Genomic DNA, 57,671 nt, shown 5'->3' with positions numbered 1-57,671 from the left:
GGAGCAAAGAAGCTTCCCTCGCTCTGGATGCGGGATCCGCCAACCAGAAGTTCGGCACCCTTGCTGACGGCATCCGAGACAAATCCATCCATGATGTCGATACGGCGTTCTGCCACCAGCGGGCCCATATTCATATTCTCATCAAGGCCGTCACCAACCTTTACCGCCTCAACCTGTTCCTTGAACAGGGCCAGGAACCTGTCATGGATACTCTCCTGAACAAAAAACCGTGTCGGTGAAATACAGACCTGCCCGGCATTGCGAAACTTGCCGGCTGCGCAGAGTTTTGCGGCCGCCTCAATGTCGCAATCCTCAAAGACCATCACCGGTGAATGACCGCCAAGTTCCATGGTGCAGCGGATCATGTTCCGCGCCGCCAGTTGCTGCAGATGGATGCCAACGGGAACGCTTCCTGTGAAGCTGAGCTTGCGCGGGATCGGGGAGGCGAGAAGATGCTCCGAGACTTCCGGCGGCACGCCAAAAACGATATTCAGAACACCGGCAGGCAGGCCTGCATCCGTCAGCGCACGGCCAATGGCGATGGCCGTTGCCGGGGTTTCCTCGCTTGGCTTGATGGTGATGGAACAGCCGGCGGCCAGAGCGCCCGCCACCTTGCGCATGGTATTGGTCGCTGGAAAATTCCAGGCAACAAAGGCCACCACGGGCCCGACTGGTTCCTTTCGGGCCTCATGCTGCATGTTCGGAAAGCGTGATGGGATAATCCGGCCATAGACCCGCTTTCCTTCCTCGGCATACCAGCGCAACAGATCGATCGCGACGCGAAGCTCGATCCGGGATTCACCGATCGGCTTGCCCATTTCACGCGTCAGATTGGCGCTGATATCCTCGAACCTTTCATCGAGTAGACGTGCTGCCTTTTCCATGATGTCCTGGCGGCTGTGCGGCGTCATCTTTCGCCAGACATTGAACCCGTCAAGGCTGCTCTGCAAAGCTGCATCAAGATCGGCCGGGCTGGCATGAGGCAGGGTCCCTATGGTGCTGCCATCTGCCGGACAAATAACCGGTTCATTCTTGCCTGAACTGCCGTCGGTCCATTCGCCGGCGATAAGCATCTTCAAATCTGGATAGGACATTCGGCTCTCCTGTTATGGTCTGGTGGACAGAGGCAGTAATTTGACAGTTTTTGTAATCTAGGATGCGGACAGTATCATGTCTGCAGCCTTTTCGGCGATCATATAGGTGGGGGCGTTGGTGTTTGCCGATGTGATGACCGGCATGACAGATGCATCGACAACCCGCAAGCCCTCAATGCCGCGTACCTTAAGGTCAGGCGTGACAACCGCATCCTCGTCAACGCCCATGCGACAGGTGCCGGTGCAGTGATATACCGTGCCGCCACCCTGCCGTGCCGCATCAAGAATTTCGTCGTCGGTCTTGACGTCCGGTCCCGGTACCATCTCGACATCCCACAGATGGCGGAAACCCGGCTGCTGATAGATATCGCGAAGCATCTTTATACCGGCGACAATGGTTTTCTGATCAAGCTCGGTGCCCAGGTAATTCGGATCTATTCTTGGATCTGCAGCGGGGTCTTTCGAGACAATGTCCACCCGGCCACGCGACTCTGGGTGACACTGCCAGACCGCGGCGGTGAATCCTGAATAGCGGTGCAGGGGGTCTCCGGGTTTGTCAACCGAGAGCGGCATCACATTGAACTGGATGTCAGGCGCAGCGGTCGGCGCATGTTCGGTGCGGGCGCCGCCGCCAACCTGGCCGGCGCCAACTGTCAGCGCCCCCCGTCCCCGAATGACCCAGTCCAGCCCCATCTTTGCGAGGGAAATCGGGTTGCGGACCTGATTGTTCAGCGATTTAGTGGTTTTCATCCTGACGATGGTTCGCATCTGATAGTGATCCTGCAGATTGCCGCCAACAGCGGGCCGGTCGACAATAACTGGAATCCCCAGTTTCTTCAGTAATTTACCTGGGCCAATACCTGATATTTGCAGAAGTTGCGGCGACTGGATGGCGCCAGCACTGAGAATGACCTCCTGGTGTGCCATTATCTCCATTGTTTCACCATTGTGGCGGAGCTTTATGCCTTTTGCCTGCCGATTAGAGATAACGATTCTTTCTACCAGCACATTGGTCATGACCGTGAGGTTTTGCCGATTCATTGCCGGCTTGAGGAATGCCTTGGCCGCACTGCTGCGCCACCGGCGTCCGATCGAGAGGTGATAGGCACCCACGCCATGTGTGGTGACACCATTGAAATCACCATTGCGGGGCAGGCCAAACTGGCTGGCTGACCGCAACCAGGCCTCGCAATAGGGATGATCGTTGCGAAGCTGTGAGACCTGAAGCTCGCCATGGCTTCCATGATATTGTGACGGCGGTCCGGCAAATGATTCGAGGCGCCGAAAATAGGGAAGCACCTCATTGAAGGACCAGCCGTTATTTCCAAGTGCCGCCCACTCATCAAAGGTGTCTTTCTGGCCACGAATGAAAATCAGTCCATTGATGCTGCTTGAGCCTCCAACCACTTTGCCGCGGGGCCAGTCGATCGAGCGGCCGGCGGTGCCTTCGCAAGGCGTGGTGGCAAAATGACGTGAGACCGATGGGTTGTTGATCGATCTGAAATATCCCACCGGCAGTTTCAGCCAGAAATCTTGATCCCAGCCGCCCGCCTCCACCAGCAGGACGTTATTGTCTGGTCTGGCTGACAGCCTGTTTGCCAGAAGACAGCCCGCCGAGCCGGCGCCAACAATGATGTGGGTGAATGGGCCATCAATGGGCTTCATGGAGAAAAACCTAAACATTCTATATTTATTATGTTATAAGCTTTATATTATGTCGGCGGGTCTGGCAAGCCCTTTGGTCTCGCGAGGGGAGGTCCGGCGGGGCGGGCAGCCGTCATTCGGGATGGGTTATTCTGCTCCGGGAGGTTTTCAAATGAAGGACGTTGGCTTGGCCCTTGATCGAACCCAGCCATTGCCGCTGTATTACCAGACATATGAGGTGTTGCGCTCGCAGCTTGCCAACGGCATCTGGAAGGTCGGAGACTTTTTGCCACCAATTCCCGACCTGGCCTCCCGTTTCAGTGTGTCTGTGGTGACCATTCGTCAGGCTCTTGATCTGCTGCGGCAGGATGGCTTGGTCCGTTCTGAACGTGGCCGTGGCACCTCGGTATTGGCGGGCAAGGTGGGTGTCCGGCCATTGGATCTCAAATCTAAAGTGAGTGACCTGATCCGGCTTTATGAAGATGACAGTCCAGAGCAGGAGCCTCTTGACGAAGGCGTTGCCATGCCGGCCCTGTCGGAATCGGATTTCAATCTTTGCAAATCCTATTTCTTTATCAAGCGGGCGCATGTTCGTGACGGTATGCGATATTGTCTGATCACGCTTCATATCGAGGAAGAGTTGTTCCGAAGGAACGAGGCGGACTTCCGCCAGAGGCTGGCATTGCCGGTATTGTTTGAAAGCGTGGATCTGAAAATCGGGCGGGTCTGGCAGACGCTGACGATCGAAAAAGCCGACCATATGGTTGCTGCCTCGTTGAAAATTCTGCCGGGTGATCCGGTTGCCAGGGTCAAACGCTATATTACCGATAGTTCGAACAGTCTGATTTACTTCGCAGAAGCGTATAATCGGCATGACTGCGTCCAGTACAGGATGGAGTTGAAGGCATGATCAGGATCGAGCGGCTGGAGGCTGTCGTCTGTCGTTATCCTCTGGAAACGCCGGTACAGACCTCCTTCGGGTTGATGGCCGATGCCAACCCACTAAGAAGCGAGCTTGTAGGTGACCTCTTGTCCAAGGAACGGGGAAGGGCATGTCTTGGGCATGCGCCCGGCCTTGGTTATGAGCCAGATCTGGATTTTGTTCGGCAATACAGGGTCTGTTAGCCACATCTTGTGGCATGGGAATATCCGAACCGTTTTATAGGGAGGGAATTGTGGGGCTGCATATTGAAAACACCGACGCTTCGTTTGGTGCCTTTGTGACCGGCGTTGATCTGACCAAGGACCTGTCGTCTGATCTTGTTGCAGAATTGCGCGGTCTATGGCTTGAACACAAAGTGATTGCCTTTCCCGATCAGCAGATGAGCGACGGGGATCTGGAGCGGTTTTCTCTGTATTTTGGTGAATTTGGAGAGGATCCCTTTCTTGGACCTATTGAAGGCCACGAAAACATCGCTGCCATACAGCGTAACGCGGATGAGACAACGCCTATCTTTGCAGAGAATCTGCATTCCGACTGGAGTTTTCTGGATGTACCGCCTGCCGGGACGTGCCTTTTTGGCATAACAATACCCCCTGCGGGCGGCAATACCCTGTTTGCTGACCAGGTGGCTGCTTATGAAAATCTGCCAGATAACCTGCGCGAACAGGCGGATTCGCTTGTTGCAATCCATTCAGCCGAAAAAGGCTACGCGCCCGATGGAAAATTCGGCGCGGCTGATAAGGCTAAAGGACGGTCGATGAATATCATCACCAGTGAATCAGCAAGCAGGCAAACACAGCATCCCTTTGTGCGAACACATCATGAGACGGGACAAAAGGCGCTGTTTTCATCGGCCGCCTATATCCAGGGCTTTGTGGGGTTTGACCAACAGGAAAGTGAGCAGTTGCTCGCGATGTTCTATGAATATCAAAGTGCCGAGGAGGTACTCTATTCCCACAGATGGTCCGCCAACATGCTGGTCATGTGGGATAACCGGTCGCTTCTTCATGCGGCAACCGGCGGCTATGACGGTTATGACAGGCTGCTTCATCGCACTACCGTCGCTGATACGCGGTTCTAGCTGGTTTGATTCAAAGGAACGCGAGATAGGTGTGCCTGTTGAAGATGCCACGCGGGATTGGGCCAGTATAGGCGCGTTCATTGCCGCTTTGCAGAAAGGCGTAATGCCCGCCTTATGCAATTGGTGCATTCAGCCGTCCTCACACCGATTTATCGGAATCTTGCCTGAACACCGGAAGGTGGGCCGAAGAATGATGGCGTGATCAATAGATAGATCCGACCGGAGCTGTCTTCGCGATGCTAGATTCCGGCGTCGAAGATGATGTCTGCCGGGCGGCTCTGATCTATCACCAGCCGGCAGTTCGGCAGATCGTTGGTGTCGCATTTCGACTGTGCCACATCTTCTGACAGGCCAAGATCCAGCCAGCGTGTGCGCAGCCTTTGTGCCAGCGTTTCAAATCTGCAGCGTATGGTGATGGACAGATCGAACAGCCCCTCAAGCTCGCGCCATGAAGGATCATCCAGAAGCAGATAATTTCCCTCTACCAGAATGATCTGTGATGCGGCGGGCACCATGCGTGCAGAGGCATAGGCGCGATCAGCGGGGCGGTCGAAGACAGGCACGGCCACATCACCGGCGGGCAAAGCCCGCAGGCGGCTCAGCGTTGCGGCAAGTCCCCCCACGTCAAAGGTGTGCGGGGCGCCCTTGCGGGCCCGCACGCCCCATTCATCCAGAATGGCATTGTCATAATGAAACCCGTCCATTGGCACGATCTCGCAGCCGTTTGGATGGATGACGTCGATCTCGGTCTTCACAATGTCGGCAAGGGTTGATTTGCCACTGCCGGGAGGGCCGGCAATCGCCACAATCAACCGGTGGCCGGATGCCTGGTCGACAATCCTTTGCGCCAGTATTTTGCTGCTGGTGACCGTTTCAGGCATCGGCTATCCCTTCACGAAATCCGGCCGCCTCGAAATACCGCCTCACACAGCGTTGCACATGCTGTGTGATCAGCAAGGCAGGGTCATCCGGCATCGCCCCGAACTCCATACCCATAAAGGCCTGGGATATAAGGGTTTCCGGCATGCCTGCGGATCTGAGGGAGGCCAACAGAAGGTCCAGCGCAATGGACACATCCTCAATCGCCCAGTAATAGCGAATACGGTCACTGTAGCTGTAGGTCTTCAACAGATCGATTTCCTGATCGGTGCCGCGGTAATAATCCTGCCAATATTCAGGGTTTGTATCCATCTGTTCGTTTATGACCCGGCGAATGCCCGAGGCGCTGTCGGGGCAAAGCTGATCCTCCAGGGTGGCCAGCGCAAAGATGGCCTCACGAAATCTGAATGTCAGCTCCGGCCCTACCTTCAAAAAGAAAAAATGACAGCCAACCAGATCGGCCAACGCTTCGGTTGACTGATAGTCCGTCGAATGGGCTTCGAAGACCAGATTGTCGACAGCGCGAATGGCATCGCGAAGGTGATGGGCCTTTTCCGGCGCAAAGGGATAGATGGAGGTATGTCCAAAATCCACACCAGGCTGCGTTACAACCGAAATGATGCGCTGCCAGGCAGCATCCAGCCCGCGCGCCGACCAGGCATCCTTGTGGGTCTGCAAGGTTCGCAAGAAATTCGATACAGGGGTTACATCAAGCGTCGCGGGTTCCTCGGTTTCGCCGCCTGGGATGGGAACCTCGGTTCCGATGATATAGACCAGCCTGTCCGGAAAGGGTGAATGCGCCTCGGCAACGGCGCACAGGTCTGCAGAGCGGTCGGCGATCTGTTCAAAGCTTGGATTGGCCTCTCCGCCACAGGCCATGCTGGCATCGAGATGGATCTTCGTGAAACCTGCCTCCACATAGAGCCTGACAAGCTCGCACGCCTTTTCCATGGCGCTCTCAACAGGTTCAGATTTCCAGGGATTTGGCCCAAGATGATCACCGCCGAGAATGAGCTGGCTTGTTGGAACACCACACTCCGCAGCCATTTGATGCACCCAAGTGACGAATTCATCCGGTGTCATGCCGGTATATCCGCCATCCTGATTGACCTGATTGCATGTGGCTTCGATCACGGTCGGAAAGCCGGTTTTGGCGGCGTAGGCCAGAACCGCCCGCAACACATATTCATTGGCGGTGCAGAAACAGGGAAGCCCAACGACCTGTCCAGCGCGGTGCCGGGCAATAAGCTGCGTAACAGAAGTCATTTCGACGCCATTCCAGTCTGATTTTCATTCACGAATTCATCAAGCCGCCGTTGATCAAACACACCTTCCATTGGGCCTCTCCTTGTTACGGCGAGGGCACCGGCTGCTGCCGCATATTGCAGCGCCTGCCGGGGGGGCGTGCCGCGAAGCCAATGCGCCGTGAAGGCCCCACAAAAACTGTCGCCGGCACCGGTAGGATCAATTTCATCAACCGCAAAGGACGGTATCTCGATGGCATCATTCGCGTCATGGTAACAGGCGCCGGCCGCACCATTCTTGTGGACAATGGCGGTCACGCCGCCGGCAATCAGCTCATTGATGGCCGCGTCCTCGTCCATTGACCCGGTCAGTAACATAAGCTCTTCTCCGCTTGGCAGGAAGAGATCCGTGAGATCGAGCGCTTGTTTCAAAGCCACCTCCAGCCCGGGGGTAGCCAGCATTTCCTTGCGCAGATTGGGATCAAAGGAAACCGTGCCGCCCCTGGCTTTGATGGCCGCGGCCGCCGCAAGATTGAGATCGGCAAATGCTGGGCTGGACAGCGAGGATCCCATGATGTGGATATGATCGGCCGCGCCCATCAATTCCGGGGCCTGTGCCGATGCATCCAATGTCCCACAGGCGCTGTGTTGGATATTGAATACGAAATCCCGTGATCCATCGGTACGATACCGCACAAAAGCGCTTCCGGTCGGGCGTTCGCTGTCGATCCTGACCCCTGAGATGTCGACGCCATCCCCCTTCAGCCGGTCTAGATTGAGGTGGCCGAAATCGTCATCGCCAACGGCCGAGATGATGGCAACCGGCTGTCCCAGTCTGGCGGCCTGGCTGGCATAAATGGCCGGCGCGCCGGAAGGGAAGGGGCCCGTCAGGGGCTGTGGCTGCCGAAACCCCTCACCTTCACTGTCCGCCATGATCTCGACAAGGATCTCTCCGATTACCAAAATCTTCTTCATGAGCTGCCCTGTTTTCGCCGCCGCCGTGAAATTTCCGCCGACCTCCCTCCCGGAACCCGGTTGCAGGCGTCCGATGGAAGGCTTGACGACCCCTCTTTAGGTTGCATACTGTCAACATAGAACTATGCGCCCGTAAAGAATTTTCTTCTGGAAAATTGTGCATCGGCTCGGAATTGTCGCCAACATTCAATCATGAAGGACAGTGATATGGATGGAAAAAAGATCAGAAACATGACTGAATTCTCCGAGGCAATCGGGGTCTCCAGACCGACTGTTTCAAAATATTTTCATGATCCGGACAGTGTGCGCGAGACGACGAGACGGAAGATCGAGGCCGCCATCGCGGAATATGACTACCACCCCAATCTCTTTGCCATAAATCAGAACCGCAAATCCACGAAGACTATCGGCATCATGGTGCCCTATCTGGCAGACCCGTTCTTCGGCGAGATGGTTCGTATCCTTGAGCGGTTGTGCATCGACAGGGGGTTCTGGCCGATTGTCTTCAGCGCGCACGGGCAACAGGCGCTGGAGAATGATGCATTGTCGACGCTGCAATCGCTGCGCCCTGCCGGCGCGTTGATTGCCCCGCTTGGACGAAGTTCCGATCTGGGGACAATCGAGCGTTTCACCAGAGAGGTGCCGACAGTCATCTTTGACAGCAATGTTGAAGTGGGCGCGGCCTTTGTGGGTTCAAACAATTTCCAAAGCATTGGAATTATTGTCGAATATCTCTGTCGGACTGGGGAGCCCCCAAGCTTTTTTGAAATGCCGCCGGTCAATCCGAATGCCAGTACGCGCCGGGAGGCCTTCATTCAGGCGATGGAACGTTTGGGCCATCAGCCGCGCGTCATCCAGGTTGACGGAACGGGGTGGGATTTCGAGAAAATAGGTTTTGAAGAAGGGCGGCGTCTGATTCGGGAGGCGGCTTTGCCATCGGCAACCATTCTGTGCAGCAATGACCGGCTTGCCATTGGCCTGACCGCAGCGGCCTATCAACAGGGGCTGCGTGTCGGGCATGGATCCGGGTGTGCGTTGCGGATTGCGGGGCATGATGACCACCCCTGGTCGCAATTCACCTGTCCGCCGCTGACGACGGTTTCCCAAGATTACAATGCCATCGCCGAGCGCAGCGTTGACAGTCTCTTTGAAATCATTGACGGCAGCAGCCGGCAGATTGGTCGCCCAGAGATATTGTTCGAAGGCACGCTTGTCATGCGCTCGTCTGCCTGAACTGTCGATCCGGGGCATCGCGGCGGCGGCAAAATTTTACAGGGGTCAATTATTGATTGACAGCCGCCCGCATCCTCTATTCTATCTTGAACGTTCAACTACGGGAGGGAGTTCAATGAAACTTCGTAACACACTTCTCTCGGCAGCCGCGCTGGTATCTGTTGCATCCACCGCTGCAATCGCCGACGAGATCACAGTCGCGACAGTCAATAACGCTGACATGATTGTGATGCAAAAGCTGGCACCTCAGTGGGAAAAGGCTACCGGCCACACCATCAACTGGGTTGTTCTGGAGGAAAACGTTCTCCGCCAGCGCACCACGCAGGACATCGCGACCGGTGGTGGTTCCTTCGACATCATGTTCATCGGTGCCTATGAGACACCGATCTGGGGCGCCAATGGCTGGCTGACATCGCTTGACGATTTCTATGATGATGCCAGCTATGACGCCAACGACATCTTCCAGCTGGTGCGTAACGGCCTGTCTGCAAATGGCAGCCTCTATGCCGTTCCGCTTTATTCTGAGACTTCGTTCACCTTCTACAGAACCGACGTCTTCAAGGCGGCCGGTGTTGAAGTGCCGAGCGAGCAGATGACCTACACCGAGTTTGCCAACATGGTGGCAAAGGTCCATGATCCGGATAACGGCATCTATGGTACCTGCCAGCGTGGCAAGGCCGGCTGGGGCGAGAACATGGCGTTCATTGGTCCGCTCGCCAATGCCTATGGCGCACGTTGGTTCGATGAAGACTGGAACCCACAGCTCGATTCGCCAGAATGGAATGCTGCTGTAACTTACTATGTCGACCTGATGACCAAATATGGCCCTCCAGGTGCAACAGCAAACGGTCACAACGAAAACCGTGCGCTGTTCAAGGACGGCAAGTGCGCGACTTGGGTTGATGCGACATCGGCTGCGAACGATATCCGCAACCCGAAGACCTCCGGCGTTGCTGACAAGACCGACTTCTTCAAGGCTCCCAAGCAGGCAACTGCAAAGGGTACCGGTTGGTTCTGGTCATGGGCACTGGCCATCCCGGCCAGCTCGAAAAAAGCCGACATCGCGAAAGACTTCCTGAAGTGGGGTACTTCGAAGGAGTACTTCCAGATGGTTGGCGAGACCGAGGGCTGGGTTGCTGTTCCAAGCGGAACACGCAAGTCGATCCATGAAGATCCACGCCTTCTCAAGGCCGCTCCTTTTGCTGAGACGATCAAGAATGCGATTTTCTCGGTGGATCCTGCAGACCCATCGCTGCTTCCTGTTCCCTACACCGGTGTTCAGTTCGTAGCGATCCCTGAGTTCCAGGGCATCGGCACCTATGTCGGTCAGCAGATCTCTGCTGCTCTGGCAGGTACGCAGTCTGTTGAGACGGCTCTGGAAAACAGCCAGAAATTCGCAAAGCGCGAAATGACCAAGGCTGGTTACTACAAATAGATCCTCCAAAGGGGGCCGGGACGCATTGTCTCGGCCCTTTTTCATATTGTATTTATATATAGTGGCAATTCGGTAAAGACTCCGGCGATGGGCGCTGTCCGAATGTCGATAATAAAATGGCGATCAGGGGAAGCGCATGGCTACGAAAGCGTCCAGGACTGCTGCACGACTTATGGTCTCGCCTGCGGTGCTTCTGCTTCTTGGCTGGATGATTGTGCCCCTGAGCATGACCGTCTATTTCTCGTTCCTCTACTACAATCTCCTGCAGCCCGGCGCGACCCCCTTTGCCGGCTGGGAGAATTACTACTGGTTTGTGACCGACCCCAGCTTCAAGGCCGCCATCATCAACACGCTGGTGCTTGTTGGAGGTGTACTTTGCATCACGACCATCGGGGGTCTGGGGCTGGCGATCCTGCTGGACAGGCCAATGTTCGGGCAGGGCATCATCAGGATCATGGTCATCGCACCATTTTTTGTGATGCCGACCGTGGCCGCGCTGGTCTGGAAAAACATGTTCATGAACCCGGTGAATGGGGTGTTTGGACGCGTCGCCAACAGTCTTGGCTTTCCGCCGATCGACTTTTTCGGTCAAATCCCGTTGGTCTCGATCACTGTCATCGTGTCCTGGATGTGGCTTCCCTTTGCAACCTTGATCCTGCTCACGGCCCTGCAATCGCTGGACCATGAACAGCTGGAAGCGGCAGAAATGGACGGGGCCGGCTGGTGGAACAGGTTCTGGTTCATCGTTCTGCCGCATCTGGCCCGCGCCATTACCGTTGTCATCCTTATCCAGACGATTTTCCTTTTGTCGATCTTTGCGGAAATTCTGGTGACAACCAATGGCGGGCCCGGTACGGCAACCACCAACCTGACCTATCTGATCTATGTGTCATCGCTGCTGCAGTTCGATGTCGGCATGGGTAGCGCGGGCGGTGTGATCGCGATCATCCTGGCAAATATTGTCGCGATCTTCCTGATGCGGATGATCGGCAAGAACCTGGACGCATAAGGGAGGAAGGGCAATGGCACGCGCTGTTTCAAGGAAGTCCAGGATCATCAACACAGCCATCGCCGGCACTCTGGGGTTCCTGATGTTCTTCCCCATCCTGTGGATTGTCATTCTGTCCCTGAAGACCGAAGAGAACGCCATCAGGGCACCGCTGGAGGTGCTGTTCAGTTCCGGCTGGACGCTGGAGAGTTTCAGCACCGTTCAGGAAAGATCCGATTATTTCAAACATTTCTCCAACTCGGTGATCATTTCCATCGGGTCCACATTGCTTGGTCTTTTGATCGCGATCCCCGCCGCCTGGGCGATGGCTTTCGTTCCCGCCAAGGGCACAAAGCATGTATTGATGTGGATGTTGTCGACAAAGATGCTGCCGCCGGTGGGCGTGCTGGTGCCAATTTATCTGATTTTCCGGGATTTCGGACTATTGGACACCCGGATCGGACTGACCATCATTCTGATGCTGATCAATCTGCCGATCATCATCTGGATGCTGTTCACCTATTTCCGTGAAATTCCCGGCGAAATTCTGGAAGCAGGCCGCATGGATGGCGCGACGCTTCGCGAGGAAATCATCTATGTCCTGATGCCGATGGCGCTTCCCGGGATGGCCTCAACGGCGCTGCTCAACATCATTCTGGCATGGAATGAGGCCTTCTGGACCATCAATTTGACAGCGGCGAACGCGGCGCCCCTGACAGCATTCATCGTCAGTTACTCCAGCCCGGAAGGATTGTTTTACGCTAAATTGAGTGCGGCATCAGTCATGGCGATTGCGCCGATTCTGATCATTGGCTGGTTCAGCCAGAAACAGCTTGTTCGCGGCCTGACCTTCGGCGCCGTGAAGTAGGGAACAGCAAAATGGGACATATCAAGCTCAACAAGGTTCAGAAGAAATTTGATGATGTCGAAGTCATCCGTCCTCTGGATCTGGAAATTGAAGATGGCGAATTTGTTGTGTTCGTCGGCCCGTCCGGTTGTGGCAAATCGACCCTGCTGCGCCTGATCGCCGGGCTTGAGGACACCACCTCCGGATCCATCGAGATCGATGGCGTCGATGCCACCGGAACCCCGCCCGCCAAACGCGGACTTGCGATGGTGTTCCAGTCCTACGCGCTGTATCCGCATATGTCGGTGCGCAAGAACATCGCCTTTCCTATGCGCATGGCCAAGATCAGCAAGGAAGAACAGGACCGGCGCATTGAATCGGTGGCAAAGTCACTGAACATCCTTGACTATCTCGACCGCAAGCCTGGCCAGCTCTCCGGCGGCCAGCGCCAGCGTGTTGCGATCGGGCGCGCCATTGTACGTGAGCCGGAAGCCTTTTTGTTCGACGAGCCACTCTCCAATCTCGATGCGGCATTGAGAGTCGGTATGCGAATGGAGATCTCGGAGCTTCACAAGAAGCTGCAGACAACGATGATCTATGTCACCCATGATCAGGTTGAAGCCATGACGATGGCCGACAAGATCGTTGTCCTGCAGGACGGCGTGATCGAACAGGTTGGCACCCCGCTGGAACTGTACAAAGCCCCCTGCAACAGGTTTGTTGCCGGCTTTATCGGATCCCCGAAAATGAATTTCCTGGAAGGCGCAGAAGCCGAATCGCACGGTGCCCATAGCATTGGCATCCGGCCCGAGCATATCGCTGTTTCCAAAACCAGGGGAGAGTGGAAGGGCACCGTCGGAGTCGCCGAACATCTGGGATCGGACACGTTCCTGCATATCCACGGCGTGCCAGGTTGCGATCCGATGACGGTGCGCGCCGATGGTGATGTGACCGTTCAGCATGGGGACGCGGTGTGGCTGACGCCGAGCAAATCGCACCTCCATAAATTTGATGCAAAGGGACACCGCATATCATGACGAATCTTTCTGGAAAGGTTGCCCTTGTTACAGGCGGCGCGCGTGGTATTGGGCGCGCCATATGCGAGGCCTACGCGGCAGCCGGCGCCACGGTCGTGGTTGCGGATCTGCGCGAGGATGATGCCCGCGAGACCGCCGAGGCTGTCGGCGGTATGGCGGTGGCGATGAATGTTGCCGATATGGGGTCCATCTCGGCCGGTATCGCCGCCATTGAAGCGGCATATGGCGGGATCGATATCCTTGTCAACAATGCCGGCATCTTCAACATGGCGTCGATCGACAAGATCACGCATGAGGATTACCGCCAGCAATATGATGTGAATGTTGGTGGCACGATCTTTACCTGTCAGGCCGTGGTGCCATTGATGAAGCGGCGCGGTGGCGGGACGATCATCAATTTCGCCAGCCAGGCTGGCCGGAGAGGCGAAGCCAACGTCACCATCTATTGTTCGACCAAGGCGGCGGTGATTTCAATCACCCAGTCGCTGGCACTCGAACTTGCGAGCGACAATATCCGGGTGAATGCCATTGCGCCGGGGGTGATCGACACACCGATGTGGAAGCATGTCGACAGCCAGTTCGCGGTTTATGAAAACAAGCCGTTGGGACAGAAAAAGCGCGAGGTTGGCGAAGCGGTTCCCCTGGGCCGCATGGGCGACCCGGAGGATGTGGCCGCCCCATGCGTGTTTCTTGCGTCAGATGACGCCCGTTATATCACCGCCCAGACATTGAATGTCGATGGCGGGAACTGGATGAGCTGACTTGAAACCGCTGAATGCCATTCCCTCTGACATGCCAGGTTCGGTTCAGCGGCCCGTGTATGATCGTAGTCGTCTGAAGCCCGGAATTCTTCACATCGGTCTCGGTAACTTCCACCGTGCGCATCAGGCCTGGTACATCCACAGCCTGATGCAGCAGGGCGAGGCCATGGACTGGGGGATCATCGGTGCCGGCGTGCGTCCAGCCGATGAGATCCGGCGGCAGCAGCTTTCGGCGCAGGATTATCTGACCACGTTGATCAAGCTTGATCCGGCGGGTTGCACTGCCGAGATCATTGGCTCGATGATCGGTTTCGTGCCCGTCCAGCAGGACAATGCCGCCCTGGTCGCCCAGATGTCCGACCCGGCGATCCGCATCGTGTCGCTGACGGTAACCGAGGGTGGCTATTATGTGGACCCTGTGACCAAGGGCTTTGATGCCGGTCATCCCGACATACAGCATGATGCGGCGCATCCGGACCGTCCCCGGACGGCCTTTGGTGCGATGGTGGCGGCGTTGAAACAGCGCCGTGCGGCCGGAGTGCCGCCATTCACCGGTCTCAGTTGCGACAATCTTCAGGGAAACGGGGACATCCTGCGCCAGACCCTGGTGTCGCTTGCCAGACTGTCCGACCCCGATCATGCCGCATGGATAGATGCGCATGTCACATTCCCAAATTCGATGGTCGACTGTATTGTGCCCGCCACCGGCCCCAGAGAGATGGAGCTGGTCCGCTCCTTTGGTGTCGAAGACGCGGCGCCGGTTACCCATGAAAATTTCCGCCAATGGGTGATCGAGGATAAATTCTGTAACGGCCGTCCCGATCTCGACAAGGTTGGCGCGACCTTTACCGATAATGTGCATGATTTCGAGGTGATGAAGATTCGTATCCTGAATGGGGGGCATCAACTCATCGCCGATGCCGGCGAAATCCTGTCGGTCGAATTTATCTCCGGTTGCATGGAGCATCCGTTGATCGGGCCGTTTTTCGGCAAGGTCGCGAGGACCGAGATCGTCCCCCACATCAATCCGGTGCCGGGCATGACGCCGCTTGACTATGTCGAGCTGATCGATCGCCGGTTTTCCAATCCGCGCATCATCGACACTGTCCGCCGCGTTGCGTTCGATGGCTCGTCCCGTCAGACCGGGTTCATCCTGCCAACGCTGCGTCAGGCATTGGCGCTGCAAAAACCCATGGATGGTCTTGCCCTGTCACAGGCCATCTGGGCGCGCATGTGCGAAGGCACGCGCGAGGACGGTTCGGTCATCGAGCCGAATGATCCTTTCTGGCCAAAGCTGATGGACAGGGCGAGGGCGGCAAAGGCCGACCCTCAGGCTTGGCTGAATCAAGGTGACCTTTATGGCGATCTTGGTGACAATGCTGTGTTCAGGGACCAGTTTCACCACTGGTTCGAAATGATCTGGTCAGACGGCCTGGAAGCCGCACTTCAGGCTTATCTGGAGAGATAGCGTTGTCATGAGAGCTGTTACATTCATCGCCCGTAACGAAGTAAGCTTTCAGGAAATTCCCGATCCCGGACCCGCAGCCGATGAAGTTGTTGTGCAGGTCAAGGCCAGCGGCATCTGCCACACCGATTATGAGGTTCTGAAGGGGAATTATGGCACCGGGAGACTCCCCCTCGTGCCCGGCCATGAATATGTCGGCGTCGTCTGTGATATCGGGTCCGGCGTGCGCGATCTGTCGCTTGGCGAGCGGGTTGTCGTCGACCCCAATTTCGAATGCGGCACCTGCAAGGCCTGCCAGCGAGGATGGGCACATCTTTGCGAAAGTCTTGGCGCATACGGTGTGACAAAACATGGCGGCTTTGCCGAGTTCAGCCTGGTCAATCGGGCCAATGTCCACCCGCTTGGTGATATGAGCTTTACGCGCGGTGCGCTGGCTGAACCCATGGGCTGTGTCCTGAATGGCATCGACGCGGTTCATGCCCCCTGGATGGAGCGGGCGTTGATTTTCGGTGCCGGCCCGATGGGGCTGTTGATGGGATTGGCGCTGAAGACGATGGGGCTGGGCGAAGTGACCTTTTGCGATGTCCTTGAACACCGGCTCGATCTGGCGGAGCAGTTTGGATTTAATGCTGTCGCCAGTGGTTCCCGCGCACTTGATGAATGGAGCCGTCATGCCGATCTGGTGGTCGAGGCTACGGGTGTGGCAGCAGTGGCGAGCAAGGTGACCGGCTACATGGCGAATGGAGGCAGTGGCCTGTTTTTTGGCGTCTGCCCTTCAGATGCCAGGATCGATCTCTCCCCCTTTGATATGTTCCGCCGACAATTGACGCTGGCTGGCACGCATTCTCTGAACCACAATATACCAAGATCCTTGGACGTGATTGCGGCCATTGGCCCGCAAATCGACGAGCTGGTGTCACACCGTCTGACCCTGGAGGAGATTGCCGGGCATCTGGCGACAACACCTCCTGAAAACAGCCTGAAAGTACATTGGGTGGCAGACTGACAGGAACAAGCCGCGGGTCGTTCCTGGAAATAAGCTGGGGCGGACAAGACCCGCTGATGATTGACGGGGTCGGCCGCGCGTTTCTGCAGGATGGTGATATCGTGACGCTGACCGGTGTCGCGAATGCCGCCACGTTCCGGATCGGTTTTGGCGATTGTTCAGGGCGCATCCTGCCCTCCAGGCAATGACGGATGGAGTCTTCACCGGCGAAATTGCCGGCGGAACGGTAAAGGTGGGCAAGAGGAGATAGTGAATGGCCGGACATCGTATCGCCATCTGTTTTGCCTCCAATATCCGGTTGATGTTGCCGAAGCCTGTTTCACGGGTAAAACTAGCTGACACGTCTAAAGAGATATTCGTCTGGAAAAGGGATATGCCATGACAAAACCCTGCATCATCTGCGTTGCGATCACCGGCTCGGTGCCGCGCAAGGAGGACAATCCCGCCGTCCCCATCACGGTCGAGGAACAGGTGGAAAGCACCCATGAGGCGTTTGAGGCCGGGGCCTCAATCTGTCATGCCCATGTCCGCAATGACGATCAGTCAACGACCAGCGATCCCGAAAAATTCGCCCGCCTGAAAGAAGGGCTGGAGAAACACTGCCCCGGCATGATCATCCAGTTCTCGACCGGTGGGCGTTCCGGCGCGGGCCAGGAGCGTGGCGGCATGCTGCCGCTCCGCCCCGACATGGCGTCACTGACGGTGGGATCAAACAATTTCCCGACCCGCGTCTATGAAAACCCGCCTGACCTCGTCGACTGGCTTGCCGCCGAGATGATTGCCTATGACATCAAGCCGGAGATCGAGGCATTCGACCTGTCGCACATTTTCCAGGCTGCCAAGATGCAGGAGGATGGACGTCTGAAGGGGCCGGCCTATGTCCAGTTCGTCATGGGTGTGAAGAACGCCATGCCGGTCGACCGCGAGGTATTCGATTTCTATATCAGGACGATGGAGCGTCTGCTTCCCGGCAGTGAATGGTGCGCGGCGGGAATCGCCCGACACCAGATAGAGGTCAATGAATGGTGCATCGCCGCTGGCGGCCATGCCCGCACCGGCCTCGAGGACAACATCCGGATGGATCGCGAGACACTCGCCCCGTCGAACGCGGCGCTGGTGAAACGCGTGGTTGAGCTGTGTGATCATTATGAGCGCCCCGTCGCGACAACGTCTCAGGCGCGGCAGATTCTGGGGCTCGCGGCGTAACAGGGACCAGCCGCCGCAGATGAACGCCGTTGCCGGCTTCAGCGTCATGAAACATTGAGGATGTCCTGTCATGAGTCTCATCGTTGCTGATGTTGGCGGCACAAATGCCAGATTTGCCATAGCGTCACAGGATGATCCGGAGCTGCGCCATGTCACCTATCTGCGGTGCGCGGATTTTGAAAATCTCGACGATGCCTGCATGGCCTTTCTTGGCAATCTTCCCGGGGCCGAGGTCCCCAGCCCACATGCGTTGAGTCTGGCTGTGGCGGGGCCGGTCAATGACCGGTTTGTCGAGCTGTCCAACAATCACTGGCGGTTCGAAAAGGCCCGGCTTCTGGACAGTCTGCAACTGGACAGATTGCTGGTGATCAATGATTTCACCGCCCAGGCGCTGGCCCAGCATGGCGCTGATGATACGGGGACCATAGAGATTCTGGGCGGTGTGCGTGATGCCGGCGCGCCAATTCTGGTGATCGGGCCGGGAACGGGTCTTGGGGTGTCGGCCCTGATCCCGCTTTCACAAGGTCCGCTGCCGATTGAGGGCGAGGGCGGCAATATCCGCTTTGCTCCGCGATCGCAGACCGAGCGTGAGCTTGATGATTATGTGCGGCGGCAGGCCGGCCCGGCTGCCGTTGAACATGTTGCCGTTGAGCATGTTGCCGTTGAGCATGTTGTCAGCGGCCCCGGGCTGGAGACGGTCCATGCGTTCCTTGCCGATCGGCAGGGCGGTGCGGCGCGTCTGACAGCCGAGCGTATTGGCAAGGCGGCCCTCGATGGTGAAGGTCTGTGCAGGCAGGCAGTCCATCTCATGCTGGGAGTTCTTGGCGGTGTGATGGCGGATCACGTTCTGACAATGGGCTGCTGGGGAGGGGCGGTGATTGCCGGCGGCATCACGCCGAAACTGGCACCTTTGATTCCCTCCAGCCCCTTTGAAAAGCGGTTCCGGGATGCTGGCGCAATGTCGCCTCTTCTGGCGAAGGTGCCGGTGTGGCTGTCACAGGATCCGGATGCCGGCCTGAGGGGCGCACGGGCCGCCTTCGGCAACCCCTATCTGGCGCATCGGATGGTCACCAGCCAGGATCTGCATCCACGCTGATTTTTTTCATGCCGATGCCAATGCCGATGCCAATGCCAATGATAGTGATAGTGATAATGTCGCGCCTACGGCACCGGCTCACCAGCTTCCTGTATTGCCCATCGACAGCCACGGCTCGGCCGGGGCCAGCGGGTCTCCCTCCTGCAACAGCTCGATCGAGATACCGTCAGGCGACCGGACAAAGGCCATGTTGCCGTCGCGCGGCGGCCTGTTGATGGTCACGCCGGCTGCCATCAATTTTTCACACAAGCTGTAGATATCCTCGACGCGATAGGCCAGGTGACCAAAATTGCGCCCGCCGGTATAGGTTTCCGGATCCCAGTTGTAGGTCAGTTCAAGCGCCGGTGAGCGTGTGGTCTCATAGGCCTGCTTGTCGCTTGGCGTACACAGGAAGTAATTCGTGAAACGCCCTTTTTCGCTCTCGATCGTTTTCATCAGTTCGAGGCCGAGCAGATCGCAATAGAAATGCAATGACGCCTCGACGTCGGAAATTCGGACCATTGTGTGAAGATAGCGCATGAAGAAAACTCCTGTCGTTGGAATGAGAGGCCGCAGGCGTCTGCCTGTTAAGCCGAATTATCGGGGTGTGTGCGCCGGCGTTCAAGAAGCGTCATGCCGATGAGACTGGCAAGAATGATCAGCGCGCCCGAAACAGTGTTGATCGATGGTATTTCGGCAAAGACGAAAAACCCGATAAGGGTGGTTGGCACGATGTGGAAATAGAACATCGGCGCCAGAAAGCTGGCATCGGCCCTGCGAAAGGCGCGGATAAAAAAGAACTGTGCGGTTGTTGCCAGCAGACCGGTCATCACCATCATGAATAGCTCGATGGGCGAGGGTGCAACCCAGACCCAGATCGCAAAGGGTGCTGTCACCAGCGCCACACCGACTGAATACCAGACCATCAGCGGCAGGTCGGTCATCTCACGTGACAGATGCTTTTGCAGGATCGTGGCCGAACTGCCGCAGAACATGCCGCCAAGCGCCAGAAGGGCGACCAGTTGCAGCTCGCTGCTTTCAGGCGAGAAAATGAACAGCACTGTGGCAAAGCCGATCACAATCACAGTCCAGCGATGCCAGGACTGGCTTTCCTTTAGAAAGACATAGGCGATCAACGAGGTCACGGCCGGACGCAGATAGCCGATGGTACTCATCTGGGCCAGCTGGATCTGTGAAATGGTGAAGAAATTGATGGTAATCGCGACCGAAGACAGAAGCACCCGAAGACTGTTCAGTCCCAACTGGGTTCTGATATCTCCCAGTGACCCTCGCCAGGCCAGCAGCGGCAGCAATATCACGGCGCTGCTCAGACAGCGGATAAAGACAATCTGCACCGACGCAAACTCGATACCCAATAGCTTGACGATGACAAGGTGGCTGAGTGTAAAGACCTCGTTCAGCAGCAGAAAGCGAAGCCCACCCAGATTATCGGCGGGGCTCGCGCTCATTTCCCGCCGAACGGTGTCAGAAGGTTGGCAAACAGACGAAACGCGCCGACCACCATATGGTCCATCTGATAAAACAGGTTGAGCGCGCAATGCACATGGCTGCCGGTCCCGATCCGCGCTGCCAGCAGCCCGCCTTCCAGCGGCGCCTCTTCACCATCCGACATCGCCAGCAGCGGGATATAGGACGGATCCCACTCCGAGGCGAAATACAGCCCTCGTTCCTTGACCCAGCCATCGAAATCCTCGCCGGTGATCTGGTTCGGTGCCGCGAATAGCGGATGATCTGGTGCCAGCATGCGCACCGGTGCCGCGGCATCGGTGACGCGCCAACGGATCGAGGGGCTGCCCGGCTGCAAAGGCAGCGGGGCGCTCTTCGTCTTGTCCCAATTGTCGATTGGACGATGATACTGGCTGACAAAATGGCCGCCGGCTTCGACCCATGGCCGAATGTGACGCATCGAGTCATTCAGGGGCCGGGTGCCACCGGCAAAGACCCCGGCGACGATGACATCAAGCCCGTCAAAACCGCCCGACAGCAGACGGGCATTGTCCAGCTGTACGACCTTCGCGCCAAGCTCTGCCGTCCAGTGATGGGCTTCGTCGACACCACCATCAATCCAGCCAACCGTCAGCCCCTCAAGACTGGCCGTATCGACAAGCGCGACATTCGCCACCGCTGGCGAAAACCGGGTCTGCCGTCTGATATGCGGATAGGCAAGGGTCTGGCCTGTATAGACGGCCTCGCTGCCGTTCCGGGCCGCGATACGATAGTGGCCCTGTGGTGCTGACGGTGCCACCGTAACCGTTCCCGACAGCGCGTCACCGGACGCTGCCTGTGTCGGTTGAAATCCCCAGCCATCCGGCAGGGCCAGTTGCGCTGCGCCGGGTGACGGCATGGCCTGATCCATCTGCAAGTGCATCTCCACCGTGGTGTCCTGACCACGACGAAGCAGAATTCTGGAAGGCGTGATCCGGCCGGTATGGGCAGGCGTCGTTGAAAAGACGCTGTCCGGGCTCAGAGGCACAACAAATTCGGTGTCGGCGATCAGCAGCCGCAGCTCGGCATGAAGGCCCGCGGGGCTGAGCATCACACCATGCCAGCCCGCCATCGGGTCGACAGCAGGACCGGAAATATCCATCGAGGCTGTCATGGCGCGTCTGCGCTCACCGTCGCCGGCTATGGTGAAGTCGCCGCAGCGAATCTGTTCCGGTGCGACCAGCCTGGCCGATATGTCCGGTGCATTGGCGGGGTCAGCAACATGCCAGCTGAGCCGGGCTTCGGCTGTCTGCCCCACAACCGGCACTGGCGGGGTCATCTCAAAATGAAGTTGCAGGGCCGCAGCCTCGCATGCTGCCATGGCCGCCTGCCGCATCTTCAGCTTCACGCGATGCTGATGCTGCGGCACAACGCTGTCCTTCAATGCCGCAAGGGCAGTTTGAAGGCGGCACAGGGCCGGCAATACAGCCCTGCCATCTGGAAAGGCGGCGAGAGCGTCATCCGCTGCCTGCTGCGCCATCAAGGCCGCCTCGCGTCCTTTGTCATCCTTGCAATGACCGGCCAGCGCTGACAGCCTGTCAGGAACACCGTCGGTCAGGCCATCCAGTATGGCTTCACCGCCAGATGTTCGAAGTTGGTGCAGGGGAACCGGACGCTCCTCCTCATCCACAGGCCGTCCCATGCCCTGTGTGGCGTGACAGGCGCGGGACCATTCGCCAACCTGCGCGTAGGTGCCGCCAAGCACGGGGTCATAGGCGCCGGTCAGGATTTCATGCGTCGCATTCGGTGGTGGAACCTCGTCATCATATGATCCGCCGCCGCCCCCCCAGGCTGGCAGATACAATGCATTGACCTGCCATCCCGGCAGGTTGAGATCGGTGAATTTTTCCTCGTCCGCCGCCACATCGAAGGCGGCAATCGTCGTTTGCGTGACTGCCCGGTGGTGGCCATGCTGGCCAGGGACATCAAGAAAGGTGGGAATGAGAATATCGGGTCTGAACAGCCGCACCATCTTGACCATCTGGCGCAGCGTGTGTTCGCGGCCCCAATGGGCAAAGGTGGGGTCGGCCGATTTCGAAAATCCGAAATCGCGGATCGGATCGTCCGGTGTTTCGGCAAGCCATCCAATATCGGCCCTGATCACCCGCATTGCCTCGAACAGTTCTTCTGTTCTCAGATATCCGAGCGCATCCCCGCGCTCCGGACCAAGCGCGTTCTGACCACCTTGGCCACGCACCGCGTTGACATAGACAACATGCATGCCGTCGCCAAGGGAGAGGCGGGCCAGCATGCGGGATGTTTCATCATCGGGGTGGGCTCCGGTCTGCATGAAGATCAAGGTGGATTGCAGTGATTTCAGCCATGCGTAAAGGGCACGAAGCGGCTGTCGTTGCTCCTGCTGGATGATGAAGTCCTTTTTCATTAGTCGTTCGCCCTCTCCTGGGTGCGGCTCAGATTGATGCTGTAGACAGACCTTGCCTCGGGAAAGATGTTGATCGACACCTCGACGGGGCGCTTCTGGTTGTTGAGATAGCGGCGGGTCATTTCGAGGCCGAGCGCCCCTTCCGGCAGTTTCATTTCATGGCAGATTGCCGATGGGATGACGACAGGTCTGATTTCCTGCCGTATCTCGCTGACCGCGATGCCATATTCCTGTTCGATCAGATCGCAGATAAACCCGCTATAGTTGGCAATGCGTGGCGCGATGCTCCTGAACTGGTGGTCGATATAGACGTCGCCCCAGACAAGCATCTCGCCCGAATCAAGATCGTTGCGGTGCTGCGCGATGTGAACCCATCTCGTGCCCGGCACGGATTGAAGTCTTGAAGCAAGTTCGGTGTCACAGACAATCTCATCCACACCGGTCACGATACGCTCGGCCCCGCGTCCATAGAGCAGATCGTCAACGGGCCTGGTGGTGTAGCGATAATCGGTGAAGGGCTTGCGCGCCAGCACCTTGGTGCCATCACCGCGACGTCGTGAAATCAGGCCAAGCGCCTCGACATATTCAAGTGCGCGCCGCACGGTGGGCCGACTGACACCGAATTCATGGGCAAGCTGCTTTTCGCTGGGAAGGTATGCGCCCACGGGATATTCGCCGGTGCCAATTCTCTTGGTCAGCTGGTTCGACAATGTGGCGTAGCGCGTTTCCAAACTCAAAACCCTGACGAGTGGCCTTACATTTCCGGGTTTTACCGACGGCGAATCTGTCGGGCGGCGTGCCCTTCGGATGTGTTTCGCTTTTCCTTTGACAAGCGTGAAAAAGCTATCATAGGTTTTTACATTAGAAAAGGTAAATACCTTTCGCGATCCAAATTGGGTGGAGGAAATTATGAAGAAATGGTTGAAGTCGGCCTTGGCGCTGGCCATAGGCGGAACCTCGCTCCTCTGGAGTGGCATGGTTCAGGCGGTGGAAATCGAATATTGGCAGTACACCTATGCCAGCCGTGTCGAGGCGATCGACAAGCTGATCCAGAATTTTGAAGCTGCTAATCCGGGAATCACCGTCAAGCATACGCATTTTCCCTATGCCGACTATCGCAAGAAGGTCGCCATCGCGGTGTCTGCCGGTGACGGCCCGGATGTCGTTCAGCTTTATTATGGATGGCTAAACGACTATCGCGACGGCGGGCTGATTCAGCCTTTGTCCAAATCGGCGTTCCCGCATGCCACCATTGAAAAGGATTTCTTCCCCATGGTGAGCACAATGAAGGTTGATGGTGACTATTGGGGTCTGCCAACAGCCGTGCGCTCGCTTGCCCTGTTCTGGAACGAGGATCTGTTTGCCGAGGCGGGTCTTTCCGGTCCACCCGAAACGCTTGACGAGTTCGTTGATTACGCCAAGAAACTGACGAAGAAGGATGCTGATGGCAATTACCTGACTGTCGGGTTTGCTGTCGATACGGATGGTCAGGATCACCATTGGTGGCGTGAAGTGCTGATCAGGCTTCATGGTGGTCAGCCCTATTCGGATGACGGCAAGAAGGTGACCTACGCATCCGATGCAGGTGCAAAGGCTCTGAAGTTCCTGACCGATGTCGAGGCTACACACAAGGTTGGCGCCAACGGTTTCATGAACCGTGGACAGGACGCTTTCGCAGCCGGCAAGGCGGGCATGGTTCTGGACGGATCCTTCAGGATTTCCAAATTCGTCAAGCAGGACGGGCTGAACTTCGCCATTTCCGAGCTGCCTGGTCATAATGGCAAGCGCTTCAACTTCTCTTCCTACTGGGTGAACGGCATCAGCTCGAAGGCGGATGGAGAGAAAAAGGCGGCGGCGGAGAAGTTTCTTCAGTATCTGACCTCCGACGAGGCCATGCAATTGTGGCTTGATACGGTTGGCGAGCTGCCGGCAAAGCCTGCGGTGGCCCTTGTTGATGCGAACAAGACACACCCGCTCTACGGACCGTTCATTCGCGGTCTGGGTTATGCCAACGCAACCGCCTTCATTTCCGAGAAGCCGCAGCGTCAGGCCCTTATCGACGCGTACGACATGGTCGTGCTGCAGGGTGTCGATCCTGCTGAGGCGTTGAAAAAGGTCGCCAAGGACGAACAAGAGGTCTTTGACGAGTTCTTCGACCAGTAAGACCGGTCGATCCGAACAGGTGCAGATGGCAGCGCCGCGTTGCCATCTGCCGATTTTTCACCGGGGGGGCGAAATCGATTCCATGACCGCGTTCTGGAACAAGCTGACGATCAGTCAGAAGCTGGCTATTACGGCCTGGCTTTTTCTGGCGATCCCTCTGGTTTTCTACATAACAATCCGCTTCTATCCCACCGTCGAAGCTTTTTACGTATCGACCCTGAAATGGAATCTGCTTGGGGCCAAAAAGGCCATCGGGTTCAAGAATTACATCAAGATCTTCGCTGACGAGGATTTCTGGCTTGTTCTCTGGAACACGATCAAATATGCGCTTGTCGGGGTGCCGGTCAGTATGGTGATCGCCTTTTTCATTGCCTATTGGCTGAATGAAATCGACTTCGGTCACGACATGATCCGGGCGATGTATTTCATCCCGTTTCTGACCACGGCGGTGGCAATGGCATGGGTCTGGCGATGGTTTTACCAACCGCTGCCGATTGGCTATTTCAACATCATGCTGTCCTGGGTCGGCATCCCGCAGCAGCCTTTCCTGAAGTCGGTTACACAGGCGCTATACGCAATCATGGCGCCGGCGGTCTGGGCCGGACTTGGGTTTCAGATCGTGATTTTCATCGCCGGCATCAGGGCGATCCCGCGAAGCTATTTTGAAGCGGCGGAGATTGATGGTGCCGGGCGGTGGCAGATCCTGCGCGAGATCACCCTGCCGGCGCTGAAACCCACCATCATCTTCCTGACAGTGGTATCGACGATCGGGTTTCTGCGGATCTTTGACCAAGTCTACACGATGAGCGCTGACAGCGCCGGCGGACCACTCAATTCGACCAAGCCGCTGGTGCTGATGATCTATGAATTCGCCTTTGACGAATTCAGGCTTGGCCGGGCCTCGGCCCTGACGGTGATCCTGTTCCTGATCCTGCTTGTCGTCAGCCTTGTTCAACTCTGGCTCATGCGGAAACACAAATGAGCGATTTCAACGCAACCATGGCACGTCTCGAACGCGCCCGGCCCGGCAAGGTTATCCTGTGGACGCTGTTGTTCCTCGGCGGTGTGGTGATGATCACGCCGATCCTCTTCATGGCGTCGACTTCGTTCAAGACCGGGCAGGAGGTTTTCGAACTCAGTGTCATTCCCGACAGGCCGACGCTCGAAAACTATCTGTTCATCCTGCAGGAATCGAAATTCACGCGCTGGATGCTGAACTCGCTGTGGGTTGCCACCTTCAGCACGGCATCCGTCCTGTTTTTCGATTCACTGGTCGGCTATACGCTGGCCAAGTTCGATTTCCGCGGCCGCCAGATCGTCTTTATCGCGATCCTCAGTACATTGATGATCCCAACCGAAATGCTGATCATCCCCTGGTATATGATGTCGCGCAGCTTTGGCTGGATCGACACCTATTGGGGTATTGCCTTCCCCGGGTTGATGACCGGGTTTGGCACCTTCCTGATGCGGCAGTTTTTCATGAGCCTGCCTGACGAATTGATTGAGGCGGCGCGGATTGACGGCTGGTCGGAATTTGCCATCTGGTGGCGGATCGCGATGCCGCTTGTCATACCGGCGCTGTCGGCGCTGGCGATCTTCCATTTCCTCGGCAACTGGACGGCATTCATCTGGCCCCTCATCGTGACCAATGATCCTGACATCTACACCATCCCTGTGGGCATCGCCTCGTTCAATGGCGAGTTCCAGATGGATTGGGAAATTGTCATGACGGCATCATGTCTGGCCACGCTTCCGACATTGCTGGTCTTCCTGTTGCTGCAGAAATTCATCATCCGCGGGATCATGCTCGCGGGTCTGAAGGGGTGATCTGAGATGAGTGCGGACTATGACAGCTTTCCTGCCGCGGTCTACGCCCAAAGCGTGCTGGCGCCGGACCTTGAGGTCTATAAGCAGCATTTTTCAGGACCGCTTCATGCGATCAATCTGGCGCATGGTGTGATGCTGGCGGAACAGGGGTTGCTGCAATCCGCCGATGCCGCCGCCATTCTCGACGCCTTGATCCGCATTGATCGCGATCGACCCTGGGCCAGGCAGGCCTTTGATGGCACTTTCGAGGATCTGTTTTTCCTGATTGAGCAGGAACTGGGTCGGCAGGTTGGCGAAGAGACAGCCGGCCGCCTGCATACCGGCAGATCGCGCAATGATATGGAGCATACCATGTTCCGGATGCAGCTGCGTGGTCGGTTGCTGAGATTGCTTGATCAATATGGCATGATGGCCGATCAGGTGCTGGCGCGTGCCGAAAGGGGCATCGACGAGACGGTGCTGCTCTATACCCACGGCCAGCCGGCGCAGGTGTCGGTACTCGGGCATTATCTTGGCGCGGCGTTGGAATTCATCCTTCGTGACATGACGCGCATTCAGGCCGCGCTGGAAGAGGTGAACCACTGTCCCATGGGCGCGGCGGCAATCACCACCTCCGGATTTGATCTCGACCGTCACCGTGTTGCCGACATGCTGGGCTTTGCCGATATCGTCGAGAATTCCTACGGGGCGATCGCAAATGTCGACTATATCACCGCCAGCTATGCCGCGATCCGGCTTGGCTGCATCCATCTGGGACGCCTTGTTCAGGATCTGGTGACCTGGACCGGCTTTGAAGTGGCGCAGATCCATGTGCCGGACGGGTTTGTCCAGATCTCGTCGATCATGCCGCAAAAGCGCAACCCGGTGCCGCTGGAACATCTGCGTCTGAAACTGTCACTTGCCGGTGGCGGTGCCGAACAGATTGTGCAGACCATGCACAATACGCCCTTTGCCGATATGAATGATTCCGAGCGCGAAACCCAGGCCACGGGCTTTGAGGTGTTTGATCGCCTTGATCATGCCCTGCCCCTGCTGGCCAGCTTTATCGAGGCGATGAAAACCAACCAGCCTTCGATCGAGCGTCGTATCCAGACCTCAATGGCGACCATCACCGAACTTGCGGACACGATTGTCCGGGCCGAGGGAGTCGGGTTCCGGCCGGCGCATCATGTCGCCAGCAAGCTGGCGCGGGAGGCCCTGTCCAGTGGCATGGCATTCGATGAACTGCCGTGGGATCTGTTTGCGCGCACATTTGAAGAGGTGACCGGACAAAAGCCGACGATGGACCGCGCGCTGCTGACAAGAGCGACAAGCGCGCAGAATTTCGTGGCGGTGCGGGAAATGCCCGGAGGCCCCGGGCCACGGGCGCTGCGTTCGGCCCTGACCGGCTATGCCGATCGGCTGGCCGCGCTGAAGGCCGGGGCAGGAGACACAGCCAGGCGGATTGCGCTGGCTGACGAACAACGCAGCCGACGGGTGGCAGAATTGATCGCGGGGGAGGCATAGAAAATGGCAGAGGTCAGGCTTGAAGGGGTACACAAGCTGTTCGGATCCGTGACAGCGGTACAGGACTTCACGCTGTCGATCGGCAGCAGCGAATTCGTTGTATTCGTTGGCCCGTCCGGTTGCGGCAAATCCACCACCCTGCGCATGCTGGCCGGTCTGGAGGACGTATCGTCGGGAGATATCTCGATTGATGGCACCCCGGTCAACAATGTCCATCCAAAGGATCGCGACATTGCGATGGTGTTCCAGAATTACGCTCTCTATCCGCATCTGAACGTCTTTGACAACATATCATTCGGCCTTCGGGCAAAGCGCTTGCCAAAGGAGGAGATCGCGAGGCGGACCCATGAAGCGGCGGAGATTCTCGGTCTTGGTGAGCTGCTGAAACGGCGGCCGGGTGAACTGTCCGGTGGCCAGAAACAGCGTGTCGCCATGGGACGGGCGATTGTTCGCAAGCCGAAAGTGTTTCTTTTTGACGAGCCGCTGTCCAACCTTGATGCCAAGCTTCGCCACAAGATGCGTGCCGAGATGAAGCTGCTGCACCAGCGCGTGCAGACAACCACCGTCTATGTCACCCATGATCAGGTCGAGGCGATGACGCTGGCGGACCGGATCGTGATCATGAATGAAGGCCGGATCGAACAGGTCGGCACGCCGGATGAGGTTTACAAGACACCGGCCAGCCAGTTTGTTGCCAGCTTCATCGGGTCACCGGCGATGAATTTCGTGGCCGGCGTAATTGGTGGCACCGATCGCAAACCTGTTCTGGAGACTGACAGCGGTGCCACTATCGGACTTGCCGATTGCGACGTTGCGTCGGGGCGGCGGATCCAGCTTGGATTCCGACCCGAACATATGCAGCTTGCAGAAAGCGCCACGCCCGCCAAGGGGCATGTTTCCATCAGCGGACAGATCAGCGTTGTCGAACCCATGGGGCATGAAACCGTGCTGACATGCGATGCCGACTTTGGCGAGATGGTTGGCAAATATGAAGGCGAAAGACGGTTTCGTCCCGGCGATGCCGTCCATTTCCATATCCGAACCGACCGGCTGCATTATTTCGATCTGGAAACCGGAATCAGGATCTGACGGTCCTGGCGTGATAATTTGTGTCTGAAGGCGGCGTGGTGGCTAGAGGAGTGCAGGCATGAGTCGCGCGGCGGCGATGATGGGGTCGATCAAGGTCGCCTGATGACGTGCCTGCAATGTGGCATGGATGTTGGTCATACCGGCACACCCAAGAATGATGCAGGGATTGGTCACGCCATCCTGAATGGTGTTGATATGGTCTGAAACAATCGCTGCCGATTGGACGGGGTTGTGTTCAAGTTCCAGCACGGGCACGCCGCTGGCCAGCACACCAAGGCAGCTGTCGGCAAAACCTTGCCGCGCGATATTCTCTTCAATCACCGGGATCGATACGGCCAGCGTCGTCAGAACGTGAAACGGGCCGTGGCGCAACGCCGCAAGATGAAAGGACGCCTGTCCGATGCCGACAACCGGCTTTCGGGTCATGGCGCGGGCGTCAAACAGCCCGGTATCGTCGAAACAGCCAATGACAAACCCGTCACAATCCGCGTTCTGGTCAAGTCGTGCCAGCATGCCGGGAACGGCTGCCTTGCCGTCTTCCTCGCCCTGAATGGCTGGCGGGCCATCATGGTTGGTGACCGCGCGCACCTCGACCTGATTGCCAATCACAGTCTGCATGCTTGCCGCGCAGCTCTGCGTCATGGCTTCGGTGGCATTCGGATTTATGAAGGCGATCCGTTTCATGTCCGGGCCACCTCAGGCACTGCGGTGAACAACCGTGCGGCGTCGCAGGGTGAAATACAGAAGCAGGGCGATACCGATGACCGCGAAACTGATTCCGGTGGTCAATGTGCCAAGGGCGTAAATGGTGGGGTCCGTCACCGTTGTGGTCAGCCCGCGCAATTCCAGCGGCAGGGTGTTCAAGCCGCCAATGGCCTGAGACGAGCGTGCCAGTTCATCATAGCTAAGGGTAAAGCCGAACAGGGCCACACCGATCAGCGACGGGGCGATGATCGGAAGCACGGCTTCGGTGAAGGTTTTCCAAGGCCCTGCGCCAAGATCGCGCGCGGCCTCCTCATAGGAAGGATCGAACCTGTTGAAAACGGCGAACATGATCAGCAGCCCGAAGGGCAGCGTCCAGGTCAGCTGTGCGCCAAGACCCGAGCTGAACAGCCCCATTGTTGTCCTGAAATCCTCGATGATCCAGGTGATCTGATGGCTGTCACCAAAGGCCTTGATCATGTCGTCAAGGATACGGAATTCCAGTGCCACGCCAAGGCTGATGACGATTGATGGCACAATCAGGCTTGATACGGTGGCGTAGAACAGCGCTCCGGCCAGCATGAATTTTCGCCGAAAGGCCATGCCTGCCATCAGGCTGAAAATGACCGTCATCACCATGACGACAAGGCCAAGCCGAATGGATCGACCAAAGGCGCTCCAGATATCGATTACGCCAACACCGTCGAACAGCGATTCAAACCAGAATGTCGAAAAGCCCCGCATGGGAAAGGTCAGGCCGCCCTCCGGCCCCTGAAATGACAGCACCAGAATGCAAATCATCGGCCCGTAGAGGAACAGGATGAACAGACAGAAAATGGACGTCATCAACAGTCGAAAGCGGGCCCCGAACATTTACAGCTCCTTGCGGACATCGACGATGCGCGTCATGCCGAAAATGATCATCAGCGTCGTGATGATCAGGATCACGGCATTCGCCGCTGCCGCCGGGAATTGCAGATATTGCATTTCCACATTGATGATCTTGCCGACTGAGGCGATTTGCTGCCCGCCCATGACGCCGATCGTCAGGAAGTCGCCCATGACGATGGTGATCACGAAAATGGACCCGATGATCATGCCCGGCCGGCACAGAGGGATCACAACATTGGTCAGCGCCTGCCATGTCGAGGCTCCGGAATCATAGGCGGCTTCGAGAAGCGATCTGTCGATCCGCATCATCGAGTTGAAGATCGGCACGACCATGAACAGCGTGTAGAGATGGACAAAGGCAACAATCACCGCGAATTCGGAATAGAGAAGCCATTCCAGCGGTGAGTCGATTATGCCGACATCCATCAGGCCGGCATTCACAAGCCCATTGCGGCCAAGAAGCGGGATCCAGGAAATCATCCGGATAACGTTGGATGTCCAGAACGGGATCGTGCAGAGCAGGAACAGCGCCACCTGCATTGGCAAGGATCGCACACAGAATGCCAGGAACAGCGCCACCAGAAAGCCGATAACCAGCGTCACCAGCCAGGTGATGAAGACAAATTTTATCGTGGACAGATATGTCGAAAAGGCCGTGCAGAGGTCCGGCAGCTTGCCGATACAGCCATAGAAAATATCTTCGTAATTGGTGAAGATGAAATCGGGGATAATGCTGTAGGAGGTATAGTCCCAGAAGCTGACCATCACCACCAGAAGCAATGGCAGGACGAAAAACAGCGCGATGACAATCGTAAAAGGCAGAGCAAGCAATGTGGCGCTGTATTTTTCGAGCCGATTCAAATTTTAATCCTCTAAAACGTGACTACGGCACCCGCAAGAGTGCCGTAGATATTGTTGCTGCGTCTCCGGCTTAGGCCGCGACGAACTCGTTCCATTTGCGAACCATGTAGCGGTTTTCGTCCATGGTTGCGTTCCAGCACGCAACGCCGCCCATCCGCTCTTCGAAGGACCCGCCATCGCGGACCTCGCCGGCACCTGCCAGCTTCTTGCCATCGGGTGCCATGATGTCCTGGGTGGCCGCCTTGCCGAGCATCCAGTAATCCCACTCGTAAGGAGCCATATATTCCTTCGCTGTGGACGGTACCGCCGAGTAATAGCCCTGACGGTTCAGATAGCCGCCGACAAAGCCGGACAGGTACCAGTTGATGAACTCGTAACAGACATCGGCCTGATACCCCTTGGTGGCTGCAGACAGCGCAAAGCCGACGGCCCAGGCGCGATAACCTTCCTTCAGCGGCTGATAGACACATGGGATACCCTGTGTACGAACAGCCGTAATGGCCGGCGACCACATCGACTGGATCACCACCTCGCCCGAGGCCATCAGGTTCACACTTTCGTTAAAGTCCGACCACAGGGCGCGGAACTGCCCCTGCTTCTTGGCGTCGATGAGGATGCCGATCGTCAGGTCGATTTCCTCGCGGGTCATATTGCCCTTGTCGGGATATTTGTATTCGCCCATGGCCTCGACCACCATCGCGGCATCCATGATCCCGATCGACGGGATGTTCAGGATCGATGCCTTGCCCTTGAACTCGGGGTTCAGAAGCTCGGCCCAGGTGTTGATCGGGCGCCCGATCAGGTCCGGCCTGATCCCAAGCGTGTCGGCGTTGAATACGGTCGGGATCAGCGTCGCCCAGCGGGTCGGCTCAGCAGAGAACTCGCTGGAATTCTCGTCCTTCAGATAGAAGACCTTTTTCGGGGCTGTGCCCTGATCGCCAATCTTCTTGCCGCCGATTTCCCCCAGAGTGTGGGTGGTGCTGATGTTGTCGAATTCGGTGATCCGCTTGGAATCCATACCGAGGATGTTTCCCGACGGCACAAGCTTTGGCAGGCTGAAATACTCGGTATCAACAATGTCGAAGCTGTTTGGCTGGGTCAGAACCCTCTTGGTCACTTCATCTGTCGTGACCGGGATGTACTGAACCTTGATGCCGGTGTCGTCGAACAGCTTCTTGTCGATCTCGCTTCCCATTGTGGTTGCGGTGCCGAGATATCTGACAACCTTGTCATTGGCCCGAAGTACATTCGGTGCGCTGAGGCTGAAGCCGGTAAAGGCGGCAGCGGCACCTGTTGTCTTCAACATGGTGCGTCGATTGAAATTCTTTTTCATGTCTTAAGTCCTTTCTAGCCAGTCAGTTCGAGTTGATCTTTCTTTTTCCAGCTGACATCAACGGCGTCGCCGATATTCATGTTCATCTTGGCAAACGCCTCGTCAGTCTGGCTTACGGTCAGATTTCCCCCGGTTCCATCAAATACCTTGATTTTGACGTTGGCCCCCATGAATTCGATAGCGCCAATCTGACTGTTTCCATTCGGTGTTATGTTGATACGGTCCTCACGTACTGCGTAGGTTTTGGGACCGTCTGTAATCACGTTGTGGCCACCGATGAAATTTGCCACGAACGCATTCCTTGGTTTGTTGAATATCTCCATGGGAGTGCCTGTCTGCTCGACAATCCCGTCATTCATCACCAGAACCAGATCGGCAAGTGCCATGGCCTCGTCCTGGCTGTGGGTAACATGGATGAATGATATCCCCAGCTTCCGCTGCAGCGTTTTCAGCTCGGCCCGCATCTCAATCCGCAGAAACGGATCAAGCGCCGACAGAGGCTCATCCAGAAGCAGAATTTTCGGCTCGGTAATCAGCGCCCTTGCAAGCGCCACCCGCTGCTGTTGTCCGCCGGAAAGCTGGTTCGGGTACCTGTCCGCCAACGCGTCGAGCTGCACACCCTGCAGCATCGCAAAGGCCCGTTCATGCCTTTCGACCTTGCCGACCCCCATGATCTTCAGCGCGAAGGCCACATTGTCGATGACCCGCAGATGCGGAAACAACGCATAGCTCTGAAACATCATCGAGGTGGGACGTGATGCCGGCGCTGCTGTCGATACATCGTCGCCGGCGATCAGCACCGAGCCCGAGCTGATGGTTTCATGGCCCGCAATCATCCGCAGAAGCGATGTCTTGCCACAGCCGGATGGGCCCAGAAGGCAGCAATATTGTGCCTGGCTCAAGGTCAGATCGACCTGCCGCACAGCAACCGTCTGCCCGTAGATTTTCTGCAGGCCGATGAGTTCGAGATCATGGATGGAGATATTCGAGGGCATATTGTAGTCGCATATGAATTCTTAATATTCATAAAACGCTAGCGACGATTCTGGTGGCGGCCAAGCAAATTCTTTGCACAGCCCTGATGCAATATGCGCTGTCAGTGGCAGGCTGATGTGTCACAACCTGTTGAATCAAGGCCAGAAAAATTTAACACCGCGCCATGCTGTTGATTGCTGAAACAGGGATCAACAAATGCGGATGCGCCGGCACGTCACCATGAAATGGTGATTGAATGTCATGATTCGGCACATTTCAGAGGTAATGGGGCACGGATTCGCCTCTATGGCGGCGGTTGCGGTGCCGTTCCTAGCCCTCGGCGACAAGCCGTGTGTCCAGCAGCTGTCCTTCACGTGACAGGATGGGATAGGCAATGGCCGCGATATGGCTGTTGAATTCCTTGAAAGCCAGGCTGGTTTCAAGATGAATATCACTGGACTCCAGACTTTCCACACGGCCCCCGGCCAGCCGTTTCAGGTGGCTCTTGCGGCTTTTGCGCTGGTTGTGTGTTACCTCGCTCTTTTCCTCGAGCAATCGTCTTGCGATGCCGACATCGCCCGAGACAAGCACATTGCCGGCAAGCGCGATATTGGCGACGACACGGTCATGCATGCCACGAAGCTCCGCCAATCCTTCGGGGGAAAAGCGGATATCATCCTTGGCCCGGTTGATTGCCAGCTGGGCCAGTGTCTTGGACACCACATCCCCCGCCGCCTCGATGGCGATGGCGTATTCGAGAAGGTGTCGCACTTCCTTGCGATCACGCGATGATGCCTTTCTTGTTGCCAGTTCGGCCACATAAAGGCGGGTTCCGTCCAGAGCGTCGTTGATAATCAGATCCTTTTCGACAACCTTGTTCATCCGCTCCTTGTCATAGCTTTCCAGCAGCTCCATCGCGGGCAGCATCATCTCCTCGACAACCATCAGCATGCGGTGGATTTCGCGCCTGATACAGGCAAGGGCCAAGGTCGTGTCCTCGAGCGCATCCTGATTCAACACCGACCGATAATGCGCCGGCTTGTCCTCATGCTCACCCCTGGCTTCGGGCAGCATGCGGCGCGCCCAGACACCGAAAATGCCACTGAACGGGACCGCCAGCAGCAGCATCGCGTTGAACAGAACATGCGCCAGGATGATTTGCTGCCCGGCACCAATATCCGGCAGCAGGCTGACAAGCGGCGAGCGGTTGACAATGATGACCATGATGATGGCCGCGCTGCCACGAAGAAGGGCGTTCATCAACGGCACCTGACGGGCCTTCGGGTTCATCGCCCTCGTCATCCACAGGGGCAGCAATGACGATCCAAGATTCGCCCCGAGCATGAGTGATATGCCCACCATCAGCGGCAACGCGCCGGTGGCCACCAGGGTCACAAACATCAACACCGCGGCGACCGACGAATGCATGAGGAATGTCAGGATCGCGCCAGCCAGAAAGGCGGTCAGGAAGTCACGTTCCAGGATGGTCGAGAGCTGTGGCAGGAAATCGCTTTCACGAAGCGGCGCTACGGTGCCGCGGATCAGATCAAGGGCAATCAGTATCAGCGCCACACCTATCAGCGCCCGGCCCACCTGCCGCAACAGAACGGTCTCGCTTCGCAGGAACAGCAATCCCCCGGTAACCAGAAGAAGTGGTGACAGCCAGCCGATTTCCATGCTCAGGAACTGGATGACCAGTGCCGAGCCAAGATCCGCGCCAAGCAGGGCTGGCAGGCCGATCTCGAAAGACAGCGCGCCGGCACTGATGAACCCTGCCACAAGCATCGCCACCGCAACCGAGCTTTGCATGATGGTGGCAAGAAGCACCCCGGCCAGGGCCGCCCTGACACGGGCCTTGGACCGCGTCATTATCCTTCGAAACGATGCACCGAAGGCACGTTCCACGCCGGTGCGCACCATGCGCACTGAAAACAGCAACAGGATTGTCGCCCCGGCGAGTTCCAGCAGGAATTGGACTATGGACATGTTTCCTCAGGCTTCCCGAAACAGTGAATTGCCGAATGGATGAATCGATGGCGCTGGCACGTTGCCGTGACCATAGCATATCAGACCGGATTGAAAGAAGGCCAAGGACAGGTTCGCGGCGGCCATGTCACAGCCCCAGATCATAGAATTTATTGGCTGTTTGCCCATAAATTGCGGCTGTTTCGGTGTTGTTCAACGATCCGGTCAATTCCATCGCGGCAGCATGCCAGTCTTCATATTCTCCGCGGAGCCGGCAAACCGGCCAATCGGATCCCCACATCACCCTGTCGGCACCAAAGGCGGTGATGACATGTTCGACATAGGGGCGCAGATCATCGGTCGACCAGCTGGCACTGGCCTCGGTGATCAGCGCCGAATATTTGCAGAAGGCGCCGGTCTCTTCGGCAAGCCTCGTCATCCCCTCGGCCCAGAAGGTGAAATCCTGATCCGACCCGCCGGCGATCTGCGGTTTCATGCAATGATCAAGAACAGCCTTCATGTCTGGATACCGTGTCAGGATGGTCAGGAAGTTTTTCAGATGCCGCGGAAAGCCAAGCGCCTCGAACCGCAATCCCAGATCGACGATCGTCTTGAAACCCCATTGCACATCATTTCTCAGCATCCAGTCATCATCGCGAATATCCTGGATCATCGGTCGCACACCCTTGAATTTGGGATGTCCTGCAAGTCGTTTCAGCTGGTCGCGATGCGCCGGATTTTCAAAATCAACCCAGCCGATGACGCCCGCCACATGCGGTGTCGCATCAGCCAGCCCCAGAAGGTATTCGCTTTCTTCAACGGTCGCGGCGGCCTGTACCAGAATGGTGGCCTGAATGCCGGCTGCGTCCAGATGCGGGGCCAGATCGGCCGGGCCATAGCTACGATACAGCGTGGCATTGTCCACCGGCATCCAGCCATAGTCACCACGGGCCGGGTTCCAGAAATGATGATGGGCATCGATCCGCATGTCAGACTCCTCCGCGCGGCCGGAATGGCGCGCCATTGGAAATTTCAAATCGTACAAATTTTCTGCATCAACAGGCTTGCCGATGCTCCCCGCTGCACTGCATCATAGAAGCATGTTTGGCAGGATAACAAGCCGGGGGACGGACAATGTCCGATACGATGACTGACGAATTTCGCAATTCCATTCGCAGGGTGAAATCCGAACTGAAAAGTTCCGGTGTGGATGTGGCCGCGGCCTTTGCAAGGATTGACGAGATTGTCGAGGCGCAGATCCGTCAGATCGAGGCCGAACGCGATGCCGGCACCTCGCCTGTGCCGGAATGTGATTTCGCCGAAGTTGCCGCCGGGTCGGTCAGTGACCAGCTGGTCGACAGCATCAAGCAGCGCGGCGCTGTGGTCATCCGCAACACCTTCGACCGTGATCTTGTGACCTCCTGGAATGACCGGCTGATGGACTATGTCGCAAGGAATGATTTCTACGAACGGCAGAAGGCGAAAGAGGGGATGGACCAGTATTTTGCCAGCCTGTCGTCATCCCGACCCCAGATTCTCGGCCTCTACTGGTCGCAACCGCAGATGGAGGCGCGCACGTCATCCGAACTTGCGGTGGCGCGGCGCTGGTTGAACCGCCTGTGGAAATTTTCCTCCGACAATGGTCTCGAATTCGATCCTGACAGGGAATGTCTCTATGCCGACCGGCTTCGCCAGCGTGAACCCGGCGACGACACGCTTGGGCTCAGCGCGCATGTTGATGGCGGTTCGGTGGAACGCTGGCTTGATGAAGGGTTCCGCGGTGTCTACCGGCATCTTCTGTCGGGGGATGTCGAATCCTATGATCCGTTTGATGCGGCCTATCGCACGGCCACCAAGGAAATACCGTCACCGGCCGTCTGTTCGATGTTCCGCACCTATCAGGGGTGGACAGCGCTCAGCCGCCAGGGCCCCGGTGACGGCACGCTGAATCTGGTGCCGGTTGCCAATGCCATGGCGTGGGTCATTCTGCGTGCTTTGCAGGATGACGTGCCCGATGATGAGTTGTGCGGTGCCGCGCCATCCCGGGCGCTATACATCAATGACACCTGGCATCAGAAGATTCTGCGTGCCTATGTGCCGATCCCGGTGGTCGAGCCGGGCGATACCGTTTGGTGGCATCCCGACGTCATTCACGGAGTCGAGGACCGGCACACCGGAACAGGGTACAGCAATGTCATGTATATCGGTGCCGCGCCGGCCTGTGCCAAGAATGAACGGTTTCTTGACAAGCAACGCCGCGCTTTCGAGGCCGGGGAAAGTTCGCCCGACTTTGCCGCCGAAAATTACGAGGTGGATTTCGAAGACAGGTTCACGGCCGACATGCTATCACCCCTCGGGCGTGCCCAGATGGGATACGGGGCCTAGCTGATCAGGTGCCAACCTGACAGCTGGCAAATGCACCGGAAGGGGTGAGTGGATGATTTCCGTTGGTGGTGAAAACCTCATAGACCTGGTGTCAGGCGATGTCGCTGCAACCGGTCTGCCGCGCTATGTCGCCAATCCTGGCGGCTCGCCATTCAATGTCGCGATGGCGGCAGGACGGCAGGGCCAGGATGTCGCCTATCTCACACCTGTTTCCGAGGATGCGCTGGGCGCTCTTCTTGCCGACACGCTGGTCCGCAGCCGTGTCAGGCTTGTCGCCGACCGGGTGCCGCACCCGACCTCGCTTGCCGTTGTGTCGATCACCGATGGCATCCCCTCCTATGCTTTCCATCGCAATGGCACGGCTGAACGACAGGTCAGCCTCGACAGGCTGCACCGCGACATGCCCGAGGCGACAAAAATTTTCCATGTTGGTTCGCTGGCGCTGATTGGCGGGGACGATGCCGATGTCTGGGAGGCGTTTTTCGCCGATTGCCAGCAGCGCGGGCTGATGACGTCACTTGACCCGAATGTACGCCCCGGCCTGATCACCGATCGTGACGGCTATGTCGCGCGGATCAAGAGAATGATGCGCCATGCCGATATCTTCAAGCTGAGCGATGAGGATCTGATGTGGCTCTATCCGGACCGGACACTGGCGGCGGCGCTTGCCGACTGCCGTGCCGACTGTGATGCCGCCCTGTTCATCCTGACGCTTGGTGGGGATGGCGCACGGGCCTTTCTTGGCGGAATCGAGATCGAGGCGGATGCGCCCGCGGTCGAGACGCTTGTCGATACGGTTGGTGCCGGCGATACCTTCATGGCCAGCACCCTGTCATGGGTGGTTGAAAACGACCTTGCCAGCCGCGCCGCTCTGGCGGCCATCGACGAGAGGGCGTTGCACGCGGTTGTCCGGCGTGCCGGCGAAGCGGCGGCGATCAATTGCGGCAGATCCGGCTGCAACCCGCCCTGGCGTGATGAACTGACAAGCCTTTAACCCGACCGGTATTGTGAAGAGCGAGCAACATGCCAAAACATCTGCCAATTGATCCTGAAAAGACCTACATGGCCGACCGTGTCAGCTTTGCCGAGATTCCGGTACATGCCTATGACAGTGATATCGCGGACGAGCGTGCCAGATGGGGTGACGAGGCGCTTCGTGAAGCACTTCGCCATATGCTGGTGATCCGCGAGTTTGAAAGCATGCTTCATGCCTTCAAATCGACTGGCTCCTATCATGGCATAGACTATGTCTACAAAGGCCCGGCACATCTGTCTGTCGGTCAGGAGGCGGCGGCGGTTGGCAGCGCCATGGCACTTCGCACGCAGGATCAGATCTTCGGGTCCCATCGCAGCCACGGTGAAATCATCGCCAAGGGGCTGGCGGCTGCGGCGGCCATTGATGGCGACAGGCTGAATGCAATCATGGCGGATCATGGTGGTGGTCAGCTTCTCGATCTTGTGTCGACGCATGTCGGCGGCGCTGGCGGCACGACAGCAGAGGCGTTTCTTCTGACCGGTGTTCTTGCCGAGATCTTCATGCGGGACGCCGGATTCAACCGGGGCATGGGCGGTTCCATGCATGCCTTTTTCACGCCCTTTGGCGCTTATCCCAACAACGCCATTGTCGGCGGATCATCCGGCATCGCGGTTGGTGCGGCTTTACATGCGCATCTGTCCCGGTCCGGTGCGATCTGTGTTGCCAATCTTGGGGATGGCAGCACCGGCTGCGGTCTGATCTGGGAGTCGATGAATTTTGCCGGTATGGGTCAGTTCCGTCAGCTCTGGCAGCCACCCTTCGATCACAATCCGCCGGTGCTGTTCTGCTTCACCAACAATTTCTACGCCATGGGTGGGCAGACACGCGGCGAAACAATGGCCTGGGACAGGCTCTCGCGGATTGGCGCGGGGGTCAGCCCTGCCCAGCTCCACGCCGAAACGGTGGACGGATCGAACCCGCTTGCGGTGGCGGATGCCGTGGCGCGCAAGGCCGATCTGCTGCGTGCCGGGCAGGGGCCGGCGCTGCTGGATATCGAATGCTATCGGTATTCCGGCCATTCAACGACCGATACCAACGCCTATCGCTCGCGCGATGAGATGAAGGCATGGCAGGCGCATGACCCGATCGCACGCTATCGCAATCGGCTTGTCGAAGGCGGCGTCATTACCGAGGCCGCAGCCGATGACATGGTGGCGGCGGTCGAAAGCCAGATCCGGGCGGTAACCCGGGCTGTCGTTGACAGGCAGAACGCGCCGGCAGTGGACATTGCGGCCAGCCCGACAATCATTGGCGACATGACCTTCAATGGCGAGCTGGTCGACCTTGACGGCAGGGCCGACGATCTGCTTGCCGACCCGGCCGATATCGGCGCGATAAAATCAATCGCGCGCAAGGCAAGGTTTGGCATTGATGATGACGGGAACATGCAGTCGCCAATGCGGGCGGTCACGGTCCGCGATGCGCTGTCCGAGGCGATCCTGCATCATCTTGTGCATGATCAAAGCCTGATTGCCTATGGTGAAGAATGCCGGGACTGGGGCGGGGCCTTTGGTGTCCATCGCGGCTTTGCCGACATCATTCCCTATCACCGACTGTTCAATTCGCCGATTTCCGAAGCCGCGATCGTGTCGACGGCGGTTGGCTATGCGCTTGCCGGCGGACGGGCGCTTGTCGAGCTGATGTATGCCGATTTCATTGGCCGGGCGGGCGATGAAATCTTCAACCAGCTTGCCAAATGGCAGGCCATGTCAGCTGGTGAATTGCGACTTCCTGTGGTGCTGCGGGCCTCGGTTGGATCGAAATATGGTGCCCAGCATTCCCAGGACTGGACCTCGCTGGTGACGCATGTGCCGGGGCTTCGGGTGATCTATCCGGCGACGCCGCATGATGCCAAGGGTCTGATGGCAACGGCGCTGTCGGGAAATGATCCGACCATGGTGTTCGAAAGCCAGCGTCTCTATGACCGGGTTGAAATTTTCGAGCCCGATGGTGTGCCGGCAGATTATTTCCGCATGCCCTTCGGCGAGGCGGCGCTGCGCAGGTCCGGCGACGATGTCACGATGCTGACCATTGGCCCGTCACTCTACCCGGCGCTGGCGGCGGCAGAGGATCTGGCAACCCACGGCATTGAATCAGACATCATTGATGCCCGCACGCTTGTCCCGTTTGATTATGACAGCGTTCTCGCTTCGGTGGCCCGGACCGGCAGACTGATCATCATATCCGAAGCGGTCGAGCGCGGCAGCTTTGCCAATACGGTGGCGGCCAATGTAACCCGCCTGGCCTTTGCCGATCTGAAGGCTGCCCCGATTGTGCTTGGCGCGCCGAACTGGATTGCCCCCGGTGCGGATATGGAAGACACCTATGCGCCGCAGCCGCACGATATATGCGATGCCGTGTTTGGGGATTTCTTCGCTGAAAAGCGGGTCAACCGGCGGGGACTTCGCACCTGGGATATTGCCGGCATGGCAAAGCGTGGCCTTTGATCCGCCGGGCAAGCTTTAGATGCAGCGAATGATACCAACGAGAAATGATCAATACAGGAAGAGGGAACTAAGCTAATGGCAACTGAGATTCTGGTACCGCAGCTTGGCAACGAGGTCACCGAGGCAGAGGTCACGGAATGGGTTGCCGGCGTTGGCGATGATGTTTCAAGCGGTGAGGTCGTGGTGGTGATTTCGACAACCAAGGCCGCACTCGAGATCGAGGCACCATGTGATGGCACGCTTGCCGAAATCCGCATCGGCGAGGGTGAACTGACGGAAGTTGGTGCCGTTCTCGGCGTGATTGAATGATCGATGTTGTTCTGCACCGGATCGGCGGTCATGGGCCTGATGTCCTTCTGATCCACGGTTTTGGGGCCGACCGCATGTCATGGCTTGCCGTGGCCCCGCAGATCTGCGAGACCGCCACACTCTGGGCAGTTGAATATGCCGGCCATGGCAGTGCCGGGAATGAGGCCGGTGACGGCACCCCGCAGGCGCTTGCCGCCGCGATTGAGGTCGCGATCACAGACAGGCTGACAACGCCGCTGATTATCGGCCACTCGCTTGGCGGGACGCTGGCGCTTCATCTTGCCGCCAGTGCCAGCCTTGATGTTGCGGGGCTGCTGCTGCTGGCGCCTGCAGGTGTGGCAGGCCAGCCAGACGGTGATTTCATCCAAAGCCTGTCCGAACTGGAGGATGGCGAGGCCGCGCTGACCTTCATGCGGCGGCTTGTGACACGCAAGACCCTGATGACAAGGCGGATGGCAGACGCCTTTGTCGAAACGCTGCGATCCGATGGGCGACGGCAGGCGCTGCGGCAGATTGCCGGGGCTTTGACATCGGCATCAGCACCGTCATATCCGCCTGCCATTCCCCACATGACGCTGTGGGGCGCTGCTGACGAAATCGCCGCACCGCCGGAACAGCCGATGCCGGGCTTGCGCGTGATCGAGGCGGTCGGCCACCTGCCGCATATCGAGGCGGTATCGTCCGTTATCGAAGAATTTCACGACCTGCAAAGCAGAACCGTCGCCCGATCCTAGGCGGCAGGCACCGGGATGTCGTCCGCAAGCAGATCCCGTGATTTCAGTGTTGCCCAGAAATCAGCCGGAATCGGCAGGTTGAACCAGTCGAGGATCTGCTGCAACTCGGCAGCGTTGCGTGGTCCGGGGATCACCGAGGTGATGATGTCATTGGCAAGCGGAAACTGCAGTGCCGCCGCGGCCAGCGGCACTGAAAATTCATCGGCCACCGCGCCAAGCGCCCGGACCCGGTCGACCACCGCAGCGGGGGCGGCCGCGTAGTTCCACATCTCCCTTCCGACAAGAACACCGGAATTGAATGGACCGCCACAGATGATAGAGGTGCCGGCGGCACGGCAGGCCGGAAACAGATCCTGCATCGGCGTCTGTTCAAGAAGCGTATAGCGCCCGGCAAGAAGGAACACATCCCAGTCACCGATGCCAAGCGCATCCATGCAGACTTCATTCTCATTGACACCAAGACCGATTGCCTTGACATGGCCGGCGCGGCGAAGCTCGTCCATTGCCCGATACCCGCCGTCGGTCAGGTCCTTGAAATGGCGGGCATTGTCATCGCCATGGGTGAAGGTGCCGATATCATGCGCCAGCAGAATGTCGATCCGGTCAAGACCAAGGCGCTGCAGGCTGTCTTCAAAGGCGCGCATGATGGCGTCATAGCCATAATCATAGATCACGTGGAAAGGCAGCGGGTCGACCATGCCGAATTCCGACGGGTTGGCAACCGGTCCGGGGCGCAACAGCCGCCCGACCTTGTCGGACAGGATATAGTCCGTATGGCGAAGCAGATCGCCCATCACCCGCTCCGAACGCCCGAAGCCGTACCAGGGCGCGGTGTCGAAAAAGCCGATCCCGGCATCCTTGGCAGCCTGAATGAGTTCGGCCGCCTGGCCATAGCCAAGATCGACGAAATTCCCGCCTAGCGGGGCGCCGCCAAGGCCAAGTGTGTCAATCATCAATTCGGTTTGTCCGACCCGGCGTTTTTCCATCTGTGCTGTCCTTTCACGACAGGAATCAAAGATCTTATGTGTCTGCTGGAAGCTGGTGCCTGCCTAGACGCCGCGCCGACGTCGGCGCGCGCGCATGGCTTCGTCGGCCTCCGGCGAGCCGTCATGAAACGAGCCGAACCATTTATCCAGCGGTACCATGCCATCGGCATAATTCACTTCATAATGACGATGATGCAGGTAATGCGCATAGTAGGAGGTGTCCATCACTGTCTCGTCACCAACCACCAGCTGGTCGAAACCGGTATGGCCCTGTGCCGGGGCAACCCCCAGCCGCGACGCCAGATTGATCATGTGGATCGGATGCGCCGGAATGACAAAGAAGATCAGCAGGGATGAAAAATAGATCACATGTTCGATCGGATGCATCGACAGCCCCGACCAGGGACCGGGATTGACATTGCGATGGTGAAGCTGGTGCGCGATCCGATACAGTGGCGGCCAGTGAAGTGAGCGATGGGCAAAATAGAATCCAACCTCATGAACAAAGGGCACAACAAAGAACAGCGCGATGAAGCCGATCGGATTTTCCACCGGGCTGATCATCGTGGCATATCCATTGGCATAGGCCCACAGCATCAGCACTTCATAGGCTGTCCAGATCGGCACGCCGCTTGCCAGCGTCCAGAACATGTTGTCATAGGTCTGGTTGTTGAAGGTGAACTTCTCGGCATTCTGGCTTGGCCATTTGCGGTTGTATTTGAATGTCGTTCCCTGTTTGCGCCAGACATAGAGCCACAGATGCCAGGCGCCATAGACGAGTACCGCCAGCGCCAGATTGCGGATCAGGACCACCGCCACCCATGACAGGGACAGCGTCTGGAAATGTTCCAGTGGCGGTGTCAGATACAGCCAGATCCCGACAGCCAGCAACGCATAGGGAATGTTCCAGGGAAGCAGATAGCCGGGAAACCCGAAGAACCATTTCAGCAATGCCTTGGGCTGGGGAGGCCAGGCAAAGGCAGGCCCATAGCTGATGCGTCGGTCCGGTGCCCAATGGCCACGGGAATCCTCCCGGCCAAATCTGGATTCTTCCATCACTCTTCCCCCAATCACGAACCTGATTCCAGGATCTCCGAGAATACACACAGCCCCCGAAAATACAAAACCACCATTCATCGGCGCTGCCTTAGGAAGCCGGTCAGCTGTCTTGCGGCTCCAGGATCAGGGCGGCGGCCCCCAGCAGCCCCGAATCATCGCCAAGTGCCGCCGGCATGACGCGAACCTGACGGAACGGGACCAGCGCGTCACGCCGGATGACGTCATGAATGCCCGGTTCCAGAAGGTCGAAGGCATGGGCCAGTCCGCCACCCATGATCACCCGCTCCGGACTGAACATATGGATCGCCGAGGTGATGCCCTGGCCAAGATACATCGCCTCGTCGGCAACCAGTTGCAGGCAATGCGGATCGCCCGCACGAGCGCCCGCCACCACATCTCTGGCATCGATGTCTGTGCCGGCTGCGATGCTGGCAAGATAGGGGGATGCCGCTGACGAGACGGCGTCAAGCGCGCGCTGTTTCAGGGCGGTGCCGGAGGCAAGTGCCTCGAAACAGCCCACCACCCCGCAATGACAGCGCGGTCCGTTCTGTGCCAGTCGCATATGACCGATATGGCCGGAAATGCCCTTATGGCCGCGAAGGAGCCTGCCATCGACGACAGCGCCGCCGCCAATGCCGGTGCTGACGGTCAGATACACCATGTTGCGCGCACCCTGGCCGGCGCCATGTCGCCATTCACCAAGCGCCGCCGCGATGCCGTCATTTTCCACCCGGACCCGCAGACCCGTACGTTGCGACAGGGTGGCGGCAAGGGCAAACCCCTCCCATCCCGGCAGCGTCGGGATATCTGTGACAGTGCCGGTTTCGGTATTGATCGGACCGGCGCAGCACATGCCAATGCCGGCAATCTCCCCGGCAATCTCCATCCCCGTCCGATCTGTGCCGGGCCGTCCGGTCACCCGTTCGATCAAATCGACGATCTGGTCACATATGCCGGCTGGGCCAAGCGCCGTGTCGGTAGGCAGCGCAACCCGGTCCAGAAGACGGTTGCCCGCGACAAGTGCCACGCGAAGCTGTGTGCCGCCAAGGTCGACGGCAATGGCCGGTCCGGTGTTCATTTCATCCAGACCCTTGCAGCCCGTGAACCCAGGCGATCCGCTGTGCCAGATCATCGGCGCCAAAGGCAAGCGATCCCATGACAATGGTGTCGGCCCCGGACCGTCGCAGGCCGGGAACCGTGGTCTCTCTGATCCCGCCATCGGCGGCAAGCAGGATCCGGTTGTCGCCGGACCGGCTATCAATCATCGCCCGGGCCTCGGTCATCCGTCGTTCGGCCTGCGGGTCGAGACCAACGCCCTTGATTCCCATTTTTGTACCCAGCAGCGTCAGCATCTGCAGATTATCAAGCAGCGGGGCGACCGATGTCACCGGCGTGTGAAGCTGCAGCACCACACCTGCGGCGCAGCCATGCGACCGGATGGCGGCCAGGCCGGATACAACATTCCCGTTCTCGGCGTGAATCGAGATGATATCGGCACCGGCTTCTGCGAACTGGTCGATCTGCGCCATCAGCCCGCTATCCGCCACCATCAGATGAACATGGATCGGCTTTGTCGTCAGTGGCCGGATCTGGGCGATCAGGTCGGGAAACAGCAGCAAAGCCGGGGAAAAATGCCCATCCGAAACATCGGCATGATAGATATCGACAAACGGATCGACCCGCGCGACATCATCGGCGATTCGCACAAGGTCTGCGGACCAGACCGAAAATTCGGCAAGAAGACGGTCCGCGGGCAAGTGGTCGGCGGTCCATGCAGCTGTATTCACAATCAGATCTCCTTCAGGAACATGTGCAAGGCATGGCGGAATTCTGTCCGGTAGGCATCCGGACTCTCGGATTTCGAGGTGACCTCGACAAGCCGTGATGCCGGGATCAGGCTGGCAAGCTCATGCGCCATGGTCATTGGATGAACAATGTCACGCTTTGTGCCGATGACAAGTGTCGGCATGTCCAGCGCCGCGATGTCATCCCTGTCGACACCCGGCCCGTCATTGCCAATGGCGGCAAGAAGCGCCTGTGTCCCGGCGATGGGTTGCCGCTCAAAAAATCCGAGAAGAGATGTCAGATTGTCCGGTGATTCCTCGCCGATTGTTCTTGCCAGCGCCGACTCCTCGAAGCGTCGCCTGGCCTCGTCACTGTCATGAACGGCAAGATAGTCGGCAATCTGCCGGTGCGCAGCCAGCGTTGCAGGGGCCGGTTCCGCCACCCATGCCGGCCTGGCCAGGATCAGGCCGCTCCACATGTCCGGTGATATCACCGCCAGCCGCAGGGCAATGGCGGCACCCATTGAAATGCCGCCAATAACAGGCGGTGGACCGTCAAGGCTGGCGGCGAAGCTGGCGATATCGGCAGCGAACTGGTGGATCGACAGGCCGGTGGTATCGCCATAGTCGGACTCGCCATGACCGCGGCATTCAGGGGTCAGGCAGCGCCAGCCGGAATCGACAGGGAACAGGTCGGCTGGCTGGCCCGCCGCGCCGCACAGCCCATGCAGGAATACACAGGGACGTCCGGTGCCGCTGCTGGCTGTCGACAGGCGAAGATCGCCGATTGTGAAGACACCGCGCTGCATGGGGTTACAGCCTCGCGATCTGGTCAGTCAGGAAACGTGCCACGGCGGGCGCATCCGCGGCGGATATGCCATGCGCGATCAGCGGACCGGCAAACCCGACGGCTGCCAGGCCGGCAAGGAAATGTGGCCAGTCAACAATCCCCGACCCCGCAGGTGCCACCGATGCGTCCTCATGCCGGTCCTTGGCATGGGCAAGCGCGATGGCGGGGCCAAGAAGATCAAGCGCCCGGTCGATTGTCTGCCGGCGGTGGGCCGGTGCCACATCCTCAAGGATATTGGCCGGGTCGAGGATGATTCGCAGCCGTCCACCGGAAAATTCATCAAGCAGCCGCTTTGCCTTCACTGCCGAACTGACGATATTGGCCTGTTCCGGTTCAACCCCGATCAGGATGTCATGGCGCTCGGCAATATCGCAGATGATTTCGAATTCGCGGCACATTTCCAACCAGCTTTGCGGATCATCATTGGCGGGGTGGCGGCGCCATTTGTCGTCCGGGTCCATGCTGCCGCTGCATACTGTGACCATTGACGCGCCCATATCCGCGGTGCGTTCGGCGATGGCCGTAAAGGCCCGTCTGCCGGTCTGTCGCCGGTCCGGGTCCGGATCGGTCATGTTGTAGGTTGCGGAAATGGCGGCCATATGGATCTCGGCGCGCGCCGCCGCACCGGCAACCTGTCTGGCCGTATCGATGGGGATCATCTCCGGCAGAGGGTCGAGGCCGGAACAGGCCATATTATATTGTGTGGATATGAAACCGGCATTTCGGCAGGCGGCAAGGACGGTGTCAGGATCATCGCCCGGAAAGGTCTTTGCGAAGACGCCGACCTTCATCACATCCCGCCCATCAGATGGCACCCGTCACATCGGCAAGCTTGACGGGCTGTCCGGTTCTGGCCGACTGGGCAATGGCAAGCATGGCTCTGACCGAGGCCACCCCGTCATCGACATCTGCACCGGCAATTGGTGTGTCATTCAAAATGGCGTCGGCAAAACTTTCCAGCTGGCGTCTGAAGAAATGCCCGTCAGCGCCAAGTATCCGCGACGAGCCGCCGGTCGACTCGCGGAAGATATCAACTTCGCTTGACCGGAACAGCCATGGGTTGAAAATCTTTGCGACCACGCTTCCATGCTCGCCATACAGCTGGAAACCTTCATGCCAGTCCATGCGAACGGCCACCGTCAGATCCAGATGCCCAAGCGCGCCATTGGCAAAACCCACATCGACAAACCAGCTATAGGCCCCGAAACGCTGCAGGTGGCGGGCCTGCACTTCGATAATATCGCCACACAGGAATCTGGCCGTGTCGACAAGATGGCATCCATGGGCAAGCATGTAATATTGCTGAAGATCCTGTTTCGGATCGCGGGCCGGCTTTTGCGATCTGGCGCTTCGGACAATCAGGGGCTGGACAGCGTCGGTCATCGCATAGCGGTGGGTCGAATCGCAATACCATCCCTTGAAGGCAAGCATCTGCCCCATTTCATCATCGATGAAATGTCGCGCGCTCTCGATCCCGGGATCAAAGCGCTTCATATGTCCAACCTGCAGCTTGCATCCGGACCGGTGGACTTCCGTGCGCAGCTCCTCGACCTCTTCCAGCGTGACCCCCAGCGGCTTTTCGCACAGCACATGTTTGCCTGCCGCCAGCGCGGCGCGCGCCGCCGGCACATGAAAGGCATCGGCGGTGGCGATGATCACCGCATCAAGCTCGGGATCGGCCAGCATCCGGTCGTAGCTGGTGAAGGTCTTGGCCGCGCTATAGGCTACCGAAAAGCGGTGCAACAGATCTTCGGCAACATCGCAGATAGCATGGAGCCGGGTGTTTCTGGCCTTTGTCACGCTTTCAAAATGGCCGGCCTGGGCAATGGCGCCACATCCAAGAATGCCAATCTTCAGCTGCCTGTCCGGCTGTGATGTCACGGTGCAATTACCCCTGCAATGATGGCCCTGCCAGAGACGGCCCTGAGTCGATAGCTACCCGCTTGCCAGCTGACAATCAAGTCATTCGGCCAGTCGTTCAGTCAGGCATTCGGTCAGGCATTCTGCCAGATATGTGGCGCTCGGTTTTTGCGGTATGCATCGGTTGAGATTCTTTCACTGTCGCTATGGCCAAGGCGGAAATTTTCCACTACCGTTTGTATCTTATGAGACGCCAAGTCATCCATTCACGAGGTGACGCACAAAAATGTCTCATCTTTTATGGGAGGAAATAAAGATGCGAATTCGCAAGAGTTTGTTGGGCCTAACCGCCGGTGCGTTGGCGCTGGTTGGTGCGGCACCTGTTGCAACGGCGGGTGAGTTTGACGGCGTGACCGTCAACATCCTGACTCGCCCCGGTTATGTGATTGCGGGCCGCCTTGTCGAGCGTGGGGTTGAGTTCCAGGAAGCTACCGGCGCAAAGATTGTTGTCACCGAAGTGCCTTATGCCGAGATTTTCCCGAAGATCCAGAGTGACTGGTCGACCGGAACAAACTCGATTGATGTCGGGGTGTTCGCGGCTGGCTGGGGCGTTGAACTTGACGCTGCCGGGCTGCTGGAAGATCTCGATCCCTATATTGCCAAGGACAGCAAGATCGACCTCGACGACGTGGCGCCCTACTTCCGCGAGTTTGGCCAGAAGGTCGGCGGCAAGACCAAGCTTCTGATGGTCGATGGCGATTTCCAGATGGTCTATTACCGCAAGGACGTCCTTGACGCTGCCGGACAGCAGCCGCCAAAGACGTGGGAAGACTATCTTGAGGTGGCCTCGAAGATTCATGGCAAGGACATGAATGGCGACGGCGAGGGTGACTTCGGTTCCTGCATCTTCAAGAAGCGGAACGCACAGTCCTATTTCGCGATCCAGACCTTTGCCGCACCGATCGTGCAGACACAGGGTACCGGTCAGGGCTTCCACTTCGACAACAAAACAATGAAGCCGATCGTGAACAATGACGGCTGGAAAAAGGCGTTTGAGCTCTATAAGGAAACCGGCAAGTACGGCCCACCTGAAGAGCTGAACCTGGACATCGGCGATACCCGCGCGCTGTTCAAGGCTGGCCGTTGTGGCCTGCTGGTGGAATGGGGTGATCCAGGGCCGCTGCAGCTTGACGATGATGCAACCGCCATCAAGGGCAAGCTCTATGCAATCTCCGGTCTTGGTTCGCGTGAGGTTCTGGACCGTGCGACAGGCAAGCTGGTTCCGGTGACCAAGGCGAATGCACCGCATTCGGTCGACGGCATCAACTATGCACCTTTTGCCGCTTTCGGTGGCTGGGCCGGCGCTGTCAACAAGAAGGCCGACCAGAAGACCAAGGATGCTGCCTATGCGTTCCTGTCCTACATGAACCAGTCGGCGCAATCGAGTGTTGACGTGACAATCGGTGCGACGGGTTACAACCCGTATCGCCTGTCACAGCTGGCCAGCCCCGATCTGTTCGTCAAGGCCGGTATGCCAAAGGCACTTGCCGAGAACTATATCGGTGCCATCAACGGTGCGCTGAACAGCCTCAACATGGCATCCGACATGAAGATCCCGGGCGCACAGAAATACACCTCTGTTGTCCTCGACACCGAACTTGCCCGCTATCTTGCCGGCGAGATCACGGTCGATGAAGCCTTGGAAAACATCGAAGAAGGCTGGGAAGAGGTCACCGAGGATTTCGGTCGTGATGAGCAAATCGCGGCCCAGGCGCTCGCGCTTGGCAGCTGATCCAGCGATCCATGTCCGAAACACTTAACACGGCCCAGCCGGGGTTTACCCCGGCTGGCGCTTCGACAGGCGACCGCTGGCGCGAATGGGTTGATCGCCATGCCGGCACCTTCTTCATCGCACCGGCGGTCAGCCTCATTCTGATTTTTGCTATTTTTCCGACCATCTATTCGATGGTGTTCGCACTCAGCCGCGTGCGCTTTACCGGCGACGGCCTGAAATTCCGCTATGTCGGGCTGCGTAATTTCGAAAAGCAGTTTTTCGGCAGCAGCGAAGTGCATTTCCTTGGCCGGACCGAACCTGTCAGCATCTTTGGCATGATCGTGTTCGTCGCCATCACCGCAGCTGTTCTGTGGTGGCTCTACAAATCCTGGAAGACGGCAACATGGGTGCGGATGCTTGGCCGCTCCATCTCCGCCGCGATGGCCATTTTCCTTGCCTGGATTCTCTGTGCATCTCTGCTGTCCGGCAATTCGATCGGCACTCTCTATACGACATTGTTCTATGTTCTTGTTGGCTGTTTCGTGCAGTTTGTGATTGGCACGGGGCTGGCGTTTCTCTGTTCGCAACCGATCAGTGGCCGGAATTTCTTCCGTGTCCTGTTCTTCATTCCCCTGATGGTCACACCGCTTGGTGTCGGCTTTGCGATGAGGATGATTGCCGATGTGACCAAGGGGCCGTTTGAACCCATTCTTGGTCTGCTGGGGTTGCAGGACTGGGTGTGGTCGGCCAGCCCATGGTCGGCGCGGTTTGTAATGATGGTCTGTGATTCATGGCAGTGGATCCCCTTCATTTTCATCTGCATGCTGGCGGCGCTGGAAAATGTGCCACGCGACCATGTCGAGGCGGCGCAGGTTGATGGTGCATCAAGTTTCCACATTTTCCGCGAGGTGACCTGGCCGCAGGTCGTGCCTGTGGCGGTGACCGTGCTTCTGATCCGCGCCATCGAGGCTTTCAAGATCATGGATCTGCCGAACATCATGACCGGTGGTGGCCCGGGATCCTCGACCGAGTCGATGACGCTCCATTCGGTTTATGTCTGGCGCGCCAATGATATGGGATCGTCCGCGGCGATTGCCTATCTGCTTCTGATCCTGACGGTTGTGGTCTGTGCGTCATTCTTCAATTACGTGGTCCTTGGACAGATACGAAAGACACGGGCATGAAGACCGCCAACACCAAATTCGATCTGCGGAACCGCAGCCTGTTCGAGAGGATGTTCGAACCTCCGGCCGTCGGCAAGATGGCGCCGGTGGCAAGGGTGGTTGTCTACAGCTTTCTTGTCATCTGGTCGCTGTTTGTGCTGTTTCCCATCTACTGGGTGATCATCACCTCTTTCAAGGATGCGGCGGCGGTCAATCAAGGCCCCACCTACCTGCCGTTTCTGGATTTTCAGCCGACTCTCGATGCGTGGCGGATTAATTTCACCGCCGATCCCTATTGCGACATGGGTGCCATCGCGCGCCAGATCTATCTTCTGGGGCATAACAGTGTGGCTTTCCTGCTGTCGCCGGTGATCTCGATCCAGCCGATGGAACCACAGATCTGCAAGATCTATCTTGCCTTCACGAACTCGATTGTCATCAGCATTGCCTCGACGGTTTTCTGTGTGGCGGTTGGCTCGATGGCGGCCTATGCGCTGGCGCGGATCCAGTACCGCCCGAAATTCGGTAACATCATGATCTTCGTGCTGCTGATCGTCGGTGTCATTCTGACAACCACCTATGCCGGCGTGCCGTGGTGGATGTCCTCGGCTGTGGCGCTGGCGCTGTTTTTCTTCCTGGCGCGTTCGATCGGCCGCCATTTCAAGATGTCACTTGGCAATGGCGACATCCTGTTCTGGATGATATCGCAGCGGATCCTGCCACCCATCGTGGTGGTGGTGCCACTGTATGTAATGTTCCAGGCAGTTCAGCTGCTGGACACGCATATTGCGCTGATCCTTCTTTACGCGGTGGCGAATTTGCCGATTGTCGTATGGCTGATGCATGATTTCTTTGCCAATCTGCCGATGGAACTTGAAGAGTCGGCGCAGCTGGATGGGGCAACAAGGTTCGGCATTTTCTGGGAAATCGTGATGCCGTTGACGCGCCCGGGACTTGCCGCAACGACGCTGCTGATCCTTGTTCTGAACTGGAACGAATATCTGTTCGCGGTCTTCCTGTCGACGGTCAAGGTCCAGACCATGCCAATCATGGTTGCGGCCAAGAATACCGGCGAGAAAGGCGTCCTGTGGTGGGAGATGTGCGCTGTCACCGTGGTGATGATCATTCCGGTGATCATCATGTCGGTGTTGCTGACGCGGTTTATTTCAAAAGGCGTGCTGCTTGGCGCGGTGAAGGGGTAGGACATGACTTCAGGTGGCGCAAGGGCCTCGGTCAAATTTGATGCGGTGCAGAAAAGCTTTGGCAATGTAAAGGTTCTCGAGGAGTTCAATCTCGAGGTTGAGCCTGGCGAATTTCTGGTCCTTCTTGGTGCATCCGGGTCTGGCAAGACAACGGCGCTGCGGATCCTGTCGGGTCTGGAAACGCCGTCCGCCGGGCGTGTCTATATCGGTGATCACGATGTCACGGAGATGCTGCCCAAATACCGGGATATCTCGATGGTGTTCCAGTCATATGCCCTCTATCCACACAAGACGGTGGCGGAGAATATCGGCTTCCCGCTGAAGGTAAAGAAGCTTGGCAAGGCGACAATGGATGCCGCCATCCTCGATGCCGCCAGACAGGTACAGCTCGAACCTCTTCTTGACCGCTATCCACGGGAACTGTCAGGCGGCCAGAGACAGCGTGTGGCGCTGGCACGGGCGATTATCCGCCGGCCATCTGTCTTTCTGATGGACGAGCCATTGTCGAATCTCGATGCCAAGCTGCGTGGCCACATGCGCGCCGAACTCAAACATATGCAGGGTACGCTAGGCATCACCACGATCTATGTAACACATGACCAGATCGAGGCGATGACGCTGGCGCACCGGGTGGCGGTGCTGGAAAAGGGCGTGTTGCAACAGCTGGCCAGCCCGGCAGAGATCTATAATGACCCGGCCAATCTTTTCGTTGCGCAATTCATCGGCTCGCCGGCGATGAACGTCATTCATGGCACGCTGGAGGGCGACAAGTTCTTGACCAACGGCGCGACGGTGAAAACCAGGGTCAAGGGACAGGTGCCACAGGCGATCGCCGGTGTCAGGCCAGAGGACTGCAGCGTTGCCGCGCCGTCCAAGGGCACGCTGAAGGGCCAGATCTACACAACCGAACTGATTGGCGACCATACGCTTGTCACGGTGAATTGGGGATCTGATCAGATTGTTGTCAAAGCGCATAAGGATTTTGACGGCAAGCAGGGCGACGAGGTCGGGGTGATCCTGCCGCCCGAGAATCTGTATGTCTTTGACGAGACGAATGGTGAACGGATCCGCTAACGCGACTGGAGGCAGTGATGTCAGCCCGGATTGATCTCCATCGATCCAGTTTTGATGCCAGGGAACGTCCATTCTGCGAAATGGGCGAATTCCGGATTTCCACCTTCAGATATGACAGTGGCATCGAGGCGCTTCGGGTCCGCAACGCGCGCGGCGAGATCATAGTGCTGCCGTTCAAGGGGCAGCAGATCTGGCGGGCGATGTTCGATGGCCGCGATCTGACCATGAAATCGATGTTCGACGAACCTGTCGACACGAATGTCTATCTTGAAACCTATGGCGCGTTCATGATCCATTGCGGGCTGGCCGGGCTCGGCGCGCCGGGGCCGGAGGACACGCATCCTCTTCATGGCGAGCTTCCCAATGCCCCGTTCCAGACAGCCTGGATCGAACTTGACCAGCAGCAGCAACGCATCACCATCGGCGGCACCTATCGCCATACTGTTGCGTTCAGTACCAATTATCTGGCAACGGCAAGCATCGGCATGACGGCCGGCTCGGCGCTTCTCGACGTGTCACTGTCGGTGGAAAACCAAAAGAAGACACCGATGGATCTGATGTATCTGGCCCATGCCAATTTCCGGCCGGTTGATGATGGTGAACTGCATTATACGGCACATTACGATCAGGCCTCGGTGCGGGTGCGCCGGTCCATCCCGGCGCATATCTCGCCAAAGCCGGACTACATGGCCTTCATTGCCGCGCTGGCAGAGGATCCGGTACGCCATCACATTCTATCGGCTGACCAGGCTTTTGACCCCGAAGTGGTCTTCACCATCGATATGATGGCTGATGATGACGGTATGGCCCATGCCATTCAAAAACGCCCCGATGGCACAGCCGACTATATCGGATTCTATCCTGCGCAGGCGCCTATATGCTCACGATGGGTCTGCCGAACGCCTGATCAGGATGGACTCGGCATTGCTTTTCCTTCAACCTCGGAGGTTGAGGGCTATACCGCCGAAAAGGCGAAAGGTCAGGTGGTCGAGCTTGATGGAGGCCGGACCTGGACCATAGATATACGCATGGGGTTGCTGACCAACTCAGAAACAGAAGGAATGATGCAGCGAATTGAAAATATCAGGTCGCGCTGATGCCAAACTTACCGAAGGGAGCCGGATTTGATGCGGTGACCTTCTGAAAGGAGAATGTGGTGATGACGGCTGAAATCTGTGAACGACTGAATGGAAAGCTGTCACGCATTCGATCCGGCGACTATAAAGCTGCTGATTTCATCATCGCCGACGCCAAGGACGCTGACATGGGCGGCGGTATCGGTGCCCTTGGCGTGACAACCGGCAGTGATGGCACCATGCGACAGACGACAGCTGTCGATTATCGCGAAGCGATGATCCGGATGATGGGCACCGGGTTGGTTGACATCATGCTGACCTCGCTGTCATCGGCCGAGCTTCTTGATGCCGGCAAGGCATTCGCCGCGTCGGACGTGACGCCTGCCATCAGGCTGAACGACGCAACCGATATATGGGGGTTTCGCGGTGCCACCTATCGCTATGGCCCCTCCATCCCGTTTCGCACCGCGCAGCTGGACAGGGCACGTCAATTCGCGGCTCTCGGTCTATATGCGGTGACATTCTATAATGACCGCGAACGGGATGTGGCGACACTCGATGCCTATCGCACGTTTCGCGAACAGGCGGCGCAGGTCGGCATGGCGCATTTCCTCGAGGTGTTCAATCCCGCCTTTGCCATCGATCTTGGTGGGGCCGAGCTTGGCGACTTCATCAATGATGCCATTGTGCGCTGTCTTGCCGGTGTTGGCGGAGACGAACGCCCCCTGTTCCTGAAGATGCAGTATAATGGCGCACGCGCCATGGCCGAGCTGGCATCCTATGATCCTGGCAATCTGATTGTCGGCGTGCTTGGCGGTGCGGCCGGGACAACCCGCGATACATTCGAGCTGGTAGCGCAGACGGAACGGTTTGGGGGCCGGGTTGCGCTGTTTGGCCGGAAGATTCATCTTGCCGAGGATTCGGTCGAAATCGTGCGATTGATGCGGGCGGTTGTCGAGGGTGACATCGGTACGGCAGAGGCGGTCAAGGCCTATCATCAGGCGCTTGATGATCGACAGATCCAGCCGACACGGTCGCTTGACGAGGACCTGCTGGTCACCGACCCGGTTCTTGTCGCCGAGGCAGAATGACCGCCGCCGGCGACAGGTGCGGTTTCATTACTGGCGGTACCTGGTGCGCCGACCATAACAAGCTTGTTGAAAGATGGCCTGCCGAGGAAGATCTTGTGATCATCCTTGCAGAAGAAATCAGGGGTGGCGGGTCGGCATGTAATCTGGCTCTGGATATCAGACGGCTGGACCCGGCCATACCGGTGGCGACAATCGGTGTTCTTGGCGACGACGCGGATGGCAGGGTGCTTGTGGACCAGGCCGGGGCGGCGGGTCTGGATTGCGGCGGGCTTGTCATGATGCCAGGCAGACGGACGACATTCACCGACGCTTTCACCGCCGGGGACACTGGCCGCAGGACACATCTCTATCACGCTGGCACAAGCGGTGAACTGACCCCGGACCAGTTCTCGTTTGAAGATTGCAGGGCGCGCATTCTTCATCTTGGCCTGCCGGGTCTTCATGCACAGATGGACGCGGCATGGAAGGATGATGCCAATGGCTGGGTCGCTGTGCTGAAGGCTGCCAGGGCGGCTGGTCTGAAGACAAATTTCGAGATGTGTTCGCTGCCGGCGGCAAGGCTGCATGAAATTGTCACGCCCTGCCTTGCGCATCTGGACTATCTGATTGTGAATGAATTCGAGATTGCCGCCCTTGCCGGACGGCCAGTCACGCTTGGCCAGGACACGGATATCGATTCCTGCCTTGCCGACGCTGTGAAGGTGCTTGCCGGTGGCATTATGGAAGT

The 57,671-nt window shown here is 57.8% G+C and carries 53 protein-coding genes (2 of these 53 only partly in view); 30 read left to right on the top strand and 23 right to left on the bottom strand.

Translation table 11 applies throughout. From position 1 onward, the window contains the following. Positions 1 to 1,094 carry the 5' portion of an NAD-dependent succinate-semialdehyde dehydrogenase gene (locus AB3X55_06305; GenBank protein ID MEX0503194.1) on the bottom strand. Its footprint begins 343 nt before the window's first position, so only the first 1,094 of its 1,437 coding nucleotides appear in the window; its start codon is at positions 1,092 to 1,094; its stop codon lies off the left edge, out of view. A 57-nt stretch (positions 1,095 to 1,151) separates the two neighbouring features. Beyond that, entirely contained in the window at positions 1,152 to 2,759 is a 1,608-nt protein-coding gene (locus tag AB3X55_06300; GenBank protein ID MEX0503193.1) for a GMC family oxidoreductase, read from the bottom strand. Positions 2,760 to 2,910: 151 nt separating this feature from the next. Between AB3X55_06300 and AB3X55_06295 the strand changes: the two genes are divergently transcribed. Both AB3X55_06295 and AB3X55_06290 read left to right on the top strand, forming a co-directional pair. Next, positions 2,911 to 3,648: a GntR family transcriptional regulator gene (locus tag AB3X55_06295; protein MEX0503192.1), complete on the top strand. Its 738-nt coding sequence runs from the start codon at positions 2,911 to 2,913 to the stop codon at positions 3,646 to 3,648. Positions 3,649 to 3,877: 229 nt separating this feature from the next. Beyond that, on the top strand, positions 3,878 to 4,762 hold the full coding sequence (locus tag AB3X55_06290) for a TauD/TfdA dioxygenase family protein (GenBank protein ID MEX0503191.1): 885 nt from the start codon (positions 3,878 to 3,880) through the stop codon (positions 4,760 to 4,762). A gap of 239 nt (positions 4,763 to 5,001) precedes the next feature. On the opposite strand, the gene AB3X55_06285 is transcribed toward AB3X55_06290, so the two are convergent. Genes AB3X55_06285 through AB3X55_06275 form a run of 3 tightly spaced genes read right to left on the bottom strand, consistent with a single transcriptional unit; the run spans position 5,002 to position 7,860 of the window. Next, positions 5,002 to 5,643, bottom strand: a complete 642-nt coding sequence (locus AB3X55_06285; protein ID MEX0503190.1) for an AAA family ATPase — start codon at positions 5,641 to 5,643, stop codon at positions 5,002 to 5,004. Further along, positions 5,636 to 6,907 carry a class II D-tagatose-bisphosphate aldolase, non-catalytic subunit gene (locus AB3X55_06280; protein MEX0503189.1) on the bottom strand — a complete coding sequence of 424 codons (1,272 nt, stop codon included), beginning with the start codon at positions 6,905 to 6,907 and terminating at the stop codon, positions 5,636 to 5,638. The genes AB3X55_06285 and AB3X55_06280 overlap by 8 nt, the downstream gene beginning before the upstream one ends. Further along, positions 6,904 to 7,860 carry a sugar kinase gene (locus AB3X55_06275; GenBank protein ID MEX0503188.1) on the bottom strand — a complete coding sequence of 319 codons (957 nt, stop codon included), beginning with the start codon at positions 7,858 to 7,860 and terminating at the stop codon, positions 6,904 to 6,906. The genes AB3X55_06280 and AB3X55_06275 overlap by 4 nt, the downstream gene beginning before the upstream one ends. A 231-nt stretch (positions 7,861 to 8,091) precedes the next feature. Here AB3X55_06275 and AB3X55_06270 point away from each other — a divergent pair, with 231 nt between their 5' ends. The 11 genes from AB3X55_06270 to AB3X55_06220 all read left to right on the top strand — a co-directional run bounded on the left by AB3X55_06270 (position 8,092) and on the right by AB3X55_06220 (position 18,934). Then, on the top strand, positions 8,092 to 9,093 hold the full coding sequence (locus AB3X55_06270) for a LacI family DNA-binding transcriptional regulator (GenBank protein MEX0503187.1): 1,002 nt from the start codon (positions 8,092 to 8,094) through the stop codon (positions 9,091 to 9,093). Positions 9,094 to 9,208: 115 nt separating this feature from the next. Beyond that, positions 9,209 to 10,528, top strand: a complete 1,320-nt coding sequence (locus tag AB3X55_06265; protein ID MEX0503186.1) for a sugar ABC transporter substrate-binding protein — start codon at positions 9,209 to 9,211, stop codon at positions 10,526 to 10,528. Positions 10,529 to 10,664: 136 nt separating this feature from the next. Continuing rightward, the gene (locus tag AB3X55_06260) at positions 10,665 to 11,537 is read left to right on the top strand and encodes a carbohydrate ABC transporter permease (GenBank protein ID MEX0503185.1); all 873 of its coding nucleotides are present in this window, start codon (positions 10,665 to 10,667) and stop codon (positions 11,535 to 11,537) included. A 13-nt stretch (positions 11,538 to 11,550) separates the two neighbouring features. After that, entirely contained in the window at positions 11,551 to 12,384 is an 834-nt protein-coding gene (locus tag AB3X55_06255; protein ID MEX0503184.1) for a carbohydrate ABC transporter permease, read from the top strand. Between the two features lie 11 nt (positions 12,385 to 12,395). Then, the gene (locus tag AB3X55_06250; protein ID MEX0503183.1) at positions 12,396 to 13,400 is read left to right on the top strand and encodes an ABC transporter ATP-binding protein; all 1,005 of its coding nucleotides are present in this window, start codon (positions 12,396 to 12,398) and stop codon (positions 13,398 to 13,400) included. Continuing rightward, complete coding sequence (locus AB3X55_06245; protein MEX0503182.1) at positions 13,397 to 14,161, top strand: L-iditol 2-dehydrogenase; 765 nt, start codon at positions 13,397 to 13,399, stop codon at positions 14,159 to 14,161. The genes AB3X55_06250 and AB3X55_06245 overlap by 4 nt, the downstream gene beginning before the upstream one ends. A gap of 31 nt (positions 14,162 to 14,192) precedes the next feature. Further along, positions 14,193 to 15,629, top strand: coding sequence for a mannitol dehydrogenase family protein (locus AB3X55_06240; protein ID MEX0503181.1), 1,437 nt, complete (start codon positions 14,193 to 14,195; stop codon positions 15,627 to 15,629). A 7-nt stretch (positions 15,630 to 15,636) separates the two neighbouring features. After that, on the top strand, positions 15,637 to 16,632 hold the full coding sequence (locus AB3X55_06235; GenBank protein ID MEX0503180.1) for an alcohol dehydrogenase catalytic domain-containing protein: 996 nt from the start codon (positions 15,637 to 15,639) through the stop codon (positions 16,630 to 16,632). Between the two features lie 56 nt (positions 16,633 to 16,688). Continuing rightward, positions 16,689 to 16,820, top strand: coding sequence for a hypothetical protein (locus AB3X55_06230; protein ID MEX0503179.1), 132 nt, complete (start codon positions 16,689 to 16,691; stop codon positions 16,818 to 16,820). 190 nt (positions 16,821 to 17,010) lie between these two features. Beyond that, positions 17,011 to 17,838 carry a 3-keto-5-aminohexanoate cleavage protein gene (locus AB3X55_06225; GenBank protein MEX0503178.1) on the top strand — a complete coding sequence of 276 codons (828 nt, stop codon included), beginning with the start codon at positions 17,011 to 17,013 and terminating at the stop codon, positions 17,836 to 17,838. Positions 17,839 to 17,908: 70 nt separating this feature from the next. Next, positions 17,909 to 18,934, top strand: a complete 1,026-nt coding sequence (locus tag AB3X55_06220) for a glucokinase (GenBank protein ID MEX0503177.1) — start codon at positions 17,909 to 17,911, stop codon at positions 18,932 to 18,934. Positions 18,935 to 19,012: 78 nt separating this feature from the next. Here AB3X55_06220 and AB3X55_06215 read toward each other — a convergent pair whose 3' ends face one another. The 4 genes from AB3X55_06215 to AB3X55_06200 are packed head-to-tail and all read right to left on the bottom strand — an operon-like array spanning position 19,013 to position 23,533. Continuing rightward, positions 19,013 to 19,453 carry a VOC family protein gene (locus tag AB3X55_06215; GenBank protein ID MEX0503176.1) on the bottom strand — a complete coding sequence of 147 codons (441 nt, stop codon included), beginning with the start codon at positions 19,451 to 19,453 and terminating at the stop codon, positions 19,013 to 19,015. Positions 19,454 to 19,500: 47 nt separating this feature from the next. Further along, the gene (locus tag AB3X55_06210; GenBank protein ID MEX0503175.1) at positions 19,501 to 20,382 is read right to left on the bottom strand and encodes a DMT family transporter; all 882 of its coding nucleotides are present in this window, start codon (positions 20,380 to 20,382) and stop codon (positions 19,501 to 19,503) included. Continuing rightward, positions 20,379 to 22,802 carry a PIG-L family deacetylase gene (locus AB3X55_06205; GenBank protein ID MEX0503174.1) on the bottom strand — a complete coding sequence of 808 codons (2,424 nt, stop codon included), beginning with the start codon at positions 22,800 to 22,802 and terminating at the stop codon, positions 20,379 to 20,381. The genes AB3X55_06210 and AB3X55_06205 overlap by 4 nt, the downstream gene beginning before the upstream one ends. Continuing rightward, a complete protein-coding gene (locus tag AB3X55_06200; protein ID MEX0503173.1) occupies positions 22,802 to 23,533 on the bottom strand; it encodes a GntR family transcriptional regulator in 732 nt (243 codons plus the stop codon). The genes AB3X55_06205 and AB3X55_06200 overlap by 1 nt, the downstream gene beginning before the upstream one ends. A gap of 178 nt (positions 23,534 to 23,711) precedes the next feature. Here AB3X55_06200 and AB3X55_06195 point away from each other — a divergent pair, with 178 nt between their 5' ends. The 5 genes from AB3X55_06195 (at position 23,712) to AB3X55_06175 (ending at position 29,387) form a co-directional block, all read left to right on the top strand. Beyond that, positions 23,712 to 24,965 carry an extracellular solute-binding protein gene (locus AB3X55_06195; GenBank protein ID MEX0503172.1) on the top strand — a complete coding sequence of 418 codons (1,254 nt, stop codon included), beginning with the start codon at positions 23,712 to 23,714 and terminating at the stop codon, positions 24,963 to 24,965. A gap of 82 nt (positions 24,966 to 25,047) precedes the next feature. Further along, a complete protein-coding gene (locus AB3X55_06190) occupies positions 25,048 to 25,947 on the top strand; it encodes a carbohydrate ABC transporter permease (GenBank protein ID MEX0503171.1) in 900 nt (299 codons plus the stop codon). After that, the gene (locus AB3X55_06185; GenBank protein ID MEX0503170.1) at positions 25,944 to 26,792 is read left to right on the top strand and encodes a carbohydrate ABC transporter permease; all 849 of its coding nucleotides are present in this window, start codon (positions 25,944 to 25,946) and stop codon (positions 26,790 to 26,792) included. The genes AB3X55_06190 and AB3X55_06185 overlap by 4 nt, the downstream gene beginning before the upstream one ends. A 6-nt stretch (positions 26,793 to 26,798) precedes the next feature. Continuing rightward, positions 26,799 to 28,298: an argininosuccinate lyase gene (gene argH, locus AB3X55_06180; GenBank protein MEX0503169.1), complete on the top strand. Its 1,500-nt coding sequence runs from the start codon at positions 26,799 to 26,801 to the stop codon at positions 28,296 to 28,298. A 3-nt stretch (positions 28,299 to 28,301) separates the two neighbouring features. Continuing rightward, entirely contained in the window at positions 28,302 to 29,387 is a 1,086-nt protein-coding gene (locus AB3X55_06175; protein ID MEX0503168.1) for an ABC transporter ATP-binding protein, read from the top strand. Between the two features lie 42 nt (positions 29,388 to 29,429). On the opposite strand, the gene AB3X55_06170 is transcribed toward AB3X55_06175, so the two are convergent. The 7 genes from AB3X55_06170 to AB3X55_06140 form a co-directional block, all read right to left on the bottom strand. Next, entirely contained in the window at positions 29,430 to 30,071 is a 642-nt protein-coding gene (locus AB3X55_06170) for an aspartate/glutamate racemase family protein (protein ID MEX0503167.1), read from the bottom strand. Between the two features lie 12 nt (positions 30,072 to 30,083). Further along, on the bottom strand, positions 30,084 to 30,962 hold the full coding sequence (locus AB3X55_06165) for an ABC transporter permease (GenBank protein ID MEX0503166.1): 879 nt from the start codon (positions 30,960 to 30,962) through the stop codon (positions 30,084 to 30,086). Further along, positions 30,963 to 31,841, bottom strand: coding sequence for an ABC transporter permease (locus tag AB3X55_06160; protein ID MEX0503165.1), 879 nt, complete (start codon positions 31,839 to 31,841; stop codon positions 30,963 to 30,965). A gap of 70 nt (positions 31,842 to 31,911) precedes the next feature. Further along, positions 31,912 to 33,174 carry a PotD/PotF family extracellular solute-binding protein gene (locus AB3X55_06155; protein ID MEX0503164.1) on the bottom strand — a complete coding sequence of 421 codons (1,263 nt, stop codon included), beginning with the start codon at positions 33,172 to 33,174 and terminating at the stop codon, positions 31,912 to 31,914. 14 nt (positions 33,175 to 33,188) lie between these two features. Beyond that, a complete protein-coding gene (locus tag AB3X55_06150; GenBank protein ID MEX0503163.1) occupies positions 33,189 to 34,169 on the bottom strand; it encodes an ABC transporter ATP-binding protein in 981 nt (326 codons plus the stop codon). Between the two features lie 310 nt (positions 34,170 to 34,479). Next, positions 34,480 to 36,135, bottom strand: a complete 1,656-nt coding sequence (locus tag AB3X55_06145; GenBank protein ID MEX0503162.1) for a Na/Pi cotransporter family protein — start codon at positions 36,133 to 36,135, stop codon at positions 34,480 to 34,482. Between the two features lie 127 nt (positions 36,136 to 36,262). Beyond that, the gene (locus tag AB3X55_06140; GenBank protein ID MEX0503161.1) at positions 36,263 to 37,102 is read right to left on the bottom strand and encodes an amidohydrolase; all 840 of its coding nucleotides are present in this window, start codon (positions 37,100 to 37,102) and stop codon (positions 36,263 to 36,265) included. Between the two features lie 146 nt (positions 37,103 to 37,248). Between AB3X55_06140 and AB3X55_06135 the strand changes: the two genes are divergently transcribed. From AB3X55_06135 to AB3X55_06115, 5 genes are all read left to right on the top strand, one after another. Next, on the top strand, positions 37,249 to 38,499 hold the full coding sequence (locus AB3X55_06135; protein MEX0503160.1) for a YbiU family protein: 1,251 nt from the start codon (positions 37,249 to 37,251) through the stop codon (positions 38,497 to 38,499). A gap of 52 nt (positions 38,500 to 38,551) precedes the next feature. Further along, entirely contained in the window at positions 38,552 to 39,493 is a 942-nt protein-coding gene (locus tag AB3X55_06130; protein ID MEX0503159.1) for a carbohydrate kinase, read from the top strand. 29 nt (positions 39,494 to 39,522) lie between these two features. After that, positions 39,523 to 41,982, top strand: a complete 2,460-nt coding sequence (locus AB3X55_06125; protein ID MEX0503158.1) for a thiamine pyrophosphate-dependent enzyme — start codon at positions 39,523 to 39,525, stop codon at positions 41,980 to 41,982. Positions 41,983 to 42,057: 75 nt separating this feature from the next. Continuing rightward, positions 42,058 to 42,291, top strand: a complete 234-nt coding sequence (locus AB3X55_06120) for a biotin/lipoyl-containing protein (protein ID MEX0503157.1) — start codon at positions 42,058 to 42,060, stop codon at positions 42,289 to 42,291. Beyond that, positions 42,288 to 43,025 (top strand): alpha/beta fold hydrolase, encoded by a 738-nt coding sequence (locus AB3X55_06115; protein ID MEX0503156.1) that lies wholly within the window; start codon positions 42,288 to 42,290, stop codon positions 43,023 to 43,025. The genes AB3X55_06120 and AB3X55_06115 overlap by 4 nt, the downstream gene beginning before the upstream one ends. Here the strand turns inward: AB3X55_06115 and AB3X55_06110 are convergent. The 7 genes from AB3X55_06110 to AB3X55_06080 all read right to left on the bottom strand — a co-directional run bounded on the left by AB3X55_06110 (position 43,022) and on the right by AB3X55_06080 (position 49,585). Beyond that, positions 43,022 to 44,011, bottom strand: coding sequence for an aldo/keto reductase (locus tag AB3X55_06110; GenBank protein ID MEX0503155.1), 990 nt, complete (start codon positions 44,009 to 44,011; stop codon positions 43,022 to 43,024). The genes AB3X55_06115 and AB3X55_06110 overlap by 4 nt on opposite strands. Positions 44,012 to 44,074: 63 nt before the next feature. Further along, positions 44,075 to 45,067: a sterol desaturase family protein gene (locus tag AB3X55_06105; GenBank protein MEX0503154.1), complete on the bottom strand. Its 993-nt coding sequence runs from the start codon at positions 45,065 to 45,067 to the stop codon at positions 44,075 to 44,077. Between the two features lie 103 nt (positions 45,068 to 45,170). Beyond that, positions 45,171 to 46,148, bottom strand: coding sequence for an ROK family protein (locus tag AB3X55_06100; GenBank protein ID MEX0503153.1), 978 nt, complete (start codon positions 46,146 to 46,148; stop codon positions 45,171 to 45,173). A 1-nt stretch (position 46,149) separates the two neighbouring features. Then, positions 46,150 to 46,863, bottom strand: coding sequence for a ribulose-phosphate 3-epimerase (locus AB3X55_06095; protein ID MEX0503152.1), 714 nt, complete (start codon positions 46,861 to 46,863; stop codon positions 46,150 to 46,152). Next, complete coding sequence (locus tag AB3X55_06090; protein MEX0503151.1) at positions 46,860 to 47,663, bottom strand: alpha/beta fold hydrolase; 804 nt, start codon at positions 47,661 to 47,663, stop codon at positions 46,860 to 46,862. Before AB3X55_06090 ends, AB3X55_06095 begins: the two co-directional genes overlap by 4 nt. A 4-nt stretch (positions 47,664 to 47,667) precedes the next feature. Continuing rightward, positions 47,668 to 48,495, bottom strand: a complete 828-nt coding sequence (locus AB3X55_06085) for a sugar phosphate isomerase/epimerase family protein (protein MEX0503150.1) — start codon at positions 48,493 to 48,495, stop codon at positions 47,668 to 47,670. Positions 48,496 to 48,508: 13 nt separating this feature from the next. Next, on the bottom strand, positions 48,509 to 49,585 hold the full coding sequence (locus AB3X55_06080) for a Gfo/Idh/MocA family protein (protein ID MEX0503149.1): 1,077 nt from the start codon (positions 49,583 to 49,585) through the stop codon (positions 48,509 to 48,511). A gap of 295 nt (positions 49,586 to 49,880) precedes the next feature. Here AB3X55_06080 and AB3X55_06075 point away from each other — a divergent pair, with 295 nt between their 5' ends. From AB3X55_06075 to AB3X55_06045, 7 genes are all read left to right on the top strand, one after another. After that, on the top strand, positions 49,881 to 51,356 hold the full coding sequence (locus AB3X55_06075) for an ABC transporter substrate-binding protein (protein MEX0503148.1): 1,476 nt from the start codon (positions 49,881 to 49,883) through the stop codon (positions 51,354 to 51,356). 11 nt (positions 51,357 to 51,367) lie between these two features. Next, entirely contained in the window at positions 51,368 to 52,522 is a 1,155-nt protein-coding gene (locus tag AB3X55_06070) for a carbohydrate ABC transporter permease (protein MEX0503147.1), read from the top strand. Continuing rightward, positions 52,519 to 53,703: a carbohydrate ABC transporter permease gene (locus AB3X55_06065; GenBank protein ID MEX0503146.1), complete on the top strand. Its 1,185-nt coding sequence runs from the start codon at positions 52,519 to 52,521 to the stop codon at positions 53,701 to 53,703. The genes AB3X55_06070 and AB3X55_06065 overlap by 4 nt, the downstream gene beginning before the upstream one ends. Positions 53,704 to 53,706: 3 nt before the next feature. Further along, a complete protein-coding gene (locus AB3X55_06060; protein MEX0503145.1) occupies positions 53,707 to 54,777 on the top strand; it encodes an ABC transporter ATP-binding protein in 1,071 nt (356 codons plus the stop codon). A 17-nt stretch (positions 54,778 to 54,794) separates the two neighbouring features. Continuing rightward, positions 54,795 to 55,874 carry a DUF4432 family protein gene (locus tag AB3X55_06055; protein MEX0503144.1) on the top strand — a complete coding sequence of 360 codons (1,080 nt, stop codon included), beginning with the start codon at positions 54,795 to 54,797 and terminating at the stop codon, positions 55,872 to 55,874. A gap of 62 nt (positions 55,875 to 55,936) precedes the next feature. After that, entirely contained in the window at positions 55,937 to 56,944 is a 1,008-nt protein-coding gene (locus AB3X55_06050; GenBank protein ID MEX0503143.1) for a hypothetical protein, read from the top strand. Beyond that, positions 56,941 to 57,671, top strand: the 5' portion of a protein-coding gene (locus AB3X55_06045) for a carbohydrate kinase family protein (GenBank protein ID MEX0503142.1). The gene runs 301 nt beyond the window's last position; the window shows 731 of its 1,032 coding nt (coding positions 1-731); its start codon is at positions 56,941 to 56,943; its stop codon lies off the right edge, out of view. Before AB3X55_06050 ends, AB3X55_06045 begins: the two co-directional genes overlap by 4 nt.

It is taken from the genome of Alphaproteobacteria bacterium LSUCC0719 (assembly GCA_040839025.1).
GTDB lineage: Bacteria > Pseudomonadota > Alphaproteobacteria > Puniceispirillales > Puniceispirillaceae > UBA8309.
Note: the sequence above shows the minus strand (reverse complement) of the source record. Positions and strands in the feature narration are given on the sequence as shown.

Coding starts and splice junctions, on each gene's coding strand:
- AB3X55_06300 (MEX0503193.1), bottom strand. CDS start 2,759: ATGAAGCCCATTGATGGCCCATTCACCCACATCATTGTTGGCGCCGGC.
- AB3X55_06295 (MEX0503192.1), top strand. CDS start 2,911: ATGAAGGACGTTGGCTTGGCCCTTGATCGAACCCAGCCATTGCCGCTG.
- AB3X55_06090 (MEX0503151.1), bottom strand. CDS start 47,663: ATGCAGCGCGGTGTCTTCACAATCGGCGATCTTCGCCTGTCGACAGCC.
- argH (MEX0503169.1), top strand. CDS start 26,799: ATGAGTGCGGACTATGACAGCTTTCCTGCCGCGGTCTACGCCCAAAGC.
- AB3X55_06195 (MEX0503172.1), top strand. CDS start 23,712: ATGAAGAAATGGTTGAAGTCGGCCTTGGCGCTGGCCATAGGCGGAACC.
- AB3X55_06085 (MEX0503150.1), bottom strand. CDS start 48,495: ATGAAGGTCGGCGTCTTCGCAAAGACCTTTCCGGGCGATGATCCTGAC.
- AB3X55_06270 (MEX0503187.1), top strand. CDS start 8,092: ATGACTGAATTCTCCGAGGCAATCGGGGTCTCCAGACCGACTGTTTCA.
- AB3X55_06255 (MEX0503184.1), top strand. CDS start 11,551: ATGGCACGCGCTGTTTCAAGGAAGTCCAGGATCATCAACACAGCCATC.
- AB3X55_06280 (MEX0503189.1), bottom strand. CDS start 6,907: ATGACTTCTGTTACGCAGCTTATTGCCCGGCACCGCGCTGGACAGGTC.
- AB3X55_06135 (MEX0503160.1), top strand. CDS start 37,249: ATGTCCGATACGATGACTGACGAATTTCGCAATTCCATTCGCAGGGTG.
- AB3X55_06260 (MEX0503185.1), top strand. CDS start 10,665: ATGGCTACGAAAGCGTCCAGGACTGCTGCACGACTTATGGTCTCGCCT.
- AB3X55_06245 (MEX0503182.1), top strand. CDS start 13,397: ATGACGAATCTTTCTGGAAAGGTTGCCCTTGTTACAGGCGGCGCGCGT.
- AB3X55_06125 (MEX0503158.1), top strand. CDS start 39,523: ATGCCAAAACATCTGCCAATTGATCCTGAAAAGACCTACATGGCCGAC.
- AB3X55_06205 (MEX0503174.1), bottom strand. CDS start 22,802: ATGAAAAAGGACTTCATCATCCAGCAGGAGCAACGACAGCCGCTTCGT.
- AB3X55_06215 (MEX0503176.1), bottom strand. CDS start 19,453: ATGCGCTATCTTCACACAATGGTCCGAATTTCCGACGTCGAGGCGTCA.
- AB3X55_06105 (MEX0503154.1), bottom strand. CDS start 45,067: ATGGAAGAATCCAGATTTGGCCGGGAGGATTCCCGTGGCCATTGGGCA.
- AB3X55_06185 (MEX0503170.1), top strand. CDS start 25,944: ATGAGCGATTTCAACGCAACCATGGCACGTCTCGAACGCGCCCGGCCC.
- AB3X55_06150 (MEX0503163.1), bottom strand. CDS start 34,169: ATGCCCTCGAATATCTCCATCCATGATCTCGAACTCATCGGCCTGCAG.
- AB3X55_06220 (MEX0503177.1), top strand. CDS start 17,909: ATGAGTCTCATCGTTGCTGATGTTGGCGGCACAAATGCCAGATTTGCC.
- AB3X55_06265 (MEX0503186.1), top strand. CDS start 9,209: ATGAAACTTCGTAACACACTTCTCTCGGCAGCCGCGCTGGTATCTGTT.
- AB3X55_06055 (MEX0503144.1), top strand. CDS start 54,795: ATGTCAGCCCGGATTGATCTCCATCGATCCAGTTTTGATGCCAGGGAA.
- AB3X55_06060 (MEX0503145.1), top strand. CDS start 53,707: ATGACTTCAGGTGGCGCAAGGGCCTCGGTCAAATTTGATGCGGTGCAG.
- AB3X55_06145 (MEX0503162.1), bottom strand. CDS start 36,135: ATGTCCATAGTCCAATTCCTGCTGGAACTCGCCGGGGCGACAATCCTG.
- AB3X55_06290 (MEX0503191.1), top strand. CDS start 3,878: ATGGGAATATCCGAACCGTTTTATAGGGAGGGAATTGTGGGGCTGCAT.
- AB3X55_06110 (MEX0503155.1), bottom strand. CDS start 44,011: ATGGAAAAACGCCGGGTCGGACAAACCGAATTGATGATTGACACACTT.
- AB3X55_06100 (MEX0503153.1), bottom strand. CDS start 46,148: ATGAACACCGGACCGGCCATTGCCGTCGACCTTGGCGGCACACAGCTT.
- AB3X55_06075 (MEX0503148.1), top strand. CDS start 49,881: ATGCGAATTCGCAAGAGTTTGTTGGGCCTAACCGCCGGTGCGTTGGCG.
- AB3X55_06240 (MEX0503181.1), top strand. CDS start 14,193: ATGCCAGGTTCGGTTCAGCGGCCCGTGTATGATCGTAGTCGTCTGAAG.
- AB3X55_06070 (MEX0503147.1), top strand. CDS start 51,368: ATGTCCGAAACACTTAACACGGCCCAGCCGGGGTTTACCCCGGCTGGC.
- AB3X55_06175 (MEX0503168.1), top strand. CDS start 28,302: ATGGCAGAGGTCAGGCTTGAAGGGGTACACAAGCTGTTCGGATCCGTG.
- AB3X55_06230 (MEX0503179.1), top strand. CDS start 16,689: ATGATTGACGGGGTCGGCCGCGCGTTTCTGCAGGATGGTGATATCGTG.
- AB3X55_06190 (MEX0503171.1), top strand. CDS start 25,048: ATGACCGCGTTCTGGAACAAGCTGACGATCAGTCAGAAGCTGGCTATT.
- AB3X55_06235 (MEX0503180.1), top strand. CDS start 15,637: ATGAGAGCTGTTACATTCATCGCCCGTAACGAAGTAAGCTTTCAGGAA.
- AB3X55_06210 (MEX0503175.1), bottom strand. CDS start 20,382: ATGAGCGCGAGCCCCGCCGATAATCTGGGTGGGCTTCGCTTTCTGCTG.
- AB3X55_06285 (MEX0503190.1), bottom strand. CDS start 5,643: ATGCCTGAAACGGTCACCAGCAGCAAAATACTGGCGCAAAGGATTGTC.
- AB3X55_06165 (MEX0503166.1), bottom strand. CDS start 30,962: ATGTTCGGGGCCCGCTTTCGACTGTTGATGACGTCCATTTTCTGTCTG.
- AB3X55_06120 (MEX0503157.1), top strand. CDS start 42,058: ATGGCAACTGAGATTCTGGTACCGCAGCTTGGCAACGAGGTCACCGAG.
- AB3X55_06170 (MEX0503167.1), bottom strand. CDS start 30,071: ATGAAACGGATCGCCTTCATAAATCCGAATGCCACCGAAGCCATGACG.
- AB3X55_06275 (MEX0503188.1), bottom strand. CDS start 7,860: ATGAAGAAGATTTTGGTAATCGGAGAGATCCTTGTCGAGATCATGGCG.
- AB3X55_06130 (MEX0503159.1), top strand. CDS start 38,552: ATGATTTCCGTTGGTGGTGAAAACCTCATAGACCTGGTGTCAGGCGAT.
- AB3X55_06225 (MEX0503178.1), top strand. CDS start 17,011: ATGACAAAACCCTGCATCATCTGCGTTGCGATCACCGGCTCGGTGCCG.
- AB3X55_06050 (MEX0503143.1), top strand. CDS start 55,937: ATGACGGCTGAAATCTGTGAACGACTGAATGGAAAGCTGTCACGCATT.
- AB3X55_06115 (MEX0503156.1), top strand. CDS start 42,288: ATGATCGATGTTGTTCTGCACCGGATCGGCGGTCATGGGCCTGATGTC.
- AB3X55_06155 (MEX0503164.1), bottom strand. CDS start 33,174: ATGAAAAAGAATTTCAATCGACGCACCATGTTGAAGACAACAGGTGCC.
- AB3X55_06140 (MEX0503161.1), bottom strand. CDS start 37,102: ATGCGGATCGATGCCCATCATCATTTCTGGAACCCGGCCCGTGGTGAC.
- AB3X55_06065 (MEX0503146.1), top strand. CDS start 52,519: ATGAAGACCGCCAACACCAAATTCGATCTGCGGAACCGCAGCCTGTTC.
- AB3X55_06250 (MEX0503183.1), top strand. CDS start 12,396: ATGGGACATATCAAGCTCAACAAGGTTCAGAAGAAATTTGATGATGTC.